Origin of the sequence: Paraclostridium sp. MRS3W1, assembly GCF_032465715.1 — a bacterium.
GTDB lineage: Bacteria > Bacillota > Clostridia > Peptostreptococcales > Peptostreptococcaceae > Paraclostridium > Paraclostridium dentum.
The window spans coordinates 1-48,296 of sequence record NZ_JAWDJM010000102.1 but is presented as its reverse complement, the minus strand read 5'-3'; the positions used below and the strand labels follow the sequence as shown (position 1 = coordinate 48,296).

Annotated in this window: 45 protein-coding genes; 44 read left to right on the top strand and 1 reads right to left on the bottom strand. The window is 28.0% G+C overall.

Going from position 1 to position 48,296, the window contains the following annotated elements:
* The 38 genes from RWY47_RS08085 to RWY47_RS07900 form a co-directional block, all read left to right on the top strand.
* On the top strand, positions 1-697 hold a 697-nt coding region (locus RWY47_RS08085), incomplete at its 5' end, for a tyrosine-type recombinase/integrase (RefSeq protein WP_316030289.1).
* 25 nt (positions 698-722) lie between these two features.
* On the top strand, positions 723-1,892 hold the full coding sequence (locus RWY47_RS08080) for a phosphopentomutase (RefSeq protein WP_150843283.1): 1,170 nt from the start codon (positions 723-725) through the stop codon (positions 1,890-1,892).
* Between the two features lie 21 nt (positions 1,893-1,913).
* On the top strand, positions 1,914-2,735 hold the full coding sequence (locus RWY47_RS08075) for a purine-nucleoside phosphorylase (RefSeq protein WP_021429593.1): 822 nt from the start codon (positions 1,914-1,916) through the stop codon (positions 2,733-2,735).
* Positions 2,736-2,786: 51 nt separating this feature from the next.
* Positions 2,787-4,112, top strand: coding sequence for a pyrimidine-nucleoside phosphorylase (locus RWY47_RS08070; protein ID WP_021429623.1), 1,326 nt, complete (start codon positions 2,787-2,789; stop codon positions 4,110-4,112).
* Positions 4,113-4,250: 138 nt separating this feature from the next.
* The gene (gene mltG / locus RWY47_RS08065) at positions 4,251-5,306 is read left to right on the top strand and encodes an endolytic transglycosylase MltG (protein WP_150843281.1); all 1,056 of its coding nucleotides are present in this window, start codon (positions 4,251-4,253) and stop codon (positions 5,304-5,306) included.
* A gap of 103 nt (positions 5,307-5,409) precedes the next feature.
* On the top strand, positions 5,410-6,078 hold the full coding sequence (locus RWY47_RS08060; protein WP_021429657.1) for an O-methyltransferase: 669 nt from the start codon (positions 5,410-5,412) through the stop codon (positions 6,076-6,078).
* Complete coding sequence (locus RWY47_RS08055; protein WP_021429603.1) at positions 6,071-7,006, top strand: peptidase U32 family protein; 936 nt, start codon at positions 6,071-6,073, stop codon at positions 7,004-7,006. The genes RWY47_RS08060 and RWY47_RS08055 overlap by 8 nt, the downstream gene beginning before the upstream one ends.
* A 29-nt stretch (positions 7,007-7,035) precedes the next feature.
* Entirely contained in the window at positions 7,036-7,665 is a 630-nt protein-coding gene (udk, locus tag RWY47_RS08050; RefSeq protein ID WP_021429643.1) for a uridine kinase, read from the top strand.
* Between the two features lie 61 nt (positions 7,666-7,726).
* Complete coding sequence (locus RWY47_RS08045; protein ID WP_150843280.1) at positions 7,727-9,424, top strand: peptidoglycan D,D-transpeptidase FtsI family protein; 1,698 nt, start codon at positions 7,727-7,729, stop codon at positions 9,422-9,424.
* Positions 9,425-9,503: 79 nt separating this feature from the next.
* Positions 9,504-10,154 (top strand): RNA polymerase sporulation sigma factor SigK, encoded by a 651-nt coding sequence (gene sigK / locus RWY47_RS08040; protein ID WP_021429616.1) that lies wholly within the window; start codon positions 9,504-9,506, stop codon positions 10,152-10,154.
* Between the two features lie 133 nt (positions 10,155-10,287).
* On the top strand, positions 10,288-12,660 hold the full coding sequence (locus RWY47_RS08035) for a PAS domain-containing sensor histidine kinase (protein WP_168930395.1): 2,373 nt from the start codon (positions 10,288-10,290) through the stop codon (positions 12,658-12,660).
* A 31-nt stretch (positions 12,661-12,691) separates the two neighbouring features.
* The gene (locus RWY47_RS08030) at positions 12,692-14,974 is read left to right on the top strand and encodes a sensor histidine kinase (protein ID WP_224170664.1); all 2,283 of its coding nucleotides are present in this window, start codon (positions 12,692-12,694) and stop codon (positions 14,972-14,974) included.
* Positions 14,975-15,204: 230 nt separating this feature from the next.
* Positions 15,205-16,056: a shikimate dehydrogenase gene (aroE, locus tag RWY47_RS08025; protein WP_150843276.1), complete on the top strand. Its 852-nt coding sequence runs from the start codon at positions 15,205-15,207 to the stop codon at positions 16,054-16,056.
* On the top strand, positions 16,049-16,417 hold the full coding sequence (locus RWY47_RS08020; RefSeq protein WP_025161749.1) for a type II secretion system protein: 369 nt from the start codon (positions 16,049-16,051) through the stop codon (positions 16,415-16,417). The genes aroE and RWY47_RS08020 overlap by 8 nt, the downstream gene beginning before the upstream one ends.
* The gene (locus RWY47_RS08015; RefSeq protein ID WP_035115334.1) at positions 16,414-16,911 is read left to right on the top strand and encodes a hypothetical protein; all 498 of its coding nucleotides are present in this window, start codon (positions 16,414-16,416) and stop codon (positions 16,909-16,911) included. The genes RWY47_RS08020 and RWY47_RS08015 overlap by 4 nt, the downstream gene beginning before the upstream one ends.
* 21 nt (positions 16,912-16,932) lie before the next feature.
* Positions 16,933-17,355 (top strand): hypothetical protein, encoded by a 423-nt coding sequence (locus RWY47_RS08010; RefSeq protein WP_021429677.1) that lies wholly within the window; start codon positions 16,933-16,935, stop codon positions 17,353-17,355.
* Complete coding sequence (locus tag RWY47_RS08005; RefSeq protein ID WP_168930399.1) at positions 17,345-17,872, top strand: hypothetical protein; 528 nt, start codon at positions 17,345-17,347, stop codon at positions 17,870-17,872. The genes RWY47_RS08010 and RWY47_RS08005 overlap by 11 nt, the downstream gene beginning before the upstream one ends.
* The gene (locus tag RWY47_RS08000) at positions 17,869-18,375 is read left to right on the top strand and encodes a shikimate kinase (RefSeq protein WP_035115326.1); all 507 of its coding nucleotides are present in this window, start codon (positions 17,869-17,871) and stop codon (positions 18,373-18,375) included. Before RWY47_RS08005 ends, RWY47_RS08000 begins: the two co-directional genes overlap by 4 nt.
* A 49-nt stretch (positions 18,376-18,424) precedes the next feature.
* A complete protein-coding gene (aroQ, locus tag RWY47_RS07995) occupies positions 18,425-18,877 on the top strand; it encodes a type II 3-dehydroquinate dehydratase (RefSeq protein ID WP_332840796.1) in 453 nt (150 codons plus the stop codon).
* On the top strand, positions 18,867-19,934 hold the full coding sequence (locus tag RWY47_RS07990; RefSeq protein WP_021429732.1) for a M24 family metallopeptidase: 1,068 nt from the start codon (positions 18,867-18,869) through the stop codon (positions 19,932-19,934). Before aroQ ends, RWY47_RS07990 begins: the two co-directional genes overlap by 11 nt.
* 22 nt (positions 19,935-19,956) lie before the next feature.
* Positions 19,957-20,514 (top strand): elongation factor P, encoded by a 558-nt coding sequence (gene efp / locus RWY47_RS07985; protein ID WP_021429540.1) that lies wholly within the window; start codon positions 19,957-19,959, stop codon positions 20,512-20,514.
* Between the two features lie 90 nt (positions 20,515-20,604).
* The gene (locus RWY47_RS07980) at positions 20,605-21,048 is read left to right on the top strand and encodes a CD1247 N-terminal domain-containing protein (protein WP_035115320.1); all 444 of its coding nucleotides are present in this window, start codon (positions 20,605-20,607) and stop codon (positions 21,046-21,048) included.
* Positions 21,049-21,413: 365 nt separating this feature from the next.
* Positions 21,414-22,115: a ribonuclease III gene (rnc, locus tag RWY47_RS07975; RefSeq protein WP_021429628.1), complete on the top strand. Its 702-nt coding sequence runs from the start codon at positions 21,414-21,416 to the stop codon at positions 22,113-22,115.
* A gap of 1 nt (position 22,116) precedes the next feature.
* Entirely contained in the window at positions 22,117-23,187 is a 1,071-nt protein-coding gene (locus RWY47_RS07970) for an elongator complex protein 3 (protein ID WP_168930401.1), read from the top strand.
* Positions 23,188-23,213: 26 nt separating this feature from the next.
* Positions 23,214-26,771, top strand: coding sequence for a chromosome segregation protein SMC (gene smc / locus RWY47_RS07965; protein WP_224170665.1), 3,558 nt, complete (start codon positions 23,214-23,216; stop codon positions 26,769-26,771).
* 9 nt (positions 26,772-26,780) lie between these two features.
* Positions 26,781-28,058: a signal recognition particle-docking protein FtsY gene (ftsY, locus tag RWY47_RS07960; protein WP_224170666.1), complete on the top strand. Its 1,278-nt coding sequence runs from the start codon at positions 26,781-26,783 to the stop codon at positions 28,056-28,058.
* Positions 28,059-28,159: 101 nt separating this feature from the next.
* On the top strand, positions 28,160-28,528 hold the full coding sequence (gene ylxM / locus RWY47_RS07955; RefSeq protein ID WP_021429599.1) for a YlxM family DNA-binding protein: 369 nt from the start codon (positions 28,160-28,162) through the stop codon (positions 28,526-28,528).
* Entirely contained in the window at positions 28,525-29,877 is a 1,353-nt protein-coding gene (gene ffh / locus RWY47_RS07950) for a signal recognition particle protein (RefSeq protein WP_150843272.1), read from the top strand. Before ylxM ends, ffh begins: the two co-directional genes overlap by 4 nt.
* 39 nt (positions 29,878-29,916) lie before the next feature.
* Positions 29,917-30,189 (top strand): 30S ribosomal protein S16, encoded by a 273-nt coding sequence (gene rpsP, locus RWY47_RS07945; protein WP_021429667.1) that lies wholly within the window; start codon positions 29,917-29,919, stop codon positions 30,187-30,189.
* A gap of 23 nt (positions 30,190-30,212) precedes the next feature.
* Complete coding sequence (locus tag RWY47_RS07940; RefSeq protein ID WP_150843271.1) at positions 30,213-30,440, top strand: KH domain-containing protein; 228 nt, start codon at positions 30,213-30,215, stop codon at positions 30,438-30,440.
* Between the two features lie 87 nt (positions 30,441-30,527).
* Entirely contained in the window at positions 30,528-31,043 is a 516-nt protein-coding gene (rimM, locus tag RWY47_RS07935) for a ribosome maturation factor RimM (RefSeq protein WP_150843270.1), read from the top strand.
* A 15-nt stretch (positions 31,044-31,058) separates the two neighbouring features.
* The gene (trmD, locus tag RWY47_RS07930) at positions 31,059-31,751 is read left to right on the top strand and encodes a tRNA (guanosine(37)-N1)-methyltransferase TrmD (RefSeq protein WP_021429662.1); all 693 of its coding nucleotides are present in this window, start codon (positions 31,059-31,061) and stop codon (positions 31,749-31,751) included.
* 106 nt (positions 31,752-31,857) lie between these two features.
* The gene (gene rplS, locus RWY47_RS07925) at positions 31,858-32,202 is read left to right on the top strand and encodes a 50S ribosomal protein L19 (RefSeq protein ID WP_021429647.1); all 345 of its coding nucleotides are present in this window, start codon (positions 31,858-31,860) and stop codon (positions 32,200-32,202) included.
* A gap of 145 nt (positions 32,203-32,347) precedes the next feature.
* Complete coding sequence (ylqF, locus tag RWY47_RS07920) at positions 32,348-33,253, top strand: ribosome biogenesis GTPase YlqF (protein WP_021429762.1); 906 nt, start codon at positions 32,348-32,350, stop codon at positions 33,251-33,253.
* A gap of 324 nt (positions 33,254-33,577) precedes the next feature.
* Positions 33,578-34,900: a branched-chain amino acid transport system II carrier protein gene (gene brnQ, locus RWY47_RS07915; protein ID WP_150843269.1), complete on the top strand. Its 1,323-nt coding sequence runs from the start codon at positions 33,578-33,580 to the stop codon at positions 34,898-34,900.
* Between the two features lie 177 nt (positions 34,901-35,077).
* The gene (locus tag RWY47_RS07910) at positions 35,078-37,204 is read left to right on the top strand and encodes an adenosylcobalamin-dependent ribonucleoside-diphosphate reductase (protein ID WP_150843268.1); all 2,127 of its coding nucleotides are present in this window, start codon (positions 35,078-35,080) and stop codon (positions 37,202-37,204) included.
* A gap of 92 nt (positions 37,205-37,296) precedes the next feature.
* Entirely contained in the window at positions 37,297-38,064 is a 768-nt protein-coding gene (locus RWY47_RS07905) for a ribonuclease HII (RefSeq protein WP_021429635.1), read from the top strand.
* Positions 38,065-38,107: 43 nt separating this feature from the next.
* Positions 38,108-39,130 carry an alpha-hydroxy-acid oxidizing protein gene (locus tag RWY47_RS07900; protein WP_021429744.1) on the top strand — a complete coding sequence of 341 codons (1,023 nt, stop codon included), beginning with the start codon at positions 38,108-38,110 and terminating at the stop codon, positions 39,128-39,130.
* Between the two features lie 173 nt (positions 39,131-39,303).
* On the opposite strand, the gene RWY47_RS07895 is transcribed toward RWY47_RS07900, so the two are convergent.
* The gene (locus tag RWY47_RS07895) at positions 39,304-40,569 is read right to left on the bottom strand and encodes a CapA family protein (protein ID WP_224170667.1); all 1,266 of its coding nucleotides are present in this window, start codon (positions 40,567-40,569) and stop codon (positions 39,304-39,306) included.
* 152 nt (positions 40,570-40,721) lie between these two features.
* Between RWY47_RS07895 and RWY47_RS07890 the strand changes: the two genes are divergently transcribed.
* From RWY47_RS07890 to RWY47_RS07865, 6 genes are all read left to right on the top strand, one after another.
* Positions 40,722-41,066 carry a YraN family protein gene (locus RWY47_RS07890; RefSeq protein ID WP_021429588.1) on the top strand — a complete coding sequence of 115 codons (345 nt, stop codon included), beginning with the start codon at positions 40,722-40,724 and terminating at the stop codon, positions 41,064-41,066.
* A gap of 24 nt (positions 41,067-41,090) precedes the next feature.
* The gene (locus tag RWY47_RS07885; protein WP_142729830.1) at positions 41,091-42,617 is read left to right on the top strand and encodes a YifB family Mg chelatase-like AAA ATPase; all 1,527 of its coding nucleotides are present in this window, start codon (positions 41,091-41,093) and stop codon (positions 42,615-42,617) included.
* Between the two features lie 25 nt (positions 42,618-42,642).
* On the top strand, positions 42,643-43,731 hold the full coding sequence (gene dprA, locus RWY47_RS07880) for a DNA-processing protein DprA (RefSeq protein ID WP_150843262.1): 1,089 nt from the start codon (positions 42,643-42,645) through the stop codon (positions 43,729-43,731).
* Positions 43,732-43,752: 21 nt separating this feature from the next.
* Positions 43,753-45,846 carry a type I DNA topoisomerase gene (gene topA, locus RWY47_RS07875; protein WP_150843261.1) on the top strand — a complete coding sequence of 698 codons (2,094 nt, stop codon included), beginning with the start codon at positions 43,753-43,755 and terminating at the stop codon, positions 45,844-45,846.
* Between the two features lie 148 nt (positions 45,847-45,994).
* On the top strand, positions 45,995-46,777 hold the full coding sequence (gene codY / locus RWY47_RS07870; protein ID WP_021429555.1) for a GTP-sensing pleiotropic transcriptional regulator CodY: 783 nt from the start codon (positions 45,995-45,997) through the stop codon (positions 46,775-46,777).
* A 110-nt stretch (positions 46,778-46,887) separates the two neighbouring features.
* Positions 46,888-48,135 (top strand): aminotransferase class I/II-fold pyridoxal phosphate-dependent enzyme, encoded by a 1,248-nt coding sequence (locus RWY47_RS07865; RefSeq protein ID WP_150843260.1) that lies wholly within the window; start codon positions 46,888-46,890, stop codon positions 48,133-48,135.
* The last annotated feature ends 161 nt before the right edge of the window (positions 48,136-48,296 follow it).

Sequence of the window (48,296 nt, the reverse complement as noted above, 5' to 3'; positions counted from 1 at the left end):
TGTATCTACAGCTACGATTTCTAGGAGTATATCATCTATAAAGTCTTTTTATGAATATTTATTTTTAAATAGATACATAGAAAGTAATATATCTAAAAATATAAAAAAACCTAAGATAGAAAAAAAAGAAATAGATATTTTAAGTTTAAAAGAAATAGAGGCCTTACTAGATTTTCCTGAACCTAAAAATGCAAAAGATATAAGAGATAAAGCTATATTTGAGATTTTATATGGGACAGGTATGAAAGTAACAGAGCTAATAGAGTTAGATTTAGATGATGTTAATTTAGAATATGATTATATTTGTTGTGAATCAGGGAAAAATCCTAGAGTAATACCTATGTCTAAAACTACAAAAAAATATTTAGATAACTATTTAACTAAGTCAAGAAGCGAGATTTTAAAAACTAACTTTCAGGAAAAGGCTTTATTCACAAACTCTAATGGAACTAGATTTACAAGGCAAGGTCTTTGGAAATTAATAAAAAAACATGCAAAAAGAGCAAATATAAATAAAAGTATAAATCCAACTATTCTTAGAAATTCATTTGCTATACACTTATTAAATCAAGGTGCAAACATAGCTGTAGTCAGCAAAATTTTAGGAAATTCTAACTTATCAAGTTTACAATATTATTTAAATTGTATAGATAAAAATATAAGACAAGAACTAAAGGAAAAACATCCTAGAAAATAAACTAACATTTAGGAGGAAAAATTTTATGAGCAGAGTTATATGGATGATAATTGATAGTGTTGGGATAGGCGCACTTCCTGATTCAGAAAAATTTGGAGATGTAAATGTAAACACTTTGGGTAACATAGTTAAAAACTATAAAGATATAAAGTTACCTAATATGCTGAAATTAGGGTTAGGTAATATAGATGGTATAGATAGCTTAGAAGGCGTAGAAAGCCCTATAGGAGCATTTGGTAGAGCTAGTGAAGTATCTAAGGGTAAAGATACAACAACTGGACACTGGGAGATGACAGGAGTTTTAGTTGAAACACCTTTTAAAACATATGAAAATGGATTCCCAAAAGAGATAATAGATGAATTTGAAAGAAAGACAAATAGAAAAGTTATAGGGAATAAGCCTGCATCTGGAACAGCTATACTAGATGAACTAGGAGAGCAACAAATGAAAACTGGAGAAGTTATAGTATATACTTCTGCAGATAGTGTATTCCAAATTGCAGCACATGAAGAAATAATTCCTTTAGATGAATTATATAAAATGTGTGAAATCGCAAGAGAAATAATGATGGGCGATAATGCAGTTGCAAGAATAATAGCAAGACCATTTGTTGGACAACCAGGAGCATTTGAAAGAACTTCTAACAGAAGAGATTACTCTTTAAGCCCATTTGAAGATACAGTTTTAGATAATATAAAAAATTCAAACCTAGATGTTATAGGCGTTGGAAAAATAGAAGATATATTTAATAAACAAGGTATAACAGAGGCTATACATACTAAAGATAATATGGATGGAGTAGACCAAACTATAAATTACATGAAGAAAGAAAATAAGGGTCTTATATTCACAAATTTAGTTGATTTTGACTCTAAATATGGTCATAGAAGAGATGTTAAAGGATATAAAGAAGCATTAGAAGAATTTGATGCTAGAATACCTGAAATATTAGAAAACATGGAAGATGATGATATATTAATTATAAACTCAGACCATGGTAATGATCCTACATACAAAGGAACTGATCATACAAGAGAATATATACCTATGTTAATTTGCGGTAAAAACGTTAAGAGTGGATTAAATTTAGGAACTAGAAGCAGTTTTGCAGATATAGGAGCTACAGTTGCTGATCTATTAAATGTAAAAATGCCTAAACATGGTAATAGTTTTAAAAATGACATTATAAAATAATTAGCTAGTTGGAGGAAAAATATGAAAAATTTATATGATAAAATTCAAGAGAGTACAGATTATATAAAATCTAAAATAGAACAAGCTCCAGAAGTAGGACTTATATTAGGTTCGGGGTTAGGTGTTTTAGGTGATGAGATAGAAAATCCTGTAAAGATAAAATATGATGAAATACCAAACTTCCCAGTTTCTACAGTAGAAGGACATAATGGACAATTAGTGATAGGAACTTTACAAGGAAAAACTGTTATAGCTATGCAAGGAAGATTCCATTTTTACGAAGGATACTCAATGGAGAGCGTAACATTCCCTGTAAGAGTTATGAAAGCTTTAGGAGTTAAAACTGTAATAGTTACTAATGCAGCTGGTGGAGCAAATAAAGATTTCAAACCAGGAGATTTAATGATAATAAGAGATCATATAAACTTTAGTGGACATCATCCACTAATAGGATCTAATGATAATAGATTAGGAGTAAGATTCCCTGATATGTCAACAGCATACACTCCAAAGTATGTAGAATTAGCAAAAGAATGTGCTAAAGATTTAGGAATACAAGTAAGAGAAGGCGTATACACTTTCTTTAGTGGGCCAACTTATGAAACACCTGCAGAAGTTAAATTAGCTCAAATTTTAGGATCAGATGCAGTTGGAATGTCAACTGTTCCAGAAGTTATAGTAGCTAGACATTCAAACTTAGATGTTATAGGTATATCTTGTATAACAAATATGGCAGCAGGAATATTAAATCAACCTTTAAATCATGAAGAAGTTATAGAGACAACACAAAAAGTTAAATCAGAATTTTTAAACTTAGTTAAATCAATAGTTAACAAATTATAAGAATTTAACGTACTACAAAACTATAAAATAATGATACAAAGGAGACTCGTTATGAGAATTTATGACATTATAAAAAAGAAAAGAGATGGAGAAGTATTAACTAAAGAAGAAATAAACTTTTTCGTAGAGAAATACTCTAAAGAAGAGATTCCTGATTATCAGGCATCTGCTCTTTTAATGGCTATATATATAAATAAAATGTCTAAAGAAGAAACTGCGTTTCTAACAGAGGCTATGATGAACTCAGGTGAAGTTATAGATCTATCGGCTATAAATGGAATTAAAGTGGACAAGCATAGTACAGGTGGTGTAGGAGATAAAACTACGATAGCATTAGCACCGTTAGTTGCTGCATGTAAAGCACCAGTTGCTAAGATGTCAGGAAGAGGTCTAGGGCATACTGGTGGAACATTAGATAAACTAGAAGCCATTCCTGGATTTTCTATAGAGATGGAACCAGAAAAATTTATACAATCAGTTAATAAGCATAATATAGCTGTATGTGGACAAACTGCATCTATAGCTGTAGCAGATAAAAAGATGTATGCACTTAGAGATGTAACAGCAACAGTTGATAATATATCGTTAATTGCAAGTAGTATAATGTGTAAAAAATTAGCATCTGGAGCTGATGCTATAGTATTAGATGTCAAAACTGGAGACGGTGCATTTATGAAAACTATAGAAGATTCATTTGCACTGGCAAAAGAAATGGTTGATATCGGAGATAATATGAACAGAGAAACTATAGCACTTATAACTGATATGGATGAACCGCTAGGATTTGCAGTAGGTAACTCACTAGAAGTTATAGAAGCTATAGAAACTTTAAAAGGAAGAGGACCTAAAGATTTCGTAATGTTATGCGAAACATTAGGTGCATATATGTTACTATTAGCAAAAGTAGTTGATAACTTTGAAGATGGTAAAGCTAAGATTCAAGAAGCTATAACTACAGGAAGTGCACTTGATAAATTAAAAGAATTTATAGAAAATCAAGGTGGAAATAGTAATATAGTTGATGATTATTCTCTTTTACCTCAAGCAAAAGAAATAATGGAAATAAAAGCTCCGAAAACTGGTTATATAGCAAAAATAGAAGCTGAAGAAGTTGGAGTTTCTGCTATGATGCTAGGGGCAGGAAGAGAAACTAAAGAAGATGAACTAGATTTATCAGCAGGTATAGTTTTAACTAAAAAAGTTTCAGACTTTGTAAATGAAGGCGAAACAATAGCATATATGCATTACAATAAATTAGATAAAATTGAAGGAGCAAAAGATAGATTCTTAAAAGCTTATACAATATCTGATGAAAAAGTGGAAGCAGGAAAACTAGTTTATGGGGTTGTAACTAAAGATAAAACTTTAAAATTCTAATAGATATGATTAAAAAAAGCCTAACGTGTAAAAAATAACGTTAGGCTTTTTATTTAGTTTCGACAATTTTATTGAAAATTTTTATTCTTAGATTTATAATATAAAGGATATAAATATACATAAGGAGTAGATAACCCTATGAATTTTAGAAAGGTAAACTTGAAAATAGTAGCTATTATAATAGTAATTATATTGGCTTTACTTGCTGGATATATATATAGTCAAATAGGACCATACAATAAAAGCAGCAAAAAAGAAATAATAGTTGAAATACCTAATGGAGCAACATTAACTGATGTAGCAGATATTTTACAAGAAAATAAATTAATTAAAAATAAAGTTTTGTTTAAAGCTGTAGAAAAGGTAAAACCTAATAAACATGGTGTCAAAGCGGGGACGTATTTATTACGTCAAAGTTATTCAAACTCTAAAATTTTAAGTATACTTACTGATGGAAAAGTTCACAACGATGGAACAAAGGTAACTATACCGGAAGGATTAACTTATAAGGAAGTAATAAAATCTTTAACAGATAAAAAATTAGGAAGTGCTGAAAAATACGAGCAATTAATCAATAATCCTAAAGAATTTTACACTGATTTTGCATTTTTGAAAGAATCTGATATAAAGAACTTAGAGGGATTTTTATATCCTGATACTTATTATTTTGATAAAGAAAGTACAGAAAAAGAAGTTTTATCTGCAATGTTAAAGAGATTTGAACAAGTTTATAATGATAAATTTAAAGAAAAGCAAAAGGAAATGGGATTAACTCTTCAACAAGTTGTAAACTTAGCTTCTATAATAGAAAAGGAAGCTGTTGTAAATGAAGATAGACCTATGATTGCTAGTGTTTTTTATAACAGGTTAAAAATAGGAATGCCTCTTCAGTCAGATGCTACTTTACAATATGCGTTTGATAAAAGAAAAGAAAGAGTAATGTATAAGGATTTAAAAGTCGATTCTCCTTATAATTCTTATTTAAATAAAGGATTACCACCTACTCCTATATGTAGTCCAGGAGTTAAATCGATAGAAGCTGCACTATATCCATCTAATACGGATTATCTATATTTTGTAGCAACTGTAGGCGGAAAAAATAATTACAGCAAAACGTACAAAGAACATTTAAAACATGTAGAAAGTTACAAGCAAGAAAGAGATAAAGTTAAAGAAGACAAAACAGAAAAATAAAATAAAATATTTGTCCAAAAAGGCAAAGGATTATCGCAAAGCTTAATATAAGTTTTAAGGCGTAACTTTGTCTTTTTTTAGGGCAACTCAAGGAGTTGAAGATATGAGTAATATAGTTGATGATTTAGTTGAAGATTATATAAGAAATACTTTAAGGGATAAAGAAGGTTTACTAAAAGAATTGGAAGAGTATGCTAAAGAGCATAATGTTCCAATAGTTCATAAAGAAGTTTCAGATTTTTTAAAAGTATTATTAAAAGTTCAAAGACCAAAGAGAATTTTAGAAGTTGGTTGTGCAATAGGATACTCATCTATACTATTTGCAACAGTTTTAGATAAAGATGTAGAAATAATAACTGTTGAGAGAAATGAAAAAATGATCGAAAAGGCAAAAGAAAATATCAAAAAAGCTGGATTAGAAAATAATATAACTATATTAGAAGGAGATGCAGAAGAACTTTTAAAACAAGTTGAAGGTGAATTTGACATGATTTTCCTAGATGCAGCTAAAGGACAATATAAGTTATTTTATGATATGATAATAGATAAATTAAAAGTAGATGGACTTTTAATATCTGATAATATTCTGTACAAAGGAATGGTAGCTCATGACAGTTATGTAATCAGAAGAAAAAAAACTATAGTTAAGAGAATGAGAAGTTATCTAGATTATATATGCAATTGTGATTACTTAGACACATCTATAATACCTATTGGAGATGGAGTTACACTTAGCTATAAAAAGAAAGTAAGAGGTGATTTTAATGCATAAAGTTGAGCTTTTATCATCAGCTAAAGATTTAAATAGCTTGAAATTAGCGTTTGAAAGTGGTGCAGACGCTGTTTATATAGGTGGAGATTCATTTGGAATTGATGCTATAGCTAAAAACTTCTCAAGAGAAGAATTACAGCAAGGCGTTGAATTTGCCCATCACAACAATAAAAAAGTTTATGTAGCTGTTAATGTTATGCCACACAATGAGGACTTCGATAGTTTAAAGGATTACTTAGTAGAACTTGAAAAGTTAAACATAGATGGAATAATAGTAACAGATCCTGGGGTTTTAACAATAGCTAAAAATACTATACCTAATGTTAAAATTCACATGGGACAGCAAGCAAACGTAACTAATTTTAATTCAGCTAACTTTTGGTATGACCAAGGAGTTAGAAGGATAATTATCACTAGTGAATTATCTTTTGATGAAATAAGTACAATAAGAGCTAAAACTCCATTAGATATGGAAATAGAAACTTTTGTCCATGGACCTATATGTATATCTTATTCAGGAAGAAGGCTTTTAAGTAGCTACTTAGGAAGTAAAGATAATGTAGAGTACAAAGAAGGAAACAATAAGTATAACTTATTAGAAGAAAAAAGACAAGGGGAATACTACCCAGTTTTTGAAGATGAAAAAGGAACTTTCTTATTTAACTCAAAAGACCTATGTATGTTAAACTTTGTACCTGACTTTGTAAAAGCAGGTGTGACTAGTTTAAAGATAGATTCAAGATTACAAAGCGACGAATACTTAGAAACAGTTATAAAAGTCTATAGAAAAGCTCTAGATGAATTTTATAAAAACCCTAATGAATGGGAATTCAATCCTATTTGGTTAGAGCAGATAAAAGAAAAAAGTCATAGACCATTGACACATGGATTCTACACAGGCGAAGCTATGCCAGATGATTATGAATAAATAAAAAATTTTTAAGGAGAGATTCAAAGATGACAAAGGACAAAAAGACACTGATAATAGGTATTACAGGTGGGACAGGATCAGGAAAAAGTACAGTTTGCAAATCAATAAAGGAAAGTATACCAGAGGAAAACATAGCTATAATAGAACAAGATGCGTACTACAAAGATCAAGCGCATTTATCATTTGAAGATAGATTAAAGACTAACTATGACCATCCATTAGCTTTTGATAATAAATTATTAATAAAGCACTTAGATATGTTATGTAATGGAGAAAGTATAGAAAAACCTATATATGACTATGAACTTCACACTAGAGACTTAGAGAATACTGTAACTACAGAGGCTAAGGACATAGTAATTGTTGAAGGAATAATGATACTTGAAGATGAAGAATTAAGAAATAAGTTAGATATAAAAATATATGTAGATACAGAAGATGACCTAAGAATTTTAAGAAGAATTCAAAGAGATATAAAAGAGAGAGGTAGAACAGTAGATTCTGTTATAGAGCAATATTTAACAACTGTTAAACCTGCACACGATCAATTTATAGAGCCATATAAAAAATATGCAGATATAATAATACCAGAAGGTGGACAAAACGAAGTTGCAATAGATATGGTAATAGCAAGAATAAAAACACAATTACATTAACAATAAATAGTATTAACCCCTTAGAAATTGTCAAGAATTACAATTACTAAGGGGTGATTTTATGTCTAGAAAAAAGAGTTCAATAAAATATACAAGTAAAAACAGAATGTATTCTATATTTGTATTGTTTTTATTAATTTATGGATTTTTAATATATAGATTGGTAGACATCCAAATTACACATTCTGACTTTTATAAAAAATGTGTTAGAGATCAGAGTAGCTCGAGCATAAACTTAAGTTCAGGAAGAGGTACTATATATGATAGAAACAATAAAAAAATAACAGATACTAAAAGTGAAGATATAATAATAATTCAAAAAGATAAAATTAATGTGGATGATGGATATATGGAATTAATACAAGAAGTTACAGGGCTTGATAACTCTCATATATATGAAAAAATACAAGAAAATCCAGTTTCACCAATAGTTGAATTAAAAGTAAGTAAAATGAATGATAACTTAAAAGGTAGATTAGAAAAGGAAAATATAATAATAGACAAAAAGACATATAGATATTCAGATGAAGATATACTAGCTCATACTATAGGATACATAGATAAAGATAGTAATGGAGTAAGTGGTATTGAAAAAAGTAAGGATGACGTATTAAAAGATAAAAATTTAGACTATGTAGAAGTATTTAAAGCTGGAAGTTCAGGTAATGCAGGTAAGAACAAAAAAATTGGAGTTCTAGATGGTAGTGTAAAAGTAAATGAAAAGAACAAAGATGATAGACATTTAAAGTTAACTATAGATTATGATATTCAAAAAAAATTAGAAAAACTAGTAGATAAAGAACAAAATCCAAGCTCAGTAGTTATATCTGATGTAAAAAGTGGAGCAGTATTAGCTATGACATCTAGGCCTAATTTTGATAGAGATTCTATAAGTGAATATTTAAAGATGAGTAATGGAGAATTAGAAAATAGAGCTATAAAATATATGTATGCACCTGGTTCTGTATTTAAGATAGTAGTTTTATATGCTGCACTAGAAGAAGGGGTAGTAGATGAAAATTACACTTATACATGTACAGGATCCTCAGAAGTGCATAATAGAGTTCTAAAATGCAATAAATTGGAGGGACATGGAACCTTAACTCTAGAACAAGCATTTGCTAATTCTTGTAATACTGCATTTTTAGATATAGCGCTTAAAGTAGGTAAAGAAAAGATAATGGATACTGCTAAAAAACTTCATTTAGATCAAGAAGTAGGAATTGATATATATGGAGAAAAAAGCGGAACTATAAAAGATGAAATAGATATAGTTAACTTATGTATTGGTCAAGGGCAAATGATGTTTACACCGCTTCAAGTTAACCAAATGACGCAAGTGATTGCCAACAATGGAACATATAAGCCTTTACAAATTTATGATAGTATAATAAACAATAAAAAGGAAATCGTAAAGGCATTTAGGTCCACGAAAGAAGATAAGGGAGATATATCTCCATATATTGTAAGTAAAATAAAAAATATGATGAAGTCCGTAGCGAGTGAAGGAACTGCAAAAGAATTAGCTACATTAGAAAAAGGAAGTGGAGTAAAAACAGGAACAACTCAGGCTACTATTAATGTAGAAAATGCGGATAAAACTATGGGTAAAAAAATAATAACACATGGATGGGTAACAGGGTTTTACCCTAAGGAAAATCCCAAATATGCAATAACTGTAATAATTGAAGGTACGAAGGATTCTAGCAAGCCTGCAACACCTTTATTTAAAGAGATTTGTGAAACTATATTAAAATAAATTTTTTTATACAAGCAATTTTATCAGGCCACTTTCATATAATTTAAAATGACATGGAAGGAAGAAAGGGGTGGCCTGATTGACTATATTAAAATCTTTTGAAAAACCCTTAACTCCTGAAGAAGAGTATAATTATCTAACTAAATTTAAATTAGAAAAAGATGAATCAGCTAAGGAAGTATTAATTGAAAGAAACATGAGATTAGTAGCGCATATAGCAAAAAAATATAATAACTCAACTGAAGATCAAGATGATCTTATTTCTATAGGTACTATAGGTCTTATAAAAGCTATAGAAACTTATAATGTGGAAAAAGGAACTCGATTAGCTACGTATGCGTCAAAATGTATAGAAAATGAAATATTAATGAACATAAGAACTAATAAGAAAAATAAAGTGCAAGTTTCATTACAAGACCCTATAGGCACTGACAAGGAAGGTAATGAAATAAGTTTAATTGATGTGCTTGGTACTGATATAGACCATATTTTGGACCAAGTAGAGTTAAAGGTTCAAATCAGTAAGCTTTATGAAAAATTGGAAAATATATTAAGTCCAAGAGAAAGAGAAATTGTAAAGTTAAGATATGGATTAACGCCTCTTGGATATAAAACACAAAGAGAAATTGCTCAAAAGTTGGATATTTCTAGATCATATGTTTCTAGAATAGAAAAACGAGCATTGAAAAAGTTAAGAAAAGAATTAAAATGTGAAAAAAGCCTTAATTAAGGCTTTTTTTGCGCTTAAGAAACTTTAATCACTAAAAATTATTTTTTGCTTATTCAAGAAATGACAAAATATTTGGAAAGTATCTGCTAATATAATTGTAAATAGTAAATTAAGGGATAAAAGGTGGGAATATATGATTAATTATACAAGTAATTTTGGGAGAATCTTGGATATAAACTTAATCATTATGATAGCTGCACTCGTAAATGGTATACACATAGGTTTTTTTGAAAAAATTAAAAATACAAAATATATAAATTTTATATATTTTGTAGAAGTTTTGATATATGTATATATAATTTCTAACAATTATAAATTTACAAAAATAGATATGTATATATTAGCCGTATACACGTTTATAAAATCTATGTATTTTTGCTTTATAAGGCACAAATTAAAGATTAAAAACATACAGTTTATATCTATAGTTACATTAAATATTATAAGTTTAATTTATATATGGATCAATTTCAATATATATATATCTTTGAATATTTTAATGAATTTACTTATATGTAAGTTTTTTATACTAGACAATATGAAAATTAAAAAAGAAAAACTCGATGAAAACATACAAAAACTAAAAAAATTAAATGAAAATATAAGCGTACTGAACTTAAATATAAAAAATGAAGCAGTAAAACAATTTGAATATAAAGAAGATACGTTAAAAATAGAAAAAAATATAAACAAATCTATTGAAGAGTCTGATATGCCTATAGTTATGTTAAATGAAAAAAATAATATTATTTACTGTAATCAGAATTCTTGGAGAAATATTAATCTAAATAAGGTTAATATTTTAAATTATTTATGCACTAATTTTAAAAATGGGCAAGAGTGTATAGATATGATTAATAAAGTAGGAATAAATAGTTTTGAGTCAATAAACTTGTATGATAAAGAAGAAAAGGTATATAGGTTTATATGTACAAAAGAAATAAGAGAAAATAAAGAAATCAAAATATGTATATTTAATGATATAACACAAAGTACTCTAATTCAAAAGCAACTAAATGATAGTGAAGAAAAATATAGAAAGCTTATGGATGTTTTAACTGATGGAGTTATAATTCATGATATGAATGATATAAAGTATATAAATGACTCAGCTTTTAAAATACTAAAAATAGAAAATAATAGAGGTAAAATTAGCTTAGAAAATTTAAAAAGTAAAATACACATGAATGAAATAAATCAATTAAATGAAAGTTTAGAAGAAGTAAAACTTGGAAAAGTAAGCAAATGCATAAATAAATTTAAAACTGTAGATAACGTTTTTATAGAGTTGATAACTACAAAAATAGAAACTGACGATTCAAATATTTTATTGAGCATAATTGTAGACATAACAGAAATGGAAGAAGCACTTAAACAATTAGAAGCAAATCAAAAAACATATAGAGCACTAGCACAAAATTTACCAGACGGAATTGTAGTTATAGATAAAGACAGTAAAGACTATGTATATCAAAATAAATCCATGATAAAAATTTTAAAGAAAGTTAAAATGGATAGCATAAATAAATTTATAAATGATTATATTTCCAATGAATACTATGGAGAAACTAAAAGGTATGAAATAGATAAAAGTAAAAGTTGTTTTGCAAGTATAACTATTATAGATAGAAAGGAAGAACAACAGTTATTAGCTATAGTAAGACTGCTAGAAAATGAAGAAAGAGTTTTAGAAGCTATAAAAGAACTCGATTTAGTAAATGCTCAACATCATGTAAAAAATGAATTTTTAATAAACACATCTAAATTACTAAAAGACCCTATAAATAATATAGCTAATATGAATAATATATTAGAACAAAATAAATCTGAATTTAACTCCAAATATATAGAAAATTACACAAAATTAGTTAAACAAAACTGTTATAGATTACAAAGAGTTATAAACAACATGAATGAAATTGTAGATGTAGAAAATGGAGTTTGCGGTGTTGAATTTGTGTACTGTGACATTATAAATCTTACAAAACATATCGTAGATTGTGTGAATGGCTATTTAAACGATAAAGGTGTATATATTAAATTTAATAGTGATATAAATTATAGTATTTTAAAAATAGATTTAGATAAAGTTCAAAAAATAATTTTAAATTTAATTTCTAATGCTATAAAATTTAGTGAAATTGGGAGCTTGATAGAAGTATATATATACAAAAAAAATGATTTTATAAATATAGCCGTTAAGGACAATGGAGTAGGGATACCTAAAGATAGATTGAAATTTATATTCACTAAGTTTGGACAAGTTGATAAAACCTTATCTAGAAATACAGAAGGGTGTGGAGTTGGATTAACCTTAGTAAAAGCATTTTTAAAATTACAAGGTGGGGATATAAATGTAAATAGTGAGGAAGGTAAAGGTAGCGAGTTTATAATTTCATTAAAAGAGTTTGAAAATATAGATGAAAAAAAATTAGTTAATACAAATGTATTAAAAGATTCTATATTTGAAAATATGCATATAGAGTTTGCTGATATATATTTCTAATAAGGCCATAAATACATAGGGGGCGTAAATTATGGGATATAAGCTGATATATATATTAAATATATCAATTTTACTAGCTAGTGGATTTTATATTTCCTCGTATGCTAGAAAAAATAAAGTTTTTATGAGTTCAATGTTGATAATATCTATAGTTTTGAATTTTATAAATTTAAAGCAATCAACATATTTATATATGGCTGCTACTATTAGTAGTTTTATGGTTATACAATCTATTTACAATTTTAATATTAAAAAATACAAATACAGAGAGCTTAAAATAGGCTCTTTGTGTTTAATATCTTTATTAATAATATTTTTAAACAAAAATTTTTTACAATTTAACATAGTAATGAATGCATTTGTAAGTATAGGATTGTTTTTTATAGTTTTAAGGAGATATTCAAAAAAAGATAGGGACAAGAACAGTCATCTAGTAATTGATTTAAAGATTCTTAAAAATAAAATTAAAGGTAAAAACGACAATTTAAAAGCTAGCAAAAAAGAAACAAAAAAACTATTGGATATATTAAACAATAAAAAAGAAATTTTAAATATAATATTAGAACAAAATAACAAGTGTGTAATTTTAATAGATAAGTACGGATATATTTCAAATGAAGATAGCAGTTTTTCGAATGTTTGGAAAGAATACTCATGTTGCAATTACAAAATAAAGTTTTCACATTTTTTAAATAAGAGTATAGAAAATAGTACGGATGTATTATTAGATGTACAAAAGGTATATGATATAGGGATTAAGCTAAATAGAGAGATAATTAGCAAAGACAATAGATACTTTGACTGTGAGTATACTCCATTAAAAGTGAACAATCGAATAATTGGAGTTATATGTATAATGACTGATATAACATATAAAAAATATTCACAGAAAATAATTAATTATAACAAAATAAAGTATAAAAAAACTATAGAAACTATACCTCATACTATTGTGGTGACAAGGGATAATGAAATTACATACAACAATAATAATAATTTAGAAATTGATATATATGAAGATAGATTAAAAGATTTTATTTTAAATACGAAATCAAAAGGAAGTTTTGAAGGATATTTAAATACAGATACTAAAAAATACTTAAATATAAATAAAGCTAGTTTTGAAGAAAACAATATAAAAAAAGATATAGCGATAATAAGGGATACTACAGAGTATAATGTGCTTTTGAAAAGCATAGAACAAAGTGCCCAAAATTACATATCTTTAGTTAATGCTATTCCTCAAGGAATATATATATATGATTTTGAAGATAAAAAAACTACTTATGTAAATGAAGTACTTTTGAATATGTCAGGTTTTGACAGTTTAAATGAATTTAATGATAGCCATATAATTAAAGACATTTCTTGGGTTTTAAATAAATTCGGACAAGATGTCAAATTTATGCGACATAAGATACAAAATAGAAAAGGAAAATATATAGATGTAGAACTAGGGGGAATTACCCTGGAAATAAATAATAAAATGACATGTATAGGTATAATGAATGATATAACTGAAAAAGTTAAGGCTGAAAATATAGAAAGAGAAATAGCTAAGAAAAAACTAGAATATAAACAAAAAAATCATTTTTTTATAAATATGTCTCATGAATTAAAAACTCCATTAAATTTAATAATGTCATCTAATCAACTCATTCAATCTGTTTTCAAAGATGATATTTTAAGTAATGAAAGCGGATTGATAGCTACTGTTACGAATTCAGTAAAAAAACAAAGTTATATTTCTTTAAGACTTATAGAAAATATAATGACACTAACTAAATTAGAAGCTGATTTTTACAAACCAGAAGTAGATTGTTACGATGTTGTAAGTTTAGTTGAAGACATAATAATTGAAATTAATAAATATTCAATAGATGATAAAATAAAATTTATATTTGATACAAATATAGAAGAAAAACTAGTAAGAGTAGATCCTTATGATATAGAAAGAATAATATTACTACTTTTTAGTAAATTGATAAAACAGTCAAAACAAAATAGTACTATATATATTGAGCTTTTAGATAATGTAAAAGGCTTAAATATATATATAAAAAATATAGGGCTATATGACAAAGATATATGTCTAAACAATCAATCCAGAGATAATATAAACATGAATGTAGAAGTTGCAAAATCTATAATCAATATTTATGGAGGTACAATAAATATAGTTGAAAATAAAAATAGTATAGAGATAGATATAAACCTAGATATTAAAGAAAGCTTAGACTATAATGAAAAGAAAATTTGTACACTAAATAAAGAATCTATATACGCTGAATACTCTATGATAAATGCTTTATAAAAATTCGCTTTGCTCATGTCGCCAACGACCTTGAAAATCAGGTCCGTTGCTCAAGTTTAGCAGTTGGTATTATAACTTATCCATAAATCAGATAATTTATAATACCTTAGTATCTAAAATAGGATATCTCAAATTTAAATTTGAGATATCCTATTTTGAGTTTAAAAAAGAACAATCAAAGCTGTATAATATATATAACAAATGGAAATAAAAGCTAACAGGAGGTAATTATGGATATAAATGCAAAGACTAATTTATTATGTTTAATAGGAAGTCCTGTTGAACATAGTTTTTCACCTAATATACATAACTATTTAATAAAAAAAAATAATCTGAATATGAAATACATGTGCTTTAATGTTAAAAGTGATGAATTGGAAAATGCTATAAAAGGAATTAAAGCTTTAGATATTAAAGGATGCAATGTAACTATTCCGCATAAGGTGGAAATAATTAAACATTTAGACGCAGTAGATAAGAATGCTCTATTGATTGGAGCTGTAAATACTGTAAAAAATGAAGGTGGAAAGTTAATTGGATACAATACTGATGGTATTGGGTTTGTAAAATCAATAACAGACAAGGGCTATGATATTTACAATAAAAAAGTTTTAATAATAGGAGCGGGAGGAGCTGCTAGAAGTATAGCTGTAGAAATGGCATCAAATGGAGCTAAAGAAATAAATTTAAGAAATAGGACTATAAAAAATGCTAAAGAAATATCTGATGTTTTAATTGATAGTTTTGGCATAAATTCAAAATTTTCAACAGATGAAATAACTAAAGATGATTTAGAAAATATAGATATAATAATTAATACGACGCCTATTGGAATGGATAAAGATAAAGATAGTTGTCCAATAGATGAAAACATCAATTTAATTAATAAAGATATACTTGTATGTGACATTGTTTATAATCCTCATGAAACTAAATTTATTTCTTGGGCTAAAAAAAATAAACTTGATATTGTATATGGAATAGATATGCTTATAAATCAAGCTGTACAAGGATTTAATATATGGACAGGTATTTCTGCGAATGAGCATGAAAAGTTAAAGGATATACTAAAGAATGTATAACTATAAACATAAGAGAAACGGATATTTAATTTTAGAGAATATTGTATCTTTAAGCTTAATAGGAATAATGGCATCACTAGTTGTAAGTATATTTTCAACTAGTGTTTTTAATTTAGAAAAATCATACAATACAAGTAAAATGATAAATTTGGCAAAAAAAGAAATGTGTAGTATAGAGTATGGAATTCAAAACAATAAAGAAGAAAATTTATTTAAAAGGACTAGCAAAAATATTGAAGGATACACTGTAAAATCAGAAGTGATAAAAGAAAGAGATTACTTTAATTGTTATCGTGTTTCTGTTTGTGTTAGTTGTGAAGACAAAAAAATGATGATAGATAGTTATGTGGTGAGAACATGAAAAAAAGAAATGGATCAGTGATGATAGTAACATTATTGTGTTGCTTTATATTAAGTTGTATATGCTTAGGATGTATAGAACTGGTTAAAACAAATAATGATATAGTTTCTACAAAGGAAAAGTCAGTGAAGATGGAATATGAGGTAAAAGGAGGCATAAATTTAGGATGTAGCAAAATTGTAGAAGAAGTTAATAATTTAATTGAAAATAATATAGAAGAGAATGATTTAGAATGCAATTTTAAAAATCACTTTTTAGGAAATAACAAAATAAATATAATAAAATCTATAGAATCTATGGGAGATAATCAATTAAAAATAAGAGTTGTAAATAATGACATTTACCTAGACGATGGTTATATAAAATTAGATATAGAATCAAAAAAAGAAGATAGCAACTTTAAGAAAACTGCTATATGCTCAGTAAAAATAAATATTAAATCAACCGAAGAAAATGAAAAGAGGGTATTCAAATACAATTATAAGGAGACTTAGAGAAATGAAAAGAGAAGGAATGTGACTTTAGTTGAAGTTGTAATAGGTATAGGAATAATTATGACTATATTAATGATAAGTTTTCCAAAAGAAAAATCACAAAAATATGAAATGGATTCTTTTGCAAGACAGCTAGTAGGAGATATAAGATATGTTAGAAGTATGAATTCAAATGGAAATCTTAGTGTTTTTCTAGAAAATATTAGTACACAAGATAATCCTAGATATGTAATAAAAGAAAATACCGACATAATGAAAACGGTATACCTGCCTAAAAATTCGAGTTTATCATATCCATCATCAACAATAAAATTCAAATCAGATGGAACACTTAGCTCAAAAGGAGAAACTATAATAATTGATTCAAAAGATAGAAAAATAAAAATAACTATAATTCCATTTAGCGGAAGAGTTTTATTAAAAGAGGATATGTATGAAACGTAGAGAGGGTTATCTTATATTAGAAATTTCAATATCTATGTTAATAACGAGTATCGTATTAATTATATTATACAGTTTATTATTTACTTCAATGAATATGTACAAAAGAATCTACAGTAGCATAGAAATACAACAGCAGGGTTTAGAAATTCAAAAGCATATGGAAAAAGAGCTAAGTGGAGATATAGAAATAACTGATGTAAAAACAGAAAATAGTCAAATTTTAACTGGTAAGGAGCTTGAATTTACAAAAGTAAAATCTATTTACTATAAATCCAAAACAAATTTGGAATGCAATGACTGCGATGAACTATTTTTAAATAAAAAAACTAAGAAGCTTTTTATAAAGAGAATGGGATACAAATCAGGATATGAAGTAGGAGATTATATAGATGACATATACATATCTAAAGAAAAAGATGGTAGAATTGTTAATATAAAATTAGAACTATCTAAGAATAAACAAAAACATTGCGTTGAATTTTCAATATACAATGATGATATAGGAGAACTTGTATGAAAAATATAATCTTAATTGGATTTATGGGGACTGGAAAGACTACAGTTGGAAAGGAATTAGCTAGAATTAAAGGTATGGATTTTTTAGATATGGATTTAGAACTTGAAAAAAAAGAAAATAAAACAATAAACCAAATTTTCAAAGAACATGGAGAAGCATATTTTAGAGAGAAAGAATCAGACTTACTTAAAGAAATATCTTGTCTAGAAAATACTATAATATCTACTGGGGGTGGAATTATAGAGAATGAAAGAAGTGCTAAAGTTTTAAAAAATATGAAAACTGTAATATGGTTAGATGGAAATGTTAATACTATAGTTAACAATTTAGAAAATGAAATAGACAAAAGACCGAAACTAAAAGATATAAATGATATAAAAAACTATATCCAAGAACTATTAAATCACAGATATGAAAAATATAGAAAATGTTCAGATATCAAAATAAATATTGATGATAAAAATATAGTCCAAGTAGTTAGGGAGATACTTGTTTATATTTAACAAAATATGTTATTATATAGAGTATAAACGAGTTTTTATCAAAAGGTTGGTGGATGCTATAAAAATATTAATAATTAATGGTCCTAATTTAAATATGTTAGGAAAAAGAGAACCTGATGTATATGGGAAAAATACATTAGAAGATTTAGAATATAGCATAAAACAAACATTTAAAGATACTATTGATTTTGAATTTTTTCAAAGTAATCATGAAGGATGTATAATAGATAAATTACATGAGGCTAATTGTAATTTTGATGGAATTATTATAAATCCTGGCGCGTTTACACATTATAGCTATGCTATAGCAGATGCCATAAAATCTATTAGTACTAAAGTAGTAGAAGTACATATATCAAATGTGCACAAAAGAGAAGAATTTAGACAAAAAAGCGTAACAGCTAGTGCATGCATAGGACAAATTACAGGATTTGGATTTTATGGATATATTTTAGGGGTAAATGCAATAATAAATTGTGAGGTGGGTATAGGTGAAAAATAGAGTTTTAAAATTAAGAGCAGAGATGGAAAGATTAAACTTAGATGCAATTTTAATTGAAGAGTCTAAAAATAAAAGATACATATCTGGATTTACAGGAACTGCTGGTTCTATAATAATAACTAAAGAAAAAAACATATTATTTACAGACTTTAGATATACACAACAAGCTAAAAATCAAACAGAGGATTTTGAAATAGTTGAAATATCTAGAACAAACCCAATCACAAATTTCTTGAAAGAAATGGATATGAAAAGATTAGGATTTGAAGATGATAAAATGAGTTTTTCAACATATTCAAATTATAAAGAAGCTTTATCTAGTACAGAAATGGTTCCATTAAAAGGATTAATGCTAGATTTAAGAGCTATAAAGGATGAAAAAGAATTAGAAGTTATAAGACAAGCTTCTAAAATTGCAGATAATGGATTTAAATATATATTAGGATTTATTAAGCCAGGAATGAAGGAAAGTGACGTAGCTTTAGAGCTTGAGTTTTTCATGAGAAAACAAGGTGCAACTGGAGTATCATTTGATTTTATAGTAGCATCAGGAAAAAGATCATCTATGCCTCATGGAGTAGCTAGCGATAAAGTTATAGAGTTAGGCGATTTCGTAACAATAGATTTTGGATGTGTATATAATGGATATTGCTCAGATATGACAAGAACTATAGTTGTAGGAAAAGCTAATGAAAAGCAAAAGGAAATATACAATATAGTATTAGAAGCTCAATTAAAGGTTATAGAAGCTGCGAAAGCTAATATGAGTGGAATAGAACTTGACAATATCGCAAGACAATATATAATTGAAAAAGGATATGGTGATAAATTTGGTCATGGCTTAGGACACGGAATAGGCCTTGATGTACATGAACTTCCAAATGTTAATACATTAGGAGAAAAGTTATTAAAGCCTAATATGGTTATAAGTGATGAGCCAGGTATATACATAGAAGATTTTGGTGGTGTAAGAATTGAAGATCTACTTATAATAACAGAAGATGGATGTGAAGTATTAAATTCATCACCAAAGGAATTAATAGAATTAGAATTTTAAGTATAATTATGGAGGGACACATATGGTAACAGCAGGTGATTTTAGAAAAGGTGTAACGTTTGAGAAGGATGGTCAACCATGTTTAATAGTTGATTTCCAACATGTTAAGCCAGGAAAAGGTGCTGCGTTTGTCAGAACTAAGTACAGAAACTTAAAAACAGGAGCAATAAGAGAAGAAGCTTTTAACCCAAGTGACAAGTTCCCTAAAGCTCATATAGACACTAGACAAATGCAATATCTATACAATGATGGTGAGTTATACTACTTTATGGATAACGAAACTTTCGAGCAAATACCACTAGACTATGAAAAAGTTGAAGATGCAATCAAATTCTTAAAAGAAAATGAAACTGCAACAATAAGATTCTACCAAGGGCAACCATTCCAAGTAGAAGCTCCAAACTTTGCAGAACTTGAAATAGTTGAAACAGAGCCAGGAATCAAAGGAGATACTGCAAGTAACGTTACTAAGTCAGCTACAGTTGAGACTGGTGCAGTAGTTCAAGTACCTTTATTCATAAATACAGGAGATAGAATAAAGATAGATACAAGAACTGGAGAATATTTATCAAGAGTTTAATAATTTATGAATATAAAAGCTTATATATCTAATAATAGATATATGGGCTTTTAAATTTATACAAAAAAATAAGGAAAGTGAGGGGTTTTAATGAAATATTTATATGAAGAAGTTGCATACTTAAAAGGTCTTGCAGAGGGATTAGAAATAAGTGAAGAAACAAAAGAAGGCAAAATAATAAATAAAATAGTAGATGTTTTAGAAAGTTTTGCAGATGCAATAGTAGAATTAGAAGAAGAACAAATAGAACTTATAGATTATGTAGAATCTATAGACGAAGATTTATCAGATATAGAAGATGATATATACGAAGAAGAAGATGAAGACGATGAAGATGATGATGAAGAATATAACTACATAGAAATGGAATGCCCTAATTGTAATGATTTTGTAGAGATAGATGAGGACCTACTATATAATGAAGACATAGATATAGTATGCCCTAATTGTCAAGCAGTTATATTATCATCAGAAGATGAGTGTGAATGCTCAGATGAATGCATATGTGATTGCGATTGTCATGATGAAAAATAAAACTGTATAAGTAAAGAATTTATAGAGCCTATGAAGTTATATAAGATTCATAGGCTTTTTTACGCCTAATTAAATGACACTTACTAAAAAGTTATGGATAGTTTATGGTACTTAGTTATAGCTATATCAAATGTTTTGGGCGTAAAAAAGCTTTTTGAGCAACGGACTAAGTCGTTGGCGATATGAACGAAGTGAATTTTTACGCCTAATTAAATGACACTTGCTAAAAAGTTATGTATAGTTTATGGCACTTAGCTATAGCTATATTAAGTTTTTTGGGTGTAAAAAAGTTTATATTATGTTTTGCAATAATTTTAGAAAAATAGTACACTATAGTCTATAGATATTTAAATGGAGGTAAATAAATGAAAATAAAATCAAGTATATTAGTTAATATATCAAAATTTGAAGATATTATTAAATATAAATTTAAAAATAAAAAATTTATATTAGAGGCATTAACACATAGTTCATACTCTAATGAGAATAAATCTTATTCATTCAATGAAAGATTAGAATTCTTAGGAGATTCAGTGTTAGGAATAGTAATAAGTGATTATTTATTCCAAAAGGAACAAGATTTACCAGAAGGTGAGTTAACAAAATTAAGAGCCAATATAGTTTGTGAAGAGTCTTTAAGTGACGTTGCTAAAGAAATAAATTTAGGAAGCCACATTCTTTTAGGAAGAGGAGAAGAAGCTACAGGAGGTAGAGATCGTATATCTATACTAGCCGATGCATTTGAGGCTGTAATAGCTGCAATATACCTAGATGGCGGAATTGAAAATGCAAAAGAATTTATATTAGATCACATGGAAGCTATAATTCAAGACTCTATAAAAGGAAGAATCTTCAGAGACTATAAGACTCATTTACAAGAGGTTGTACAAAGTAAAGGTGAAAGTATAATTTCATATAACTTAGTAGAAGAAATTGGACCAGACCATAACAAACGATTTGTAATGGAAGTTACTCTAGACGGTGAAGTTTTAGGAAGAGGAGAAGGTAAGAGCAAAAAAGAGGCAGAACAATCAGCTGCAAAACAAGCATTAAGAAGGATGATTTAATATGAAAAAGAGAATTATACCTATATTTGTGCCTCATAGGGGATGCCCTCATGATTGTATTTTCTGTAATCAAAAGAAAATTACTGGAGTAAGCACAGATATTACAAGTGAAGATGTAAGAAATATAATTGAAGAATATTTAACTACAATAGATAAAGATGCAAGTATTGAAATTGCATTTTTTGGAGGTAGTTTTACTGCTATAGATATGGATGTTCAAAGAAGCTTACTTTCTGTAGCTAAGGAATATGTAGATAAAAATATCGTAGATGATATAAGGATGTCTACGAGACCTGATTGTATAAATGATGAAATACTAACTATGCTAAAAGAATACAAAACAAGTATTATAGAACTTGGAGTTCAATCCTTAGATGAGAAAGTATTGATAGATAGTGTAAGAGGTCATAGTGATGAAGATGTATTTAAAAGTTCAAAGCTTATAAAGGATTATGGTATAAATTTAGGATTACAGATGATGGTAGGGTTACCATCAGACACAGAAGAAAAATGCATAAAAACAGCAAAAAAATTTATAGAATTAAAACCGGATTGCGTAAGAGTATATCCTACTTTAGTAGTTAAAGAGACAGGTCTTGAAAAGCTATTAAAGGAAGGTAAATATAATTCATTTACACTTGAGAAAAGTATAGATATAGTAAAAAAAGTTTTGGTTTTATTTTATATAAACAATATAAATGTAATTAGAGTTGGATTACAAGCAACTGAAGATATAGCAATAGGAAAAGAAGTTCTTGCAGGTCCATACCATCCAGCTTATAGAGAGTTAGTTGAAAGTAAGATGTATGGAGATTTTATTGAATACTTAATTAAAACATATGAGGTTAAGAAAAATTTAGTAGTTTTAGTTAATAAAAGAAATGTATCTAGAATATTAGGAAATAAAAAATCTAATGTAATAGAAATAAGAGAAAAATACGATGTTTTATTAAAAACTAAGGAAGCAAATTTAGATATAAATGAATTAGAATTTGTATTAGATGATGAAAAAACTATAAAGTTTAATACAAAAGAAATATATATGAAATTAAGCGATATATACAACCTTTAGTTTTATTTTGAAGGGAGAGAAAGGTATTGTATTTAAAAAGATTAGAACTTAAAGGATTTAAATCCTTTCCAACTAAAACAGATGTGCTTTTTAACGAAGGTATAACAGCTATAGTTGGCCCAAATGGAAGTGGAAAAAGTAATATATCAGATGCAGTAAGATGGGTATTAGGGGAGCAAAGTATAAAAAGTTTAAGAGGCGATAAGCTAGAAGATGTAGTATTTGCCGGAACAGATACAAAAAAAGCAATGAACTATTGTGAGGTAGCATTAACTATAGACAATAGTGACAAAAAATTAGACATAGAATATAGTGAAATTACTATAAAAAGAAGAGCTTACAGAAGTGGGGAAAGTGAGTTTTTCTTAAATAATAAGTCTTGTAGATTAAAGGATATAAAAGAATTACTATTAGACACAGGAATAGGTAAAGATGGATATTCTATAATAGAACAAGGTAAAGTTGATGAAATTTTAAGCAATAACCCTGTGAATAGAAGAAAAGTATTTGATGAAGCCTGTGGAATATCAAAATATAGATATAAAAAACAAGAAGCGGAAAGAAACCTAAAGAATACAAAAGAAAACTTAAATAGAATAGAAGATATATATGTTGAGATAGAGAATCAGTTAAAACCTTTAGAAACTCAACAGAAAAAAGCTATAAAATATTTAGAAATAAAAGAAGAGTTAAAAAAAATTGAAGTAAATAGTTATATAAGTGAAATTGAAGAATTAGAGGTTCAAGCAAAAGAAACATTAAATCATGATAAAGTTCTGAAAGATCAAATGGTTTCAGTTAAATCTAAAAAAGAAACTTTAGAAAAATCTATAACTGATTGTGATGAGGAACTTGAAGAAATTGATGTTAAAATAAACAAGACTATTGAATATATAAACACTATAAAAGGTGTAATAAACAAAAAATATTCAGAACTTAGCGTTCTTAATGAAAAGATAAAAAATTGTAACAGTGATATACAAAGATATACAAATGAAATTAGCTATATAAATAAAAAAATAAATGATGATAGTTTAGAATTAAAAAAATTAAATGAAAGCAAAGATAATGCTTTTAAAAATTTAAAAGATATAGAAAATAAAATAGGCGAAGTTGAAATAAAGAATAAAGATAAAAAAGAAAGCATAAACAAAGTAAGTCAGACTATTGAAACTTTAAAAGATGAAATAATAAACTTACTAGATATTAAACAAAATAGTGCAAATAAACTATCTACTTTAAATGCAAATATTGAGAATATAGAAAATAGAACTAAAACCATAGATATAGATATAGAACATATACAAAAAAATATATGTAATAAAAAAGATGAAATATCGAAATTTAATTCTAAAAAACAAGAAAAATTAAGTTTAATAGAAAGCTTAAAACAAGAATTTGAAGATATTAATAAAAAGGTAAATTCTCTGAAAATAGAATATGACAAAGTAAGTAGTGATATACAAGGCTCTAAACTTAAAATAAATGAGTATAACTCTAAATTAAACATATACACTGATATGGAAAAGCACTATGAAGGATTTAATAAAGGTGTAAAAGAAGTGTTAAAGAATAAAAATTTAGAAGGTATATATGGAGCATTAGGTCAGGTTATATCATCTAGTCAAAAATATGAAAAAGCACTAGAAGCATCGCTTGGAAGTTATATGCAAAATATAATAACTAAAGATGAAAATAGCGCTAAAAACGCTATAAATTACTTAAAGAAAAATAATTTAGGAAGAGTTACATTTTTACCTTTAAATATAATTAAATCTAATAAAACAGATAAAAATGCAATAAAAAGCAGTACTAAATACATAGGTATAGCCAGTGAATTAGTTAAGTTTGATGAAAAGTATAAAAATATAATTGAAAATGTTTTAGGAAGAACGATAGTTATAGGAAGCATGGATGAAGCTATAAAGTTTGCTAGAGAAACTAACCATAGATATAAGGTGGTAACTTTAGATGGAGAAATTCTAAATCCAGGAGGATCTTTAACTGGAGGAACAGTAAGAACTAATGGAAATATACTTTCAAGAAAAAGATTGATAGAAGAGTTTAAAGAGAATATAGAAAAAGAAAAAGAAAAACTAAATTCATTAGAACAAGAGAAAACTAGTTTAAGAGGTTCTATAGATTCGAACCTTACAAAAATCGAAAAAATAAATAATGAATTACGTGAAAGTGATAAAAGTGTAGTTGTTATTAATGCAAATATAAAAAGCGCAAATGACGAAGTTTCAAATTTAAATAATAACTTAAATAAATTTGAAAATGAGAAGTTAAGTTTAGGTGAAAATTTAGAATATACACTAACAAAAACTAAGGCATTAAAAGAAAATATAAATGAAATAGAACAAAAGCATCTGTTAAATAAAAATGAAATAGACACATTAAATTCAAAATTAAAAGAAATAAATGATGTTTATGAAGTAGATAAAAGCAGATTTGACGATTTAAATATAGAATATGCTAAATTAAATCAAATTCACCAAGCTACAATAAAGGATATAGATAGAATTCAAAAAGAAATAAAATCACAAAATGATGTCCTTAAAACTACAAAAGAACAACTTGAAGAAAGTAAATCTAATACTGTTAAAATTCAAGATCAGATTAAAATTGAAACTTCAGAAAAAGAAAACTTGGAGAATCAAATTATAGATGAAAATAAAAAATTAAGTCTAAAAAAAGAACAAAAAGATTCTATTAAGAAAAATAGAGACGCTATAAATACTGAATCTAAAAATATAGATAGACAGTATATAGAAGTTAAAGAAAGTTTATTTAAGATAGAAAATAAAATAGAAAGACTAAGATCATCTAAAGAAAATTATATAGCTAAACTTATAGAAGAATACGAATTAAGTTTAGAGGAAGCAAAGTCATTAAAAGATGAATCTGTAGTTATTGATAAAAAAGAGCTAGAAAACCTAAAAAGACAAATAAAAAGTCTTGGAAATGTAAATATAGACTCTATAAAAGAATATGAAGAAATAAAAGAAAGATATGATTTTTATAGTGAACAAAAGAAAGATTTAGAAGAATCTATAGAAGTTATATATAAACTTATTAAAGAACTAGAAGAAAATATGAAAAGAGAGTTTAATGAAAACTTTATTTTAATAAATGAAAACTTTAAAGTTGTTTATAAAAAATTATTTGGTGGAGGAAATGGAGAACTTAGAATAGTAGATAAAGATAATATTCTAGAAAGTGACATAGAAATAGTAGCTCAGCCACCTGGGAAGAAAATGAAAAATTTAAATCTTTTATCAGGAGGAGAAAAAGCACTTACTGCAATAAGTATATTATTTTCAATAATACTAGCTAAGCCAACTCCGTTTTGTATACTAGATGAAATAGAAGCCCCACTAGATGATGCAAACATATATAGATTTGGAGAGTTTTTAAAAGAACTATCTAAAGATACTCAATTTATATCTATAACTCATAGAAGAGGTACTATGGAGGTTGCAGACTATATATATGGAGTTACAATGCAAGAAAAAGCAATCTCTAAGGTGATAAGCCTAGATCTAAAAGAAGCTAAAAAATTAACTGAAGATATAATATAAGGAGGCAAAATGTTTAAGAAGTTATTCAAATTTGGAAAGAAAAAAGAAGAAGAAACTGTAGTTGAAGAAGATATTCAAATCGACGAAGTTAGTGAAGAATCAGCTACTGATGAAGAAGAGCAAAAAGAAGAACTAGTAGAGTCTAAAGAAGAAAACAAGGAAGAAACTGTAGTTGAAGGTGCAGAGTTTAAATTAGAAGAAAAACATCATTTAGATGAAGAATCAGAAAATAAAGAAGAAATAATAGAGATTGACAATGAAGAGCAGATTGAACAAACTTCGCTAGAAGAAGTAGAAGAAGTAGAAGAAGTAGAAGAAGTAGAAGAAGTAGAAGAAGTAGAAGAAGTAGAAGAAGTAGAAGAAGAAATTACAAAAGAAGGTTTATTTGCAAGACTTAAACAAGGACTTACTAAAGCTAAACAAGGAATAACAGATAAAATTGATGCTGTTTTAAATTCATATACTACAATAGATGAAGATCTTCTTGAAGAACTTGAAGAAATACTAATAACAGCAGATGTTGGCGTAAACACTACTATGGAAATGATAGATGGACTAAGAGATGCTATAAAAACTAAAGGTATTACAGATCCTTTAGCTGTAAGAGGTGAGTTAAAAGCTGTAATATGCGATATGTTAGGCGAAGAAGATTCTAAATTAAACATAGAGCCTGGTCCAAGTATAATATTAATGGTAGGAGTAAATGGGGTAGGTAAAACTACTACAATAGGTAAGCTAGCTAATAGATACACTAAAGAAGGTAAAAAAGTACTCCTTGCAGCAGGTGATACATTTAGAGCAGCAGCTATAGAACAACTAGAAGTATGGGCGAACAGAAGTAATGTGGATATAATAAAGCACCAAGAAGGCGCTGATCCAGGAGCTGTAATATTTGATGCCGTTAAAGCTGCTAAAGCTAGAAAAGCAGATGTATTAATTTGTGATACAGCAGGAAGGCTTCATAATAAAACTAACTTAATGAATGAACTAGGTAAAGTATTCAAAATAGTTGATAGAGAATATCCAGAAGCGCAAAAAGAAGTTTTACTAGTTGTAGATGCTACAACAGGTCAAAATGCGGTATCTCAGGCTAAAACATTTAAAGAAGTAGCTGATATAACTGGAATAGTTTTAACTAAATTAGATGGTACAGCAAAAGGTGGAGTTGTTTTAGCTGTTAAATCTGAAGTTGATGTTCCTGTGAAACTTATAGGTGTTGGAGAGAAAGTAGAAGACTTACAAGATTTTGATTCAAAAGCATTTATAGATGCGTTATTTGGGAACTAATTAGCTTTTTAAAATAATTGTTGACAACTTTATTAGTATGATATAAAATACAATGTGTAAAGGAATTAACCTTTACAGTAAAGCAAGTGGGAAGTGTAATAATGAATCTAGAAAAATTAGTAGAAATTGGGTTGTTATTTGAACAATACAAAATGCTTCTAACTGATAAGCAAAGAGAAATTGTATCACTTTATTACAATGAAGATTATTCTCTTGGAGAAATCAGTGAAAATCTAAGTGTTTCAAGACAAGGAATATATGATACATTAAAGCGTTCTGAAAAAATTTTGAAGGATTATGAAGCAAAATTAGGCTTAGTTAAAAAGTCAAAAGAACGTGAAAAAATTACACAAGACATATATAATAAAGTTGTTGACATTAAACAAGATTTATTGCAAAATAGAGATTGTGCTAATTTAATCCCTAAGGTAGAAAATATAGAAGATTTATGTAGGGAGATGTTAAAATGATATTTGAAGGATTAGCAGATAAACTACAGGGCGCTTTAGGTAAATTAAAGTCTAAAGGTAAGCTTACTGAAAAAGATGTTAAAGATGCTATGAGAGAAGTTAAGCTAGCTTTATTAGAAGCTGATGTTAACTTTAAAGTAGTTAAAGACTTTGTTAAGAAAGTTCAAGAAAGAGCTGTTGGACAAGATGTTATGGAAAGCTTGACACCAGCACAACACGTTATAAAAATAGTTAATGAAGAACTGACAAGTTTAATGGGTGATGTTCAAAGTAAAATAATGATATCGCCAAAGCCACCAACAGTTATAATGATGGTAGGTTTACAAGGTGCAGGTAAGACAACTACATCTGGTAAGCTTGGAGGATACTTTAAAAAGCAAGGTAAGAAGCCCTTACTAGTGGCTTGTGATATATATAGACCTGCAGCGATAAAGCAATTACAAGTTGTAGGTGAAAAATTAGATATACCAGTGTTTAGCATGGGAGATAAAGAAAGCCCAGTAAATATAGCAAAAGCTGGATATAATCATGCAGTAAAAAATAACCACGATTTAGTTATAATAGATACAGCGGGTAGACTTCATATAGATGAGACTTTAATGGAAGAGTTACAAAATATAAAATCTGAAGTTAAGCCACATGAAATACTATTGGTTGTAGACTCTATGACAGGACAAGATGCAGTAAATGTTGCACAAAGCTTCAATGATGCTCTTGGGGTTGATGGAGTAGTTTTAACTAAGCTTGATGGTGATACTAGAGGTGGGGCAGCACTTTCAATAAGGGCTGTAACACAAAAGCCTATAAAGTTTATAGGTATGGGAGAAAAGCTAGATGACTTAGAGCCTTTCCATCCAGATAGAATGGCATCTAGAATATTAGGTATGGGAGATATCCTAAGCTTAATAGAAAAGGCTCAAGAAAATATAGATTTAGAAAAAGCTAAGGAATTAGAAAGCAAAATTAAAAAGCAAGATCTTGATTTTGAAGATTTCTTAGAACAAATGGAACAAATTCAAAAGATGGGTCCTTTAAACAAGGTAATTGAAATGATTCCTGGTATGGGTCAAGTCAAAGATCAACTTGGGGACATCGATATGAATAATAAAGAAATTGTTAGGACTAAGGCAATCGTACAGTCTATGACAGTAGAAGAAAGAAGAAATCCTAGTATCTTAAATGCTTCAAGAAAGAAAAGAATAGCAAGAGGTAGTGGTACTAGTGTTCAAGATGTAAACAGACTTATAAAGCAATTTGATGAGATGAAAAAAATGATGAAGATGTTTACAGGAACTCAAAAAAGCATGAAGAAAAGGGGAGGCTTTGCCGGTTTACCTTTCTTTAAATAATAGAAAACAAAAAGATAAAAATTTTTCGGAGGTGTCGATATGGCAGTTAAAATAAGATTAAAAAGAATGGGATCAAATAAAAAACCTTTCTACAGAATAGTAGTAGCAGATTCTAGAGCTCCAAGAGATGGAAAGTTCATAGAAGAAATAGGATTCTACAATCCAATATCTCAACCAAAGCAAGTTAAAATAAACGATGAGAAAGCTGTTAAATGGTTAGGATGTGGAGCACAACCAACTGATACAGTTAAAACTTTATTAGTTAACAACGGAGTAATGGAAAAGTTCGAAGCTTCTAAGCAAGCTAAGTAATTTTCTTTTAGGAGTGAATTGATATGAAAGAGCTAGTACTAGATATAGCAAAGGCTCTTGTCGATAATCCAGAGGCAGTTGAAGTAGAGGAAACTTTTAATAATGGAGAAACTATCTTAAAATTAAAAGTAGCCCCTGATGACATGGGTAAGGTTATCGGTAAGCAGGGTAGAATAGCTAAAGCTATAAGAACTGTTATAAAATCTGCTTCAAATAGAGACCACAAAAAGGTTACTCTTGAAATAATATAAAGGATTAGGTATTAACCTAGTCCTTTTTGTATATACTGTGTATATATTGCGCAAAGATAAAGCATAATTTTTAAAGAAGGTGAGATTATGGAAAATAAATTAACTCATTTTAAAATAGGACAAATAGTAAAAACACAAGGTTTAAAAGGTGAAGTAAGAATTTACTCCACAACGGATGATATATATAGATATGACGACTTGGATACTTTTTATATAGGAAAAGACCTTAATACAGAATATAAAGTACAAAATGTTAGGTATAAAGGTAACTTAGTTATAATGAAAATAAAAGGAATAGATACAGTAGAAATGGCTGAAAAGATAGTTAACAAAAATATCTATGTATCTAGAGAAGAGTCAAAAGAATTAGATGAAGACGAGTTCTTTATTGCTGATATGATTGGTATAGACGTTTATACAGTAGATAATAAACATGTAGGTGTATTAGATGATGTTTTACAATATACAGCTAATGATGTTTATGTAATTAAAGGTGAAGATAATAAAGAATATCTTATACCAGCTGTTATGAAATTTGTACCTGAAATAGATATAGAAGAAAGAAAAATGATAATAGACCCTATAAAGGGAATGTTAGATTAATTTTAAGGTGATATTATGAGATTTCATATAATGACACTATTCCCAGAAATATTCAATTCTTATATGAATGAGAGTATAATGAAAAGGGCTGTAGAAAAAGGTATTATTGAAGTAAACATATACAATATAAGAGACTTTTCTACTAATAAGCATAAAAAGGTAGATGATTATCCTTTTGGAGGTGGAGCAGGCATGGTAATGACTCCACAACCAATATATGATACATATAAACATATTATAGATAAGTTTGATATAAAAGATCCTAGAGTTGTATATTTAACTCCTAAGGGTAAAGTTCACAATCAAAATATAGCTAGTGAAATGTCAACATTTGAAGATGTAATACTTTTATGTGGTCACTATGAAGGAATAGATCAAAGAATTATTGATTCTATAGTTACCGATGAAATATCTATAGGGGATTATGTATTAACAGGAGGAGAACTTCCTGCACTAATTCTTATAGACTCAATTTCAAGGCTTATACCAGGTGTATTAAGTCAAAATGAATCCTTTGAAGAGGAATCATTTAAAGATGATTTATTAGAGTACCCTCATTATACTAGACCTAGAGAATTTATGGGAATGGAAGTTCCAGAAGTTTTACTATCTGGAAATCATAAGAAAATAGATGAGTGGAGACATGAGAAATCTATTGAAATAACTAAAGAAAGACGTCCTGATTTATACAAAAAAGCTTGTAAATAAATAGGACATATAGTATAATAAAATCTGTTGAAAAAATAAAACGGGCGTTCCTCTGCTTACAAATGGTCAAGTAATTAAGAGCGTCTATGATACCAGGAGGATTAAAATGAACGAAATATTAAGATCATTAGAGCAAGAGCAATTAAAAAATGAAGTTCCTAACTTTGGACCTGGGGACACTGTAAAAGTACACGTTAGAATAGTTGAAGGAAAAAGAGAAAGAATACAAGTATTCGAAGGTGTTGTATTAAAGAGACAAGGTGGAGGAGCTAGAGAAACTTTCACTGTAAGAAAAATATCTTTCAACGTTGGAGTAGAAAGAACATTCCCTGTTCATTCTCCAAAATTAGAGAAGATAGAAGTAACTAGAAAAGGTAAAGTAAGAAGAGCTAAACTTAACTACTTAAGAGGTAGAGTAGGTAAAGCTGCTAAGATAAAAGAAGCTAGATAATAAACTTTACTATACAGGGGACTGAGATTTCAGTCTCCTTTTTTACTATTAATTAGATTAAAATAAATTTTTATAAATATAAATATAAATTATAAGTTTAGATAAAATAATTTGTGTTTTTAATATTAGAAAAAGGAGAAAATATATGAAAATACAAAGAATGACAGATGAATACTTAAGAGATGATAGTTTACATATAAACTGGTATCCAGGGCATATGAAAAAAACTAAAGACTTAGTAAGAAACAACTTAAAATTAGTCGATGTTGTTGTAGAACTTTTAGATGCAAGAATACCACTTAGTAGTAGAAATCCTGATATAGATAGATTTGTTGGAGATAAACCAAGAGTTGTAGTTTTAAACAAAAGTGATATATCAGATCAAAATAAATTAAACCAATGGGTTGATTATTACAAAAAAAGAGGAATAAAAGCTATCCCAGTAGATACTTTAAAGGGAAAAGGCGTAAATAAAATAATAGAAGAATGTAAAAATGAAACTAGAGAAAAAATGGAAGCTTTAGTTAAAAAGGGTAGAATAGAGAGACCTATAAGAATAATGATCGTTGGAATTCCAAACGTAGGTAAATCTTCTCTTATAAATAAGCTTACAGGAAGAAAAAGTACTCAAACAGGAGATAAGCCAGGAGTAACTAAAGGTAAACAATGGGTTAAGTTAAAAGGTAACTTAGAGTTATTAGATACTCCAGGTATATTATGGCCTAAATTTGAAGATGAAGAAGTAGCTTTAAAATTAGCATTTTGTAGAGCTATAAAAGATGAAGTTTTAGACGTGGACACTTTAGGTCTTAAATTAATAGAAAAATTAATGGAAATAGAACCAGAAAAATTAAAAGAAAGATATAAACTGGAAGAGCTTGGAGAAACTCCTATAGAAACTATGGATAAAATAGGAATTAAAAGAGGTCTTATTTTGAGAAAAAATGAGTTGGATTATACAAGAATTGCAACAACAGTTCTAAATGAATTCAGAGATGGTAAGATAGGAAGAATAACTTTAGAAGTACCTAAAGACATGATTGATTGTTAAAGCTATTTTAATAAATAGAGATTAGATAAAAAAATAGAATCCTTCAAAGTCAGTGTTTTCACTGTAAAGGGGCTATTTTTATAAAGTCTAAACTCTATTTTTTTTCATTTATAGGTAAGCCATAAAAAAAATTTTTTATGATAAAAATTTAACTTAAAGGCTGAAATATTTGGAATAACTTAACTCTAGAAATATATAGATTTATACAGAATATTCATAATATTTTGTATATTGACAATATTATTGACAGTTAGAAAAAACTATCATATAATATTTTCAGAATATTTAATCTAAATAAAAAGAAATTTTTTAGGGGGCTTTAATATGAAAAATACGAACAAAGATATAATTATAGTGGGATTTGCACTTTTTGCTATGTTCTTTGGAGCAGGAAATCTTATCTTCCCACCATTTTTAGGACTTATATCTGGTGAAAGTTGGATGACAGGATTCTCAGGATTTATATTAGCTGACGTAGGACTAGCATTACTAGCTATAGCAGCAGCAGCAAAATGCGGAGGAGATGTCAATAAGATTTTAGGAAGAGCAGGTAAATCTTTATCAAAAGTTGTAGGAATAGCTATAATGATTTGTCTAGGACCTTTATTAGCAATACCTAGAACAGCAGCTACAACATTTGAAATGGGTGTACAACCTATAATAGGAAATACTGTATCTCCAGTAATATTCTCTATAATATTCTTTGCAATAGTGTTATTACTTACAATAAGACCATCTAAGGTTGTAGATATAATAGGAAAAGTGTTAACACCAGCATTACTTGTTGCGTTAGCTCTTTTAATAATAAAAGGTATAATAACACCATTAGGACAAATAAGCCCAGACACTTTAGTAGACAACGTATTTTCAAATGGAGTATCACAAGGATATCAAACAATGGATGCGTTAGGAGCAGTTGCACTCTCAACTATAATAATTGCATCTTTACACAATAAAGGATATGAAAGTAACTCAGAAAAAGTAAGTTTAACAATAAAAGCTGGTATAGTAGCAGGAGTGGCTTTATGTTTTGTTTATGGAGGACTTACATTCTTAGGAGCAACTATATCTCAAAACTTTGCAGGACAAGATATAAGCTCAATATCTCAAGCTTCATTAATAGTTGGAATAACAGAACAATTACTTGGATATCCAGGTAAAGCTATACTAGGAATAATAGTAGCTCTAGCTTGTTTAACAACAGCTATAGGATTAACATCAGCTACAGGACAGTATTTCACTAAAATTACTAACAATAAATTAAAATATGAAGTAGTAGTTGTTGTTGTATGTGTATTCAGTGCTATAGTATCTAACTTTGGAGTTGACATGATAATTAAATTCTCAGCACCAATACTTGATATGGTTTACCCAGTAACTATACTACTAGTAATAACAACATTATTTAAAGATCAAATTAAAAATGATAATGCTATAAAAGGTGCAGCGTATGTAACTTTAATAATAAGTATATTAGGTGTAGTTAATTCATTAGCTAAAACTTATGGATTACCAGTACACATACCATTCTTAGAAGTATTACCATTTGCTAAGATAGGATTTAACTGGATAGTACCTGCAATAGTAGGTGGAATATTAGGAAACTTTGTTAAGACAAGTAACTGCATGAGTGTAGAATACGAATAATAAAAGTTAATATAAGAAAACATAAAGTCGTTGATAAAATTATCAACGACTTTTTTATGCTAAAAATTAAGTATAAGATATTAATTTAAAATTAAAAATATATAAATAATGTTTAATACAGTAGACAAAAAGTGTATTTATATAAAGAAACTTTTATGTATACGTTGGAGGTATAGTATGAAGAAAATCATAAAAAGAGATGGAAGTATAGAAAAATTTAGTAAATTAAAAATTGCAGATGCAGTTTATAAATCAACAATAAATAGTGAAAAAGGAATAGATAAAAATCTAGGAAATGAAATAGCAAATAAAGTTGAGGAAATTTTTGAAAACAGTGATAAGTCTTTAAATGTTGAAGAAATTCAAGATTTAGTAGAAGTATTACTTATGGAATCTAATAGAAAAGATGTAGCAAAACACTATATTTTATATAGAGAGAAAAGAGCTAATATAAGAAAAAAACCTTGGGATATGGATGAATTACAAAAATCTATATGGAAAAATAAATATAGATATAATAAAGAAAACTTTGATGAATGGATAAACAGAATATCTGCTAAAAATACTAGAATAGGAAAGTTAATAAGACAGAAAAAGTTTCTATTTGCAGGTAGAATTTTAGCTAATAGAGGATTATATAAAGATGGATTAAAAGTTACATACTCAAATTGCTACGTTTTAGAACCACCAAAAGATAATTTAGAAGATATATTTGATACAGCAAAAAAACTTGCAAGAACATTTAGTTATGGTGGTGGAGTCGGAATTGATATATCTAAATTAAGACCTAGAGGAGCCAAGGTTAATAATTCTGCTAAAAACACAACTGGGGCAGTTTCATTTATGGAATTATATAGTATGACTACAGGATTAATAGGTCAAAGAGGCAGACGTGGAGCGCTTATGATTTCAATGGAAGTAAGTCACCCAGATATAGAGGATTTTATAGATATAAAAACGGATTTAACTAAAATAACAAAAGCTAACATATCAGTGAGAATAAATGATGAGTTTATGAAAGCTGTTGAAAATAATGAAACTTATAGATGTGAATTTATAGTAGAAGGAAATAATGAACATGTTATAAAGGAAGTAGATGCTAAAAAGTTATTCATGAAATTATGTAAAAATAATTGGGACTATGCAGAACCAGGAATATTATTTTGGGATAATATAAAGAAACACCATCTTATGAGTGAAGATAAAGAATTTGCCTATTCAGGAGTAAATCCTTGTGCAGAAGAGCCATTACCAAGTGGGGGAAGTTGTTTACTAGGGTCTATAAATTTAGCTGAGTTTGTAATACAACCATTTGGGACAAGTGCTACGTTTGATAGTAATAAATTTAAAGCATGTGTTAGAGAGTCTGTAATAGCTCTAAATCAAGTTTTAGATGAAGGGCTGGATTTACATCCATTACAAGAACAAAAGATAAGTGTTGATAAATATAGACAAATCGGATTAGGTGTTATGGGTATAGGGGATATGCTTATAAAAATGAATATGAGATATGGGTCTGATGAATCAATAGATCTATGTAAATCCATAGCTAGAACAATGCTAAATGAAGCAGTTAAACAGTCATCATTACTAGCAAAAGAATATGGTCCATTTAAAGAATATAAAAAAGAAGCTATTTTAAAATCTAAATTTTTCAATGATAATATAGATGATGATATAAAAAAATTAGTTAAATTATATGGACTTAGAAACTCTCAACTTCTAACTATACCACCTACTGGATCTATATCTACTATGTTAGGAATAAGTGGTGGAATTGAACCTATATTTAACATTTCTTATATAAGAAAAACTGAAAGTTTACATGATGAAGATGTATATTACAAAGTATATACTCCTATAGTAAAAGAATATATGGATTTAAAAAATATAACTGATGAAAAAGATTTACCTGATATATTTGTAACAGCTATGAATTTAGATTATGAAGACAGAATAAAAATGCAACAAGCATGGCAGCAATATATTGATGCATCAATTTCATCTACTATAAATCTTCCTTATGAAACAACAGTTGAAGATGTGTATGAGATTTATATTAAGGCTTGGAAACACAGTTTAAAAGGAGTAACTATATTTAGAGATGGATGTAAACGAAGTGGAGTACTTATAAATGAAAAACCTAAATATGAAAAAAAAGAAAATGATTTAAAAGAAGAAATATGTGTAACTGAAGATGATAAAAATGAAAAATTCATATGCCCAGAGTGTGGAAATGAACAAATGGCAAATACAGGAGGATGTAGTATTTGCTTAAAGTGTGGATACAGCGGGTGTAATTAATAAAATTTAAAATTAAAGTGCTTAAATTTATATTAAGCACTTTAATTTTTTGATAAAATATAAAGTAAAGATAAAAAATAAGGAGATAAAAGATGAAAGATAAAAGTGTTAAGGAAATAAATGCAATTATTGACTCGATAAGCACAGATGAATATTTAAAGTATATAGACATTTTAAAGGATGATGAGAGAAAATCAGTTAAAAATATAGCTATAAAATTAGCTAAAAAACTAGATAAAATAAGAGCGGAAAATGAAAGACTAGAACTTATAAACACATTTGAAAATGAAGGATATGAAAACGGATATACATATATTGGAGGAATAGACGAAGCAGGTAGAGGTCCACTAGCAGGTCCTGTTGTTGCAGCTGTTGTAGTTTTTAAACCAGGAACTAAGATAGAGGGTATAAATGACTCTAAAAAATTGAGTGAAGCTAAAAGAGATGAATTATTTGATATAATAAGAGATCAAGCTCTTGATTATGGAATAGGTATAGTTCAAAGAGAAGAGATAGATGAATATAACATATTAAATGCAACATATATGGCGATGAAAAAAGCTATAAACTGTTTAAAGAAAGCACCAGATTATTTATTAGTTGATGCTGCACATGTTCCAGATGTGAGTATAGATCAGAAGTCTATTATTAAAGGAGACTCTAAATCTATATCTATAGCTGCAGCTAGTATACTAGCAAAGGTTACAAGGGATAGTATAATGTATGAATATGATAAAATGTATCCTGAGTACGGGTTTGCTTCTCATAAAGGATATGGAACGGACCAACATTACAAAGCTATTAGAGAGCATGGAATAACAACTATACATAGAAGAAGTTTTTTAAAAAATATATTATAGTGATATAATTTAATTATAAACTATGCTAAGGGAGATGTTTTTTATGGACTATAAAGAAATGTTAAAACAAGCAAGAGAAAATCTAAATGGAAGCTGTAGAGTTTGCAAAGTTTGTAATGGAGTAGTTTGTGCAAGTGAAGTTCCTGGAATGGGAGGGAAAGGTACTGGAAGTGCATTTATAGAAAACTATGAAAGCTTAGATAAAGTAAAATTAAATATGAGGGTTATTCATAATGTGAAAAATCCAGACACAAAGGTAGAGATGTTTGGGAAAAAAATGAAAGCTCCTATATTTGCTGCGCCTATAACAGGCACAACACTTAATATGGGTGGTAAGTTAAGTGAAAGAGAATATATAACTAGTGTTGTAGATGGATGTTTAAAAAATGAAATTTATCCTATGGTAGGAGATACTGCAGTAGATGAATTTTTAATAGAAAATTTAAGAGTAATAAAAGAGTTTGATGGAAATGGAATAGTATTTATAAAGCCTTGGGAGAATTCAGATATAAAAAGAAAGATTAAATTAGCGGAAGAAGCTGGAGCCTTTGCAGTAGGAGTAGATATAGATGCATGTGGACTAGTTACTTTATCTATGCATGGTAAAACTGTAGAACCAAAGTCAATTGATGCTATAAAGGATTTAAAAGCATCTACAAACCTACCGTTTATATTAAAAGGTATAATGACTAAGGAAGATGCTTTAATGGCTGTAGAAGCTGGTGTAGATGCTATAGTTGTATCTAACCATGGAGGTAGAGTTTTAGACCATACTCCAGGAGTGTGCGATGTACTTGAAGATATAGCTTCGGCTGTTAAAGGTAAGGTTACTATACTTGCAGATGGAGGAGTTAGAACTGGGGTTGATGTGGTTAAAATGTTAGGACTTGGAGCAGATGGAGTTTTAATAGGACGACCATTTGTAACAGCTTCATTTGGAGGACTTAGTGAAGGTGTAGACATGTATGTTAAAAAGGTTATAAATGAAATTGAATCTACTATGATTTTAACAGGATGTCAAACTATAAAAGATATAGATGAGAAAGTAATATTTAAAAAAGCATAAAATAAAAAAGGTTAAAATGTAAGTTTTGCTCCTAAAGCTGGAAAGATGCTTTAAAAGTTGCTAAACCTTACATTTTAACCTTTAATACATTTAAAGAGAAAAAGATGCTTTAAAAGTCGCTAAACCTTATATTTTAACTTTTACTACATTGTTTTATTTTGAAATAGCTTTTTTTATTTTGTTACATTTATAATGTCGGAAGAGCCTATTATAGATGTAGTGTTATCGTATGATTTTTTTGCCTTATCAAGTGGTAAATTATCTATTTTAGAAAGTTGTTTCTCATTTATTAAAGGTATTATTTCATATGTAAGTTTACCATTTTTATTGTTATATTTATTAACCCATGTAGGTATGTATTCAACATTTGAAATTTTAGTTTCTCCAGTATTTAAGTTTTTATTTACACCTATGTTGACGATAACACCATCTTCAGTATATTTTTTATTTAAAATTTCATTTCTTTGATTGCTTAAGAAGTTTCCTAATGAATATATAACCAACGTCTCATTATCATTTTCATCAGATTTTATCATTTCAATAGGTTGTACCATATGAGGATGAGAACCTATGATTATATCAACTCCATAATCACATAATTTTTTAGCTAACTCTTTTTGAAATTTATTAGGTTGTCTTGTGTATTCATCCCCCCAGTGGAGTATAACAGCTTGAAGATCAGTTTCTTTATTGTTCATAACGTCTAAAGTATCTTTAATCTCATTAAAGGCTATATCTACATAACTTGAGTTGAAAATATTTAAATTGTTAAGGTCATTATAATCTATATTCAATCCATTAAGTGCTGTAGTACTTCCATACACTTGTCCATATGAGTAAGCAGTTATACCTAACTTTACTCCATCAATATCTTTTATTAAAAAGTTTTCGTCTTCATCATTTTTTTGAGTACCGACATGTTCTATGTCTTTAGAATTTAAAACATCTATTGTTCTATAAACTCCATCAGAACCCCTATCATATGTATGATTATTTATTGTGGATACTATATCCACCCCACTATTTTTTATTGCATCAGCCAATTCATCAGGAGAATTGAATTTTGGAAATGAACTGTACTTTGCCTTAGGGCCAGCTAAAGTTGTCTCTAAATTTCCTATAGCTAAATCTGAATTAGCTATATATGGTTTTACATATCTAAAGTTATTATCGAATGAATATGTATTAGTATCTTTATCAAACTGAGCTTTTAATTGATCATCATGAGCCATTATATCCCCTATTGCACTTATAGTTACATTTTTCATACTACTATGATCATTTGCTATTTTTGTTGCATTAATTTCAAAAACCTTTCCTTTAAATATATTTACTGCTAAAAATGACATTATAAAAAATAAGCACAATGAAATTGCAGAAATTATAATAATTTCACTTTTCTTATTTTTTAGTTTCCTTTTCTTTGATGTTCTCTTCATACTTCCTCCAAATGCCCAAAATTAATATATATTAAATCATAATCTTATGAAAACTAATTATCAAGGCTTAAAAAGTTACATTTAAAAAATTGTATACTAAACAACAGTATTGACTATACTTTATAAAAAAATCAAAATAAAAGGTAATTTTTATGAATAATATACAAAAAGGTAGTTTAGGTGAAAAATTAGCAACAAATTATTTGAAGTCTAAAGGAGCTTACATATTAGAAAACAACTACAAATTAAAATTTGGAGAAATTGATATAATAGTAAAATTAAATGAAGAATTGGTATTTGTAGAAGTAAAAGCAAGAAGTAATATAAACTTTGGATATCCATCAGAAGCTGTAAATTACAAAAAGAAAATGAAGATAAAAAATGTTGCTAAATATTATATAGTTAAAAATAAATTAGAAAAAGTTCCAATAAGGTTTGATGTTATTGAAGTTTATTTGAAAAATAACGAAATAAACCATATTGAAAATGCTTTTTAATAGTAATAAAAAAGAGGTAATGAAATGTTAAGTATTATAAACTCAAGTACCTTGGTAGGTATTGAAGGAATAATAGTAGAGGTAGAAGTTGATATAACTAATGGAATACCAAGTTTCAATATTGTTGGATTAGCAGGAGCATCTATAAAAGAATCTAGAGAGCGGGTAAAGTCTGCAATATTAAATAGTGGATATAAATTTCCTAATTCAAGGATAGTGGTAAACTTATCTCCTGCAGATATGAAAAAAGAAGGAGCTTACTTCGACTTACCTATATCCATAGGAATACTAAGAAACTTTATAAATGAAAGTGATGAATATTTAAATGAAAGCTTATTTATAGGAGAACTATCATTAGATGGAAAATTGAGAAAAGTAAAAGGCATTTTATCTTTAGTTATAAATGCTAAGAATAAGGGTATAAAAAGAGTGTTTTTACCTAAAGAAAATGAAAGAGAAGCTTTATTTGTAAAAGAAATAGAAATAATACCTGTTGAAACATTGAAAGAGTGCATAGGATTTATAAATAAAGAAATAGATATAAAGAAAGAAAAAATAAAATTTATTCAAAGTAAAGAAAATTATGATGAAGATTTTTCAGATATAAAAGGAAACTATTTTGTAAAAAGAGGAGCAGAAATAGCAGCTGCAGGTAATCATAATTTTTTAATGATAGGACCTCCTGGATCAGGAAAAACTATGATTGCAAAAAGAATGATAACAATACTTCCAAGTATTAATGAAGAAGAAACATTGGAAGTAAGTAAGATATATAGTGCAGCAGGACTTTTAAAATCAAATGAAGGAATTGTTTTAAATAGACCATTTAGATCTCCTCATCATACTGCAACTAAACAGGCATTGATAGGAGGTGGCGTTGATGCAAAACCTGGAGAGGTTGTACTAGCACATAGAGGGATACTTTTCTTAGATGAGATAGCTGAATTTGATAGGAAAATATTAGAAACGCTAAGGCAACCAATAGAAGATAAATATATAAATATATCAAGAGTAAAGATGAATTTAAAATATCCATGTAATAGCATGTTTATAGGAGCAATGAATCCATGCCCATGCGGATACTATATGTCAAATACAGAATGTAAATGCAGTACAAGCGATATAAATAGGTATTTAGGTAAAATTTCAGGGCCTCTATTAGACAGATTTGATATGTTTATAGAAGTAAATTCTATACCTTATGAGGAATTCAATAGTAATAAAAAAGAAGAGAGTTCAATAGACATAAAACTAAGAGTAGAAAATGCAAGGAAAATTCAAAAAGATAGATTTAAAAATGATGTTATAGATTTTAATAATGAGATTAAATCTTCTAAATTAAATTTATATTGTAGGCTAAATGATGAAGCTAATGAAGTGTTGAAGTTAATTTTTAATAAATACAGGCTAGGAAATAGGAGTTACACAAAGTTAATAAAAACTGCTAGGACTATAGCTGATTTAGATAATAAAAAATTAATTGAACAAAATCATGTACTAGAGGCATTTTCATTTAGAAAAGCTTATTATAATTACTTTATGTATGAATAAATATGTTTTAATTTAGAGGTGAGTTATGAATAAGAAAGATATATACTTATGGTTATTGTCTATAGGAGGTATAGGAAATAAAACTATAGAAAAAATTGAAGACAGTGTAGATGATATAGAGGAGCTTATAGACCTACCTGATAAAGAGATATTAAAAATTGAAAATTTAAATTTAAATATTAAACATAATATAGTAAAATATAAAAGTCGCGCTTATCTAGATTCGCTAAAAGAGGAGTTATATAAGCATGAGGTAAGCTATATAGGAAAGAATGAGAGTACATACCCTTCTAAATTAAGACATATTTACAATGCTCCTAGTGTACTCTTTTACAAAGGAGATATAAATCAATTAAATAAGTTATCTTTAGCTATGGTAGGATCTAGAAAACCTACATCTTATGGAGTTTGGTGTGCTCAAAGTTTAAGTGAAGAATTATCTAACTATAATATAAACATAGTAAGTGGCATGGCTATGGGCATAGATGAACATTCTCACAAAGGATGTATTAAAGGATCATCAAAGACTGTAGCTGTGTTAGGATCAAGTGTAGAGAATCCACTTCCTAAGAAAAATTTTAATCTATCTAATAAAATATTAGAAGATGGAGGTCTTTTAGTATCAGAATACAATGTAGGACATCCAGTGGCTCCATCAAATTATCCAGCTAGAAACAGAATCATAAGTGGGTTAAGTGATGGGGTTATAGTAGTAGAGGCAACAAAGAAAAGTGGAGCATTAATAACTGTTGACTTTGCACTTGAACAGGGTAAAAACGTTTTTGCAATTCCAGGTAATATTAACTCAGACATGAGTAAAGGTTGCCATATGATAATAAAAGATGGTGCAAAGCTTGTTGATGATATAGAAGATATAATAAATGAATATAATTTAAAAAAATTTAACAAAATAGCTAATAATAGCAATAGCAATGGATTAACATATGTACAGCAAAGCATTTTTGATATTATTAAAACAAAAGGAAGCTTGCATATAGATAGAATTTGTGATTATACTAATATGAATATACAAGATATAAATTGCATTTTAAATATGCTTGAAATAGAAGGTAAGATAATAGAAATGCGAAACAAGATATATAGTGTAAAATAAAAATTGTGGGGGTGTGGATATATGGCAAAAAGCTTAGTCATCGTTGAGTCGCCTGCAAAAGCTAAAACCATAGAAAAATTTTTAGGAAAAAGTCATTATACAGTAAAGGCATCTGTAGGGCATATAAGAGATTTACCTAAGAGTAAATTAGGAGTAGATATAGAGAACAATTTCGAGCCTCAGTATATAAACATAAGAGGTAAAGGGGATGTAATAAAGGAATTAAAAAAAGAAGCTAAAAAAGCAAAACAAGTTTTTCTAGCAACCGACCCCGATAGAGAAGGAGAGGCTATATCTTGGCATCTAGCACATATATTATCATTGGATGAGACTGAAAATTGTAGAATTGAATTCAATGAAATAACTAAAGATGCTATAAAAAAAGCTATAAAAAGTCCTAGAAATATTAAACTAGATTTAGTAGATGCGCAGCAGGCAAGACGTGTTTTAGATAGATTATTAGGATACCAAATAAGTCCTATACTTTGGCAAAAAGTTAGAAAAGGGCTTAGTGCAGGTAGAGTTCAATCTGTTACAACAAAATTAATATGTGATAGAGAGAAAGAAATAGAAGCTTTTGATCCAAAAGAATATTGGACAATAGAATTAGATGCTAAAACAAAAGAAGGTAAGGAAGTTACCTTAAAATATTATGGAGAAAATGATAAAAAGGTAGAACTTGAAAACGAAGGTCAAGTAAATGAAATACTAGAAAAAATAAAAGGTAAAGATTTAACTGTACATAGTATAGAGTCAAAATCAAGAAAAAAATCAGCTCCTAAGCCATTTACAACAAGTATGTTACAACAAGAAGCTGCAAATAAACTTGGTTTTACAACTAAGAAAACTATGATGGTAGCACAAGAATTATATGAAGGTGTAGATATAGACGGAGAAGGAACTCTAGGTTTAATTTCATATATAAGAACTGATTCAAAGAGAATATCAGAAGAAGCTAAAGAAAAAGCTAAAGAATTTATATTAGAAGAATATAGTGATAAATATTATAAATTTGAAGAAAATAAAAAAGCTAAAACTGAGTCTAAAAAAGTTCAGGATGCTCATGAGGCCATAAGACCAACATCTGTAGATAGAACACCAAGCAACATAAAAGCATCTCTAAGTAGAGATCAATATAAGTTATATGATTTAATATGGAGAAGATTTGTTGCAAGTCAGATGGAAGACTCAGTATTTGATACTTTAAATTTAACTTGTAAAGTAGATAATTTAATATTTAAGGCCACAGGATCAACATTAAAATTTGATGGTTATACTAAAGTATATAACTTTACAGATAGAGAAGATAAAATTCTTCCAACTGTTTACGAAAAAGATTTATTATCATCAGAAGAAGTTAGACCTTCTCAACATTTTACGCAACCGCCAGCTAGATATACAGAAGCTAGTTTAGTAAAAACTTTAGAAGAACTAGGTATAGGAAGACCATCTACTTATGCACCAACAATAGCTACTATATTAAATAGAGAATATGTTGAAAAAAATGCATCTAGTTTATGCCCAACTGAGTTAGGGAAAATAGTTACTAATATATTAGAAGAAAACTTCCAAAAATTTGTTGATGTAGATTTTACAGCACAGATGGAAAATATGCTAGATGATGTTGCAGAGGGAGATACATACTGGAAAGAAGTTGTAGCAGATGTGTATGCACCACTAAAAGAGGCTATAGAAGTAGCTATTGAAAATATTGAAAAAGTAAACATGGATGAAGAAACTGATGAAATTTGTGAAAATTGTGGATCTAACATGGTTATAAAATATGGAAGATTTGGTAAGTTTATAGCTTGTAAGAATTATCCAGAATGTAAGACAACTAAACCACTAGTAAATAAGGTAGGGGTAAAATGTCCTAAATGTGGAAAAGGAGATATAATTCTTAGAAAATCAAAAAAAGGTAAGGCCTTTTATGGATGCTCGAATTATCCAGAATGTGATTTTATATCATGGAACAAACCTACCGGAGAATTATGTAGTGAATGTAATTCATACTTAGTAGAGAAGGTAACAAAATCAGAAACTAAGGTAATTTGTTCTAATAAAGAGTGTAAAAAAGAGAAAAATTTAGAAAATAATGATAAAAGCAATGAATAATGTAAAATAATGTGTCTAAAACCAATTTATAGTATTGAAAAAGGTTTGAAATTATGATAATATGACAGTGCTAAAGTAAGAACGTTAAAATAATATAAATGTATTAAGGGTATAAAAGTGGCCAAACTTCATGAGGAGATGATAATAGATGGCAAGTGAAATGCTAGAAAAAACAAGAAAAATTAATAAAACATTACAAACTAGTGGTGGAAGTAATGTGTCATTTAATTTATTAGCTGAAGCATTAGGTGAAGTTTTAAGTTCGAATGCTTATGTTGTAAGTACTAAAGGTAAAATATTAGGTGTTTACCTTAATGTTGAAAAAGACAGCTCAGTTATAGAAGATGAAAAAACACATAAAAAGATGTTCCCAGAAGCATATTCAAAAAATATATTAAAAATAAACGAAACAAAAGAAAACTTAACTGGGACAGAAATGATAGAACTTCTTCCATACGAAGAAGATAGAAAAGAAAAATATTTAACAATAGTTCCAATATTATGTAGTGGACAAAGATTAGGTACATTAATACTTGCGAGATACGACCAAATGTTTACAGATGACGACTTAGTAATAGCAGAATATAGTGCAACAGTTATAGGTCTTGAAATATTAAGATCTATAGGTGAAGAGCTAGAAGAAGAAATGAGAAAGAAAGCTGTAGTTCAAATGGCTATAGGAACATTATCATATTCTGAATTAGAAGCTGTAGAGCATATATTCGAAGAATTAAGCGGAAGAGAAGGACTACTTGTTGCAAGTAAAATTGCAGATAGAGTTGGAATAACAAGATCTGTAATAGTAAATGCATTAAGAAAGTTTGAAAGTGCAGGGGTTATAGAATCTAGATCGCTAGGAATGAAAGGAACTCATATAAAAGTTCTTAACGACAAATTAATAGAAGAATTAGAGAAGTTAAAGTCTAATTAATTATAAAAAATAAGGCATCTATAAGGATGTCTTATTTTTTTTTCATAAATAATCATTAAATCTAACTAATTGTAATATGTATTAATATACAAGTATTTAGGAGGGATTTAATGATTACGTCAATGGCGGCTAAACATGCTATTTGGCCAAAAGAAGAAGATATGATATTCAATTTATCTAAAAGGGCACAAATATGTGAAAAAGAAAATGGAAAAGAAAATGTTATAAATGCTACTATAGGTGCACTTATGGATGATGAGGGAAACCTTATAACTTTAAAGTCAGTTTATGATGAATATAAAAACTTAGACAACAAACAAATAGCGGCATACGCTCAAATTGCAGGGCAAAGCGACTATATAGAAGCAGTAAAAAAAGCTTGTTTTAAGGAATTTATGCCAAGCAGCAATATAAGAGTAGTTGCATCTCCAGGAGGGTCTGGATCTATAAAGTTAGCAGTTTTTAATTATACAGAAAAACAAGAAACTATACTTGTACCAGATTGGTATTGGGGACCATATAAAATTATTTGTGAAGAGATAAATAGAAATATTACAAACTATGAATTATTTAATAAAGAAGGCAATTTTAATTTTGAATCATTTAAAGATCAATTTATAAATTTATCACAAAAACAAGATAGAATTTTTTCTATATTTAATACACCAGCTCATAATCCAACTGGATATACAGTTTCTGATGAAGAGTGGGACAAAATATTAAATTTATGTAAGCAAACTGTAAAAGATACAAATAAAAAAATAACTTTATTTGTAGATGTAGCATATATAGATTTTTCAGGTAAAGGATCTAATGATACTAGAAGATTTTTCAAAAAGTTTGAAAACCTACCTGAAAACATATTGGTAATTATAGGGTTTAGTATGTCAAAAGGATATACAGCATATGGAATGAGAAGTGGGGCTTGCTTATGTGTATCTAGCAATAAAGATATAGCTGATGAATTTTATTATTCATGCTCACATTCTGCAAGAGCAAATTGGTCAAATTGCAATAGAGGGGCTATGGAGTTATTAACAACAATTATAAATGATGAAGAAAAGCTAAAAAGATATGAAGATGAAAAAAATTCATATAAATCAGTTTTAAAAGAAAGAGCTAAAGTATTTGTAGATGAAGCTAGAGATATAGGGCTAAATATACTTCCATATAGAGATGGATTCTTTGTAAGTATACCTTGTAAAAATCCTATGAAAGTATGTGAAAAAGCAATAGAAAGTAATTTATATACTATCCCGTTAAAAATGGGAGTAAGATTTGCTGTATGTGCTGTAAATAAAGAAAAGTGTAAGATTGCACCTAGGATTTTAAAAGAAGCAATTGACTTAGTTGATTAAATTTAAAGTAGAAAAACTTAAAGATTATAAAAATAGGGGGATAAAAATGAAACTATTAATGACTGGAAATGAAGCAATAGCTCGTGGAGTTTATGAAGCAGGGGTAAAGTATGCATCTGCATACCCGGGAACTCCAAGTACTGAGATATTGGAAAATGTAG

Bases quoted from the DNA above. Each gene is read 5' to 3' on its own strand.
- RWY47_RS08055 (WP_021429603.1), top strand. From the start codon at position 6,071: ATGCATAAAGTTGAGCTTTTATCATCAGCTAAAGATTTAAATAGCTTG.
- RWY47_RS08005 (WP_168930399.1), top strand. From the start codon at position 17,345: ATGAAACGTAGAGAGGGTTATCTTATATTAGAAATTTCAATATCTATG.
- trmD (WP_021429662.1), top strand. From the start codon at position 31,059: ATGAGATTTCATATAATGACACTATTCCCAGAAATATTCAATTCTTAT.
- RWY47_RS07905 (WP_021429635.1), top strand. From the start codon at position 37,297: ATGAAAGATAAAAGTGTTAAGGAAATAAATGCAATTATTGACTCGATA.
- RWY47_RS08030 (WP_224170664.1), top strand. From the start codon at position 12,692: ATGGGATATAAGCTGATATATATATTAAATATATCAATTTTACTAGCT.
- efp (WP_021429540.1), top strand. From the start codon at position 19,957: ATGGTAACAGCAGGTGATTTTAGAAAAGGTGTAACGTTTGAGAAGGAT.
- aroE (WP_150843276.1), top strand. From the start codon at position 15,205: ATGGATATAAATGCAAAGACTAATTTATTATGTTTAATAGGAAGTCCT.
- RWY47_RS08075 (WP_021429593.1), top strand. From the start codon at position 1,914: ATGAAAAATTTATATGATAAAATTCAAGAGAGTACAGATTATATAAAA.
- RWY47_RS08045 (WP_150843280.1), top strand. From the start codon at position 7,727: ATGTCTAGAAAAAAGAGTTCAATAAAATATACAAGTAAAAACAGAATG.
- brnQ (WP_150843269.1), top strand. From the start codon at position 33,578: ATGAAAAATACGAACAAAGATATAATTATAGTGGGATTTGCACTTTTT.
- RWY47_RS08020 (WP_025161749.1), top strand. From the start codon at position 16,049: ATGTATAACTATAAACATAAGAGAAACGGATATTTAATTTTAGAGAAT.
- ylxM (WP_021429599.1), top strand. From the start codon at position 28,160: ATGAATCTAGAAAAATTAGTAGAAATTGGGTTGTTATTTGAACAATAC.
- RWY47_RS08035 (WP_168930395.1), top strand. From the start codon at position 10,288: ATGATTAATTATACAAGTAATTTTGGGAGAATCTTGGATATAAACTTA.
- RWY47_RS07865 (WP_150843260.1), top strand. From the start codon at position 46,888: ATGATTACGTCAATGGCGGCTAAACATGCTATTTGGCCAAAAGAAGAA.
- RWY47_RS08060 (WP_021429657.1), top strand. From the start codon at position 5,410: ATGAGTAATATAGTTGATGATTTAGTTGAAGATTATATAAGAAATACT.
- ftsY (WP_224170666.1), top strand. From the start codon at position 26,781: ATGTTTAAGAAGTTATTCAAATTTGGAAAGAAAAAAGAAGAAGAAACT.
- ffh (WP_150843272.1), top strand. From the start codon at position 28,525: ATGATATTTGAAGGATTAGCAGATAAACTACAGGGCGCTTTAGGTAAA.
- RWY47_RS07900 (WP_021429744.1), top strand. From the start codon at position 38,108: ATGGACTATAAAGAAATGTTAAAACAAGCAAGAGAAAATCTAAATGGA.
- RWY47_RS07890 (WP_021429588.1), top strand. From the start codon at position 40,722: ATGAATAATATACAAAAAGGTAGTTTAGGTGAAAAATTAGCAACAAAT.
- RWY47_RS07940 (WP_150843271.1), top strand. From the start codon at position 30,213: ATGAAAGAGCTAGTACTAGATATAGCAAAGGCTCTTGTCGATAATCCA.
- RWY47_RS08000 (WP_035115326.1), top strand. From the start codon at position 17,869: ATGAAAAATATAATCTTAATTGGATTTATGGGGACTGGAAAGACTACA.
- rnc (WP_021429628.1), top strand. From the start codon at position 21,414: ATGAAAATAAAATCAAGTATATTAGTTAATATATCAAAATTTGAAGAT.
- RWY47_RS08080 (WP_150843283.1), top strand. From the start codon at position 723: ATGAGCAGAGTTATATGGATGATAATTGATAGTGTTGGGATAGGCGCA.
- codY (WP_021429555.1), top strand. From the start codon at position 45,995: ATGGCAAGTGAAATGCTAGAAAAAACAAGAAAAATTAATAAAACATTA.
- dprA (WP_150843262.1), top strand. From the start codon at position 42,643: ATGAATAAGAAAGATATATACTTATGGTTATTGTCTATAGGAGGTATA.
- rplS (WP_021429647.1), top strand. From the start codon at position 31,858: ATGAACGAAATATTAAGATCATTAGAGCAAGAGCAATTAAAAAATGAA.
- RWY47_RS07910 (WP_150843268.1), top strand. From the start codon at position 35,078: ATGAAGAAAATCATAAAAAGAGATGGAAGTATAGAAAAATTTAGTAAA.
- RWY47_RS08070 (WP_021429623.1), top strand. From the start codon at position 2,787: ATGAGAATTTATGACATTATAAAAAAGAAAAGAGATGGAGAAGTATTA.
- RWY47_RS08015 (WP_035115334.1), top strand. From the start codon at position 16,414: ATGAAAAAAAGAAATGGATCAGTGATGATAGTAACATTATTGTGTTGC.
- topA (WP_150843261.1), top strand. From the start codon at position 43,753: ATGGCAAAAAGCTTAGTCATCGTTGAGTCGCCTGCAAAAGCTAAAACC.
- rimM (WP_150843270.1), top strand. From the start codon at position 30,528: ATGGAAAATAAATTAACTCATTTTAAAATAGGACAAATAGTAAAAACA.
- RWY47_RS07970 (WP_168930401.1), top strand. From the start codon at position 22,117: ATGAAAAAGAGAATTATACCTATATTTGTGCCTCATAGGGGATGCCCT.
- RWY47_RS07980 (WP_035115320.1), top strand. From the start codon at position 20,605: ATGAAATATTTATATGAAGAAGTTGCATACTTAAAAGGTCTTGCAGAG.
- udk (WP_021429643.1), top strand. From the start codon at position 7,036: ATGACAAAGGACAAAAAGACACTGATAATAGGTATTACAGGTGGGACA.
- ylqF (WP_021429762.1), top strand. From the start codon at position 32,348: ATGAAAATACAAAGAATGACAGATGAATACTTAAGAGATGATAGTTTA.
- RWY47_RS07895 (WP_224170667.1), bottom strand. From the start codon at position 40,569: ATGAAGAGAACATCAAAGAAAAGGAAACTAAAAAATAAGAAAAGTGAA.
- RWY47_RS07885 (WP_142729830.1), top strand. From the start codon at position 41,091: ATGTTAAGTATTATAAACTCAAGTACCTTGGTAGGTATTGAAGGAATA.
- rpsP (WP_021429667.1), top strand. From the start codon at position 29,917: ATGGCAGTTAAAATAAGATTAAAAAGAATGGGATCAAATAAAAAACCT.
- mltG (WP_150843281.1), top strand. From the start codon at position 4,251: ATGAATTTTAGAAAGGTAAACTTGAAAATAGTAGCTATTATAATAGTA.